Below are 56,442 nucleotides of genomic sequence, written 5' to 3' on the forward strand. Positions count from 1 at the left end.
GCGGGCACGGTCAAATGTGGGAGCTGGCTTGCCTGCGATGGCATCGCCTCGGTGTATCTGAAAAACCGAGGTGTCCGCATCGCAGGCAAGCCAGCTCCCACAGAAAAGCAGAGCTGCATCCGCTTCAGATTTGGCTTTCGCTCTGGATCTTGCCTCTGCTTTTAACACTCAAGCCGGCCGGGAGGCCGCTGTGCTCTGCTTTTGATCTGCTTTTGATTTTGATCTGACTGCCCCAATAAGCCCGAGGCCGAACGCAGGCAGTGCGGAGCGGGTAAACCGGCAGGACGCCGGTTTAGCCGCGCCGGGCCATGGATGGCCCGTCGCGGCGGCCCGCGGAACAATGCCGGAGTGAGGGAACACCGAGCCTAGGCGAGGTGCCGACAGGCGGGGCAGAGCGTTTTGGTTGCTTTGCCGCTTTTGCAAAGTGACTCGCTGTAAGAGCGAAACCATAGGTGGCCGTTACCTAAATAACGGATATGCCCCCCAACCTACCGCACCGCCTCAAACAACCCAGTAGCCCCCATCCCACCCCCAACGCACATAGTGACAATGCCGTAACGCAACTGACGCCGCTGCAACTCACGCACCAGGTGCCCCACCTGCCGCGACCCCGTCATCCCAAACGGATGCCCGATGGAAATCGACCCGCCGTTGACGTTGTACTTGGCGTTATCAATTTCCAGCCGATTACGCGCATACAGACACTGCGAAGCAAACGCCTCATTCAGCTCCCACAAATCAATATCCGCCACCGCCAGCCCGCGAGCCTTGAGCAACTTGGGCACCGAAAACACCGGCCCAATCCCCATCTCATCCGGCTCACACCCCGCCACCGTAAACCCACGGAAAAACGCCTTAGGCTTGAGCTCCAATTCCAGAGCCTTCTCCAGGCTCATCACCAGTGTCATGGAAGCCCCATCAGACAACTGCGACGAATTCCCCGCCGTCACCGACCCATCCTCGGCAAACACCGGCTTCAACCCCGCAAGACTGGCCAAGGTGGTATCCGGACGATTGCAGTCATCACGGTCCACCACCCCATCCAACACCTGCACCGCGCCGGTATTCTTGTCCTCGACCTTATACTTCACCGCCATCGGCACAATTTCATCATCGAACAACCCGTCAGCCTGGGCCTGAGCCGTACGCTGCTGGCTTTGCAGCGCATACAAATCCTGCTCTTCACGACTCACGTGATACCGCCGCGCAACGATTTCAGCGGTCTGCCCCATAGGGAAATAAATACCCGGCACCTGCTCCTTGAGCAACGGATTGATCAGGTTATCGGTGTTCACGCTTTTCATGGTCAAGCTGATGGACTCAACCCCGCCGGCCACGATGATGTCGCTGCAACCGGACGCAATCTGGTTGGCCGCAATGGCAATCGCCTGCAAGCCCGAGGAACAGAAACGGTTAAGGGTCATCCCCGCCGTACCGGTGCCCAGCTGCGACAACACCGCCACATTGCGGCCGATGTTGTAGCCCTGGGCACCTTCGTTGGAGCCGGCACCGACGATGCAATCCTCGACCGTGGCCGGGTCGATGCCGTTGCGGGTCAGCAGCGCGTTGACGCAATGGGCAGCCATGTCATCGGGACGGGTCTGGTTGAACTTGCCGCGAAAGGACTTGGCCAGGCCGGTTCGCACGCTGTCGACGATCACTACTTCACGCATGGGCTACCTCTATTGTTGGGGTTGTTGAGAGATGGATCGAGCATAGATCCCGCCCTCTTCAACCGCGACAATCATTCATCCCGCGTATGCAAAAGCATGGCGTTACTTCTTCTTGTACTTCTTGTACTTCTTGTCGTGCTTGTCCGTCTTGTCGAACGCTTCCTCCAGCGCCCGGTTGATGGTGCGCAACACCTTCACCCGCGCCCAGCGCTTGTCATTCGCCTCGACCAGCGTCCACGGGGCAATCTCGGTGCTGGTGCGGTCCACCATGTCGCCCACCGCCGCCCGGTAGTCGTCCCACTTGTCGCGATTGCGCCAGTCATCCTCGGTGATCTTGAAGCGTTTGAACGGGATTTCCTCGCGGGCCTGGAACCGCTCCAGCTGCGTCTGCTTGTCGATCGCCAGCCAGAACTTGACCACGATCACCCCGGCATCCCGCAGTTGCTCTTCAAAGTCGTTGATCTCGCCGTAGGCGCGCATCCAGTCCGTCGGCGTGCAGAAGCCTTCGATGCGTTCCACCAGCACCCGGCCGTACCAGGAGCGGTCGAACACGGTGAACATGCCCCGCGCCGGAATTTTCTGCCAGAAACGCCACAAGTAAGGCTGGGCGCGTTCGTCTTCGCTGGGCGCGGCAATCGGTACGATGTGGTACTGCCGGGGATCGAGGGCTGCCGCCACGCGGCGGATAGCACCGCCCTTGCCTGCCGCGTCGTTGCCTTCAAATACCGTCACCAACGCGTGTTTGCGCATGCGCTTGTCGCGCATCAGCCCGGAGAACCGCGCCTGTTCGGTAATCAGTTGTTCTTCGTAATCGTCCTTTTCAAGGCTCAGGCTCATGTCCAGGCTGTTCAGCAAGCTCATCTGGTCAACCGCCGACGGCAGCGGCGCCGGGTTCATGCCGCTGACTTTACCCTTGGGCACTTTCAAGGCGTTTTGCAGGCCTTCGAGCAGGATCTTGCCGACGGTCAGCCCGCGGTAGTGTGCATCGACCCCCTCGATCACGTACCACGGCGCATAGTCACGGCTGGTGCGGCGCAGGATCCGCTCACCGAAATGCACAAACTTGTCGTAGGTCTTTGACTGCTGCCAGTCCAGCGGGCTGATGCGCCAGCTGTGCAGCGGGTCATCCTGCAAGGCTTTGAGCCGGGATTTCATCTGCTTTTTGGACAGGTGAAACCAGAACTTGAAGATCAGCGCGCCTTCGTCACACAGCATCTTTTCCAGGCGCTCGGCACCGGCGATGGCCTGGTCGAGCCGCGCATCCTTGATCTCGCCATGCACGCGACTCTGCAGCATCTGGCTGTACCAGTTGCCAAAAAAGATCCCCATGCGGCCTTTCGCCGGCAGCTGGCGCCAGTAGCGCCACGCCGGCGGGCGGGCCAGTTCTTCGTCGGTCTGCTGGTCGAAGGTGCGTACTTCGATCAGGCGCGGGTCCATCCATTCATTCAGCAACTTGACGGTTTCGCCCTTGCCGGCGCCTTCGATGCCATTGATCAGGATGATCACCGGGAAGCGCTTCTGCTGCTGCAGTTCGTACTGCACTTCCAGCAGGGCTTCGCGTAAGGCCGGCACTTCGGCGTCGTAGGTGTCTTTGTCGATGGCGTGACCGATTTCGGCAGATTCGAACATGGGCGGCTCCGTTCCAGAATGAGGCAAGACTAGCGGATTGGACGGTGCAGCGCCGGAGGAAATTTCACACCCGGTTGTCATGGATCAATGACACCCCTGTTGATCAGCTAGAATGGCCGCCTTGTCTTTGCCTGCCGTATTTTATGAGCCGCCCATGAACCCCGTATCCCACGCCCAGCTCGACTGGGATGACCAAGGTCGCCCGCACTCGCGGGTGTTCGACGACGTGTACTTCTCCGACAAGTCGGGCCTTGAAGAAACCCGCTACGTGTTCCTTGAACAGAACCGTTTACAGGAGCGTTTTGCTGCGCTGCCGGTGGGTGGGCGCTTGGTGATTGGTGAGACCGGCTTCGGCACCGGCCTGAATTTTTTGTGCGCCTGGCAACTGTTCGAACAGCACGCAGTGCCGGGCGCACGCCTGCATTTTGTCAGCGTGGAAAAGTACCCGCTGAGCCACGCCGACCTGCAACGCGCCCTCGCCCTCTGGCCGGAACTTGCACCGTTCTCCGAGCAACTGCTGGCGCAGTACATCGCGATCCATCAGGGCTTCCAGCGGCTGGTGCTGGATAACGGTCGCGTCACCCTGACCCTGTTGATCGGCGATGCCCTGGAGCAATTGCCACAGCTGGACGCTCAGGTCGACGCCTGGTTCCTCGACGGTTTCGCCCCGGCCAAAAACCCGGACATGTGGACTGCCGAGCTGTTCGCCGAACTGGCACGGCTGGCGGCGCCGGGCTCGACCATCAGCACCTTCACCAGCACCGGCTGGGTGCGCCGGCTGATCAATGGGGCCGGGTTCAAGATGAAGCGCACCCCGGGCATCGGCCACAAGTGGGAAATCCTGCGGGGTGAGTTTCTCGGCTGGCCCACTGAAACGCCCGTACCGCCCGCGACAAAACCCTGGTTTGCGCGCCCGCCTGCTGTTGCTGGTGAGCGCCACGCGCTCGTCATCGGCGGTGGCCTGGCCGGTTGCGCCACGGCCGCCAGCATGGCGGCACGGGGCTGGCGGGTCAGCTTGCTGGAACGCCACGCAGCGCTCGCACAGGAAGCCTCCGGTAACCCGCAAGGGGTGTTGTACCTCAAGCTTTCAGCCCACGGCACGGCACTGTCGCAATTGATTCTCAGCGGTTTCGGCCACACGCGGCGCCTGCTGGAACACCTGCAACGTGGCGTGGACTGGGATGGCTGCGGCGTGCTGCAACTGGCCTTCAATGCCAAGGAAGCCGAGCGCCAGGCACAGCTGGCCAGCGCTTTTGCCCCGGACCTGTTGCACCTGCTGGATAAAGAGCAGGCCCAGGCGCGTGCCGGAATAACCCTGGAGCAAGGGGGCTTGTTCTTCCCCGAGGGCGGCTGGGTACACCCGCCCGCGCTGTGCCAGTGGCAAGCCAGGCACCCGCTGATCGAGGTGCTGCAGCACCATGACGCCCTTGAGCTTAAGCAGGTCGACGGTGAGTGGCAGGCGCTGCAGGGCGATACGGTTCTGGCGCAGGCCAGCGTGGTAGTGCTGGCCGGTGCCGCCGAGATCAAGCGGTTTTCCTTCAGCGCTGACCTCCCCCTCAAACGCATCCGCGGGCAAATCACCCGGCTGCCGCAAACAACGCAAAGCCAGGCGTTGGCCACGGTGGTGTGCGCCGAGGGTTACGTCGCCCCGCCACGCCTGGGCGAGCACACCCTCGGCGCCAGCTTTGACTTCAAGAGCGACGACCTTACGCCCACGGTGGCCGAGCACGTCGGCAACCTCGAGATGCTGCGGGAAATCTCCCCCGACCTGCTGCAACGCCTGGGCGCCGACAGCCTGGCACCCGAACAGCTCGAGGGCCGCGCCGCGTTCCGCTGCACCAGCCCGGACTACTTGCCGATCGTCGGGCCGCTGGCGGAACGCGAGATGTTTGATCAGACCTACGCCGCCCTCAGCAAAGACGCCCGGCACGTCCCGGATGCACCATGCCCCTGGTTGCACGGCCTGTATATCAACAGTGGCCATGGCTCACGCGGCTTGGTCACCGCGCCCCTCTGCGCAGAGCTGCTGGCCGCCTGGCTCGACAATGAGCCGCTGCCGCTGCCGCGCAGTGTCAGCGAAGCCTGTCACCCCAATCGGTTCGCACTGCGGGCGCTGATTCGCGGTAACCCAAGCAAATCCTGAGGGCCAAGACGGGCCCCCAGCCCGTCAAGGCTCATTGCCTTATAACGTATTGTTCTAAAACTCCCACAATTTACCCGGGTCAGTCTCTGGGTACCCGCCGTTTTGGCGGGCTGCATTTCTATCCCTCCCCAACGGAAAAACCGGTAAGGAATTTATGTGCGGATTAGCTGGAGAGTTACGTTTCGATCACCAACCTGCCGACCTGGCAGCGGTGGAACGAATCACCCATCACTTGGCGCCACGCGGTCCTGACGCGTGGGGCTTCCATGCTCAAGGGCCGATTGCCCTGGGCCATCGACGCCTGAAAATCATGGACCTGTCGGACGGCTCCGCCCAACCGATGGTCGACGCCCAACTGGGCCTGTCCCTGGCGTTCAACGGCGCGATCTATAACTTCCCGGAATTGCGTGAAGAGCTGGAAGCCCTGGGCTACGCCTTCTATTCCGGTGGCGACACCGAAGTGCTGCTCAAGGGCTACCACGCCTGGGGCGAAGCCTTGCTGCCCAAGCTCAACGGGATGTTCGCCTTCGCCATCTGGGAGCGCGATGCTAAGCGCCTGTTTATCGCCCGTGACCGCCTCGGCGTGAAGCCGCTGTACCTGTCGCGCACCGGCCAGCGCCTGCGTTTTGCTTCGGCATTGCCGGCGCTGCTCAAGGGTGGCGATATCAACCCGATCCTCGATCCGGTGGCCCTCAATCACTACCTGAATTTCCACGCCGTGGTGCCTGCGCCGCGCACCTTGCTGGCGGGCATTGAAAAACTGCCGCCTGCGTCGTGGATGCGCATCGACGCCGACGGCAAGACTGAACAGAAAACCTGGTGGACCCTGCCCTACGGCCCTCACGCCGATGAAGCCAACCTGACGCTCGAAGACTGGACCGACCGTGTGCTCGACAGCACCCGCGAAGCCGTGGCGATTCGTCAGCGGGCGGCAGTGGACGTGGGCGTGCTGCTTTCCGGCGGTGTCGACTCCAGCATGCTGGTGGGCCTGTTGCGCGAAGTCGGCGTGCAGGACCTGTCGACCTTCTCCATCGGCTTTGAAGACGCCGGTGGCGAGCGCGGCGACGAGTTCCAATATTCGGACTTGATCGCCAAGCATTACGGCACCCGGCACCATCAACTGCGCATCGCCGAAAGCGAAATCATCGAGCAATTGCCGGCTGCGTTCCGCGCCATGAGCGAGCCGATGGTCAGCCATGACTGCATCGCCTTCTACCTGCTGTCCCGGGAAGTCGCCAAGCACTGCAAGGTGGTGCAGAGCGGCCAGGGCGCCGATGAACTGTTCGCCGGTTACCACTGGTACCCGCAAGTGGACGGCGCCAGCGACCCGTATGCCGCCTACCGCGATGCGTTCTTCGACCGCAGCTACGACGACTACGCCGCCACCGTCGCGCCGAAATGGCTGACCGCGAATGACGCCGCCGGTGACTTCGTGCGCGAGCATTTCGCCCAGCCCGGCGCCGATGCGGCCGTGGACAAAGCCCTGCGCCTGGACAGCACCGTGATGCTGGTGGATGACCCGGTCAAGCGCGTCGACAACATGACCATGGCCTGGGGCCTGGAAGCGCGCACGCCGTTTCTCGACTACCGCCTGGTGGAACTGTCGGCCCGCGTGCCGGGTAAATTCAAACTGCCGGACGGCGGCAAGCAAGTGCTCAAGGAAGCCGCGCGCCGGGTGATCCCGAGCGAAGTCATCGACCGCAAGAAAGGTTATTTCCCGGTGCCCGGCCTCAAGCATTTGCAGGGCGACACCTTGAGCTGGGTGCGCGACCTGTTGCTGGACCCAAGCCAGGATCGCGGCCTGTTCAACCCGGCCATGCTCGACCGCCTGCTCACCGATCCCCAAGGCCAATTGACCCCGTTGCGCGGCTCCAAGCTGTGGCAACTGGCGGCGCTGAACCTGTGGCTCAGCGAACAAGGAATCTGATTCATGAAACCTCATGCCACGGCTTACAGCCAACGCTTGCTGCGGGGCCAGGCGCCCTCCTACGAGCGCCTGCAAGCCCGCTTCGCCGAAGACGGCAGCGCACTGGACCCCACGCCGATTGCCGTGCATTGCGGTTGGGGTCGGCTGTTGATCGGCCACACTTTTCCGGACCCCGCGAGCCTGGCCCTGGAGTTGCTCAACGAGCAGCCCGGCGAGCGGGATATCGCGCTGTATGTGGCGGCGCCACAGCAGATCCTCGGGATTGATCCCCAGCAGTTGTTTCTCGACCCGTCCGACACCTTGCGCCTGTGGTTCACCGACTATCGTCCCGCGACCCGTGTGTTTCGTGGGTTTCGGATTCGTCGGGTACAAAGCGAGGCGGACTGGCAGGCGGTGAACCAGCTGTACCAGGGGCGCGGCATGTTGCCGGTGGACCCGGCGCTGCTGACTCCACGTCATCAAGGCGGTCCGGTGTATTGGCTGGCCGAGGACGAAGACAGCGGCGCGGTGATCGGCAGCGTGATGGGCCTGAACCACCAGAAAGCCTTCCACGACCCGGAGAACGGTTGCAGTCTCTGGTGCCTGGCGGTGGACCCGCAATGCACCCGCCCCGGTGTGGGTGAAGTGTTGGTGCGCCACTTGATCGAACACTTCATGAGCCGTGGCCTGAGCTACCTTGACCTGTCAGTGCTGCACGACAACCGCCAGGCAAAAAGTCTCTACGCCAAGCTCGGCTTTCGCGCACTGACCACCTTCGCCATCAAGCGCAAGAACGGGATCAACCAGCCGCTGTTCCTCGGCCCCGGCCCGCAGGCGGAGTTCAATCCCTATGCGCGGATCATCGTCGAGGAAGCTCATCGGCGCGGGATTGATGTGCAGGTGGACGATGCCGATGCCGGGCTGTTTACCCTGAGCCATGGTGGCCGCCGGGTGCGCTGCCGCGAGTCATTGAGCGACCTGACCAGCGCCATCAGCATGACCTTGTGCCAGGACAAGAGCCTGACCCACAAGGTGTTCAAGGCTGCCGGCTTGAACCTTCCGGCCCAGCAATTGGCCGGCAGTGCCGATGACAACCTGGAGTTTCTCGACGAGCACCAGCGCGTCGTGGTCAAGCCGCTGGACGGTGAACAAGGCCAGGGTGTGGCGGTGGATTTGCAGACGATCGAGGATGTGCAGAAAGCGATTGAGGCTGCACGCCAGTTCGACTCGCGTGTACTGCTGGAAAGCTTCCACGAAGGCCTCGACCTGCGGATTCTGGTGATCGGTTTTGAAGTAGTCGCTGCTGCCATTCGCCGCCCGGCGGAAGTCACCGGCGATGGCCAGCACTCCATCGGCGCGTTGATCGAGGCCCAGAGCCGCCGGCGCCAGGCTGCCACCGATGGCGAAAGCAAAATCCCCCTGGACCACGAAACCCAACGCACGCTGCACGCTGCCGGGTACGACTACAGCAGCATCCTGCCCCGTGGCGAACGCCTGGCGGTGCGGCGTACCGCCAACCTGCACACTGGTGGTTGCCTGGAGGACGTGACCGCCATCCTCCACCCGACCCTGGTGGACGCCGCCGTGCGCGCCGCCCGGGCCCTGGACATTCCCATGGTGGGCCTGGACCTGATGGTGCCGGCCGCCGACCAACCGGACTACGTCTTTATCGAAGCCAACGAACGGGCCGGGCTGGCCAACCATGAACCGCAGCCGACGGCTGAAAAGTTCGTGGACCTGCTGTTTCCCCATAGCCAGCCGACGGCGTGAATGATCGTTCCCACGCTCTGCGTGGGAACGCAGCCCGTGACGCTGCGCGTCACAAGAGCGGACGCAGAGCGTCCCATGAGGCATTCCCACGCAGAGCGTGGGAACGATCATCCTCAACTCATCAGGAGTCTTTATGACCCGAACCATCCCCGAACCGGATCTCGCTTACCTGCAAAAAGTGCTGCTGGAAATGCTCGCCATTCCCAGCCCCACCGGGTTTACCGACACCATCGTGCGCTACGTTGCCGAGCGCCTCGAAGAACTGGGCATTCCCTTTGAAATGACCCGGCGCGGCACCATCCGCGCCACCCTCAAGGGCCAGAAAAACAGCCCTGACCGCGCCGTCTCCGCGCACCTGGACACCATCGGCGCCGCCGTGCGGGCAATCAAGGACAATGGCCGCCTGACCCTGGCACCCGTGGGCTGCTGGTCCAGCCGCTTTGCCGAAGGCAGCCGCGTCAGCCTGTTTACCGATAACGGCGTGATCCGTGGCAGCGTGTTGCCGTTGATGGCCTCCGGTCACGCGTTCAATACCGCCGTGGATGAAATGCCCATCAGCTGGGACCACATCGAACTGCGCCTGGACGCCTACTGCGCCACCCGCGCCGATTGTGATTCCCTGGGCATCAGCGTCGGCGATTTCGTCGCCTTCGACCCGCTGCCGGAGTTCACCGAGAGCGGCCACATCAGCGCCCGTCACCTGGACGATAAAGCCGGGGTTGCCGCACTGCTGGCGGCGCTCAAGGCGATTGTCGACAGCGGCCAACCGTTGCTGATCGACTGCCACCCGCTGTTCACCATCACCGAAGAAACCGGCAGTGGCGCAGCCGCGGCATTGCCGTGGGATGTGAGTGAGTTCGTCGGCATCGACATTGCGCCGGTGGCCCACGAGCAGCACTCCAGCGAACACGCGGTGAGTGTGGCGATGCAGGATTCCGGCGGGCCGTATGACTATCACCTGTCCCGCCACCTGCTGCGCCTGGCGGCGGAGAATGAGTTGCCGGTGCGCCGCGACCTGTTTCGCTATTACTTCAGCGACGCGCATTCGGCGGTGACCGCCGGCCACGACATTCGCACCGCACTGCTGGCATTCGGTTGCGATGCTACCCATGGCTATGAGCGCACGCACATCGACAGCCTCGCCGCGCTGAGTCGCCTGCTGGGCGCGTACATCCTCAGCCCGCCGGTGTTCGCCAGCGATGCACAGCCGGCCAAAGGCTCCCTCGACCGGTTCAGTCACCAGATCGAACACGACACGCAAATGGAGAGCGATACCCGCGTGCCGTCGGTGGACAGCCTGGTGGGTCAAAAAACCTGAGACTGGCAACTCGGATCCCGGCGCAGTAGCATCGCCGGGATTCCTTAGCCGAGGCTTGTATGCTGATTCCCTACGATGCACTTGAAGTCGACACCCTGACCCGCCTCATCGAAGACTTCGTGACCCGCGACGGCACCGACAATGGTGACGACACACCCCTGGAAACCCGGGTGCTGCGGGTACGCCAGGCATTGACCAAGGGCCAGGCGCTGATTGTCTTCGACCCCGAGAGCGAGCAGTGCCAGTTGATGCTCAAGCACGATGTGCCCAAGCATCTGTTCGACTGATACTCAGGGATTGGGCACAGGCACTGGATGGGTGTTGGTCTGCTGCCCCTGGCGACTGAGGATCTTTTGATAGACCTCCGCCCGGTGCACATTGACCCCCACCGGCGCTTCCACGCCCAGCTTCACTTGGGTGCCGTTCACTTCCAGAATGCGCAAAGTGATCTGGTCGCCCACCGAAATTATTTCACCTACCGCGCGGCTTAATACCAGCATGGGGTTCGTCCTTTTTAAGTTACCGAACCCCGACCATGCGCCCCCCGCCCATCGCCATCAATGGCCTTCAGGCTAAACAGGCATGCCTTACACGCGCAGGTAATTTGCCTTACAGACAAGCGATGACAAATCGCGAATTGCGCCTCAGAACTAAACGCGATGTTCAGGCTTTGAGCGACTGAGCCTTGGCCCGCATCTTGTCCGCCATCACGGTCATCTCGTCATACAGCAGTTGCGGGTTCTTCTGCTTCAGTGCCCAGGCCATGCGTCCCTGCTCGTGGGGCAGGATCATGAATTGCCCTTCAGCCACCTGCTGGTAGATGTAGTCGGCGATCTGTGCGGCGGTGATCGGCGAGCTTTCCAGCAGCTTGCCCACTTGGGCCTTCATCGCCGGCGTCGGCCCGCGGAACGAGTCCAGGAGGTTGGTCTGGAAGAAGGATGGGCACACCACGTGCACCCCGACTTCCTGCTGCTTGAGTTCCACCAGCAGGCTTTCCGAAAGCGCCACCACGCCGGCCTTGGCCACGTTGTAGTTGCTCATGGCCGGGCCCTGCATCAGGGCGGCCATGGAGGCGATGTTGATGATGCGGCCCTTGCTCTGCTCCAGCAGTGGCAGGAAGGCCTTGCAGCCCTTGACCACGCCCATGAGATTGATTGCGATCTGCCAGTCCCAGTCTTCCAGGGACAGTTCGCTGAAGAACCCGCCCGATGCGACACCGGCGTTGTTGACGATCACATCGATGCCGCCGAGCTTTTCCTCACAGGCCTGCGCGAAGGCGGTGAGCTGGCTGTAGTCGCGCACGTCGCAACGCTGGGTGAAACCGTCACCGCCGGCCTGGCGCACCAGCTTGAGGGTTTCTTGCAGGCCTGCTTCGCTGACGTCCGACAAGGCCAGTTGCCAACCCTCACGGGCCCAGCGCAGAGCGATTTCGCGACCCAGGCCAGAACCGGCGCCGGTGATCATCATGCGATTTTGCATAGGAAAGTAGCCTTGTGGTTCACGGAAGAAGTGAGCCGCAGTGTAGCGAAGGTTTTTCCTGCACCCACGCACCATCAGACTGCTGAATGCCCGAGGCAAACCGTGGGCCGGGTCGGATAGCGGGAAACCTGCCAAGTTCAATTTATTTGAACTAAGGGCGGTTATTTGCAACGGGGTTAAAGGAAATAAGCAAGTTAGCGAAAAGCTTTAAAAAAACACGGAATTTTCTGCCAAACACATTGGTCGGAGTTATTAAGGCGTCCGTATCAGTTGTCGGGCCTATTCGTTAAATAACAGGTCTTTTCAGAAGACAATAAGGAAAACAAAACATGAGCCTCATTCTTATCATTATTCTGATCCTCCTGCTGGTCGGCGGTCTTCCCGTGTTTCCCCACTCACGCAACTGGGGTTACGGGCCATCGGGTATTCTCGGTACTGTGTTGGTAGTGCTGCTGATTCTGTTGTTGCTCGGCAAGATATAACGCGTTCCAGCGTGCAAAAAAAAGAGGCCTTAAAAAGGCCTCTTTTTTTATGCGCGGGTGTTTAATCCGGCTTGCCGTCCACTACACCTGCGGTGTTATCCAGCAGGCTCTTGGTAGCGGTCTGCAGGAACGATTCAAGCTTCTGCTTCAACGCAGCTTCGTCCGGCGATTCTGGAATCACCTTCCCGGTCGGGTTGGCGCCCAGTTCGTATTCCCACAACTTCGGTGGCATTTCCTTAGGCAGGACCAGCACGCGATCACCGGTGAGCAAGGCGACGGTCTGGTCGCTGCCCGACGGCTTGATCACGCCAAAGCCCTTGTCGCCTTCCGGCAGGTTGAGCAGGTCACGGCCCCAGCACTGGTGCAGGGTGTCACCGCCCAGGCGGCCCATGATGGTCGGCACGATGTCGATCTGGGTGCCCACGGTGTGGTCACGCTCGCCGAACTTCTCCTGCATGCCCGGTGCGATCATCAGCATCGGCACGTTGAAGCGGCCCAGGTCCATCTCGGTGATCTGCTGCTCGTTGCCGAAGCCGTGGTCGCCCACGATCACGAACAGGGTTTCCTTGAAGTACGGCTCCTTGCGGGCCTTTTCAAAGAACTGGCCCAAGGCCCAGTCAGAGTAGCGCATGGCGGTCAAATGCTCGTTGAGGCTGCCACGGTCGGTGACCTTCTCAACCGGCAATGGCGTCGGCAACGCGTACGGCGTGTGGTTGGACAGGGTTTGCAGCAGCGCATAGAACGGCTTGCCGCCTTCACGGGCCTTCAACTCTTCCAGGCCACGGTTGAACATGTCCTGGTCGGACACGCCCCAGGTCGGGTCCGAGAACACCGGGTTGACGAAGTCATTACGCCCGATGAAGTTGGTCATGCCCTGGTTGCTGAAGAAGCCCGACTGGTTGTCCCAGGCGAAATCGCCGTTGTAGACATACACGTCGTCAAACTTGCGGGCGCTGAGCAACTGCGGCAGACCCGAGAGCTTGTGGCTGCCTTCCGGAGTCTGCATCAGGTATTCGAAGCCCGGCAGGTTCGGGAAGCACGCCATGGTGGCGAACATACCCTGGTGGGTGTGGGTGCCGTTGGAGAAGAAACGGTCGAACAGCAGGCCTTCCTTGGACAGTTTGTCGAAGTACGGCGTGATGTTGCCCGGACGACCCAGGGCGCCTACCGAGTGACCGGCGAAGCTTTCCATCAGGATAACCACGACGTTCTTGATCGGCAGGGTCTTCTCGGCCGGCGGCGTGAAGTCACGGCGGACAGCGGCGGTGTCGGTGTCGACCAGTTTCTCGGTTGGCAGTACCAGCATGTCGCGCACAGTCTGGGTGGCCAACGGCTGTTCCAGGGTGGCTTTCCAGATGTTCGAGCGCTCTTCGGAGAAGCGCGCCTTCGCCGCCGCGATCAGCGACAAGGTCCCGTTGAGGCCCAACTGGTTGGCAAAGTTCGAGTCGGTGGTGTACACGTCACCCCAACGCAGCGGCGGGCCCTGGCGCAGGGTGCCACGGATGGCGACCACGGCGACCAGCAGGCAGACCACGAACACCGCGATGCGGGTGTACCACGGCGCCACCTGGCGGGTGCCGATGGTGCCGCCGCTGAACGGGCCACGTGGGCGCGTTGCACGGTCGGCGCCTTTAAAGGCGATGCTCAGGATCAGCGTACCCACGGCCCAGGCCAGCAGGTAGCGCACCACCGGGAAACCGTACCAGAGCATGCTCATCACGGTTTTCGGGTCTTCCTTCACATACTGGAAGACCAGGCCGTTGAGGCGCTGGTGGAATTCGCGGTAGAAGTCCATTTCCATCAGGCCCAGGAACAGGGCGATGCTGGACGCGACCGTCAGCCACAAGCGGAAAAACCCGCGCGCCGCCATGGCCCGCACGCTGAACAAGGCCAGCAGCAGCGGCACCAGCACGTACATCACCAGGCGGATATCCAGGCGCAGGCCGTTGGCGAACGCTTCAAGGAAGGTCGAGGCCGGTGTGTCGAGGATCATCTCGCGGTTGTAGACCAGCAGCGCCAGGCGCAGCAGGGAGAACATCACCATCATGATCAAGGCACAAAGCAGCGTGTACGCCAGATGGGATTTGACGGTCGGTTGCAGCAAGCGATTAGAAGCTCGCTGCTGATTCAGGGCGTCCGGGTTTGCCATGTCGTTTTAGGACCCATTGGAAGTTTAAGTTGCGAATGAATACAGCGCCGCCCCGCCATCGCCCAGGCAGGCTGGGGTAGACGGTGAACGCAATGGCGCAAATGGTGCCCGATCAACGCCGGCAACGCCATTGATTACTCACTCCTGCAGTAGGTGGGCACTCGTTTTAGAGCACTCGACAGGGGAAATAGCCGGCGAATTGTCTTGGATGGAATGTGAAAATTTTGTACAGCGAATATCTCGACACACAAAAAACAGCCGGGATTGTAGCGGCCAACTTACCGCCGTATCTTTGCCCGCTGCCCTTCTGGATTGCCCATGATGTTTTATTGCTACCACCCAAGTCCCCTCGGCCCGCTGTTATTGGCAGCGGATGAGCAAGGGCTACGCCTCTTATATATGGACGTGCATCAAAGCCCGGTGCAGGCAGACTGGCGCCTGGCAACTAATGAGCTGGATGAAGCAAGACGGCAACTGGATGAGTATTTTGCGCGCAGGCGGGAAGTATTCGATCTGACACTGGCGCCGGTTGGCACGCCCTTCCAGCAGCAAGTCTGGCAGGCGTTGTTGCGAATTCCCTATGGGCACACCTGGACTTATGGCAAACAGGCGAAGTACCTGGAAAATCCCAAGGCGATCCGCGCGGTGGGCACGGCCAATGGCGCCAACCCGATTTCCATCATCATCCCCTGCCACCGTGTGGTGGGCAGCGATGGAACACTGGTGGGGTTTGGCGGCGGGATTGAAAACAAGGTGAAGTTGCTGGAGCTGGAAGGCAGCTGGTTGATCTAGTAACCGTAGCAGCTGTCGAGCCCGAGCGAGGCTGCGTCTGCGGTGTGTCAGGCACACCGCGAACGCAGCCTCGCTCAGGCTCGACAGCTGCTACGTCTACGTTGCAGATCTTCAGATCCGCACGTTACCGCGCGGCCCGGCGATCGCCCAGATGATCAAACCCAACACCGGCAGCAGCAGGATCAGCAGGATCCACAGCACTTTGGCGCCGGTACTCGCGCCGCTTTTGAACACATTGATGATCGCCCAGATATCCAGCGCGAGGATGATCAACCCGATCAGACCATTAAAAGTGGAACCCATGGTGTCGCTCCTAAGTGAGGGCTTGCCTGCTTAGGATAGTCAGCCGTGGCCAGGGGTTCCGTTTTATTTCAGACGTGTACCGCAACCCGCAGGGCTTCCAGGGACGGTTCGCCCTTGATCCCGACTTCGGCACACAACTCCAGCACCCGCGGCACGTCATTGCCGTAGACCAGCACGGTCTGGATCTCGTCGTCCAGCAGTTGGCTGAAGTTCATCAGCACATAGCCGCCGTTCTCCGGATTAAGCGCGCTCATCTGGATCTGGATGCGGTTCAGCGCAGTCAGGGCTTCGGTCTTGGCCAGTTGCTTGGGCTTGAGGTTGAAGGCCACGCCCGGACCGAACGAGGCGACGATCTGGGCGAACAGATCCAGGTAGGTGTCGGCCTGGAACAGCACGGTCTCGGGCAGGCTGCCGACAACGATCCACTCGCCCAGGGGAATCGGGAAAGTGTCGTCGTAGTTGATGTCGGGGTTGGCGGCCAGGAAAGCTTCAGGATCGGCGTAGGCCTGGGCCGCTTCGTCCGCCACCTTGGCGATCTCGGGTTCGCTCATGCAGCCGGAGCTGATTTTGCTGATGAGTTCGACGAGTGCGGTTTTCATGGGGTGGTCCTGTGGCGGGGCTGATTTTGAGGGCGCAAAGCCTACACCAGTTTTTGCAACTGCGCCGCCGTATCCACTGCGCCCATGGTCTGCGCGGCTGCCAGCGCGGTCACGCCCTGGGCATCGGTGGCCTTGGGGTTGGCGCCCTGGCTGATCAGGTAATCCACCATTTCGGTACGGTTGAACATCGCCGCCATCATCAAGGCTGTGCGGCCATCTGAGGATGCGCCTTCGACCAACGCACCGCCTTCGATCAACGCCTTGACCACCGGCAGGTTGCCCTTGAACGCCGCGCCGGCAATCGGCAACTGGTTCTTGTCATTGGCAATCTGGGGATCGGCCTTGAATTCCAGCAGCACTTTTACCGCGTCCACGTGACCGTGGTAGGCCGACAGCATCAACAGCGTATCGCCATTGTGGTTACGCAGGTTCGGCGGCAAGCCTTTGGCCAGCAACGCAGCCAGCATCGCGGCATCACCCTTGCGCGCCACGTCGAACACTTGCTCGGCAAATTCGGCGGCTTCGTCTTCGGTCATTTGTTTGGCTTGGTCTGACATGTGGGGCTCCTTGTCTGGTGTTTCATAAGGCGCCCAGTCTCGCGATGGAGTTCCCCACTGTCATGCCTTTTTTCCCAAAAGCGCCAATAGGCAGAATCAATAACGGAACTTGCCCCCCTGGATTTCCGCCAGCAGTTGCCCGGTCACCGGCACGTAACTGTCCGATCCCGGCAGCCAGGCAAAGATCGGATCATCACCGGCCTTGCCTGGGTCGAACGCCTCCTCCTTGAGTTTTACCTTTTGGTATTTGAAGGTGCCGGTGGTTTCCATCTTCACTTTGATCCGCAGGAACAACGGCACCGCATACGCGGGCAGTTGCCCATGGGCAAACGTCAGCAGTTCGCGCATGTCCAGGGATGCCAGGGATTCCGCAGGGGTGATGGCGGCCATGCCAGCGCGGCCATTGGTGTTTTCAATCTCCACCCCGTAGGCCACCACTTCGGAGATCTGCGGGTGCTGCAGGAAGATGTTCTCGACTTCGGTGGTGGAGACATTTTCACCTTTCCAGCGATAGGTATCCCCCAGGCGGTCGACGAATTGGGCATGGCCGAAGCCGATGTTGCGCAACAGATCGCCGGTGTTGAAGTAGCGGTCGCCCTTCTCGAACACATCGCTGAGTACCACCTTGCGATTCTTCTCGGGGTCGGTGTAGCCGTCGAACGGTGCCTTGTCATCAATCCTGGCCAATAGCAGCCCTTGGCCGCCCTTCGGCACTTCGCGCATGAAGCCGTCAGTGCCGCGAATCGGCTCACAGCTGTCATGGGCGTAGTCCACCAGTGCCCAGTGCATCAGGGAAAAGCCGATGGTGTTGTCGAAATTCAGCACGTTGGTGAAACCGATATTGCCGTCACTGGCGGCGTACAGCTCGCAGATGTGATCGACGCCAAAGCGCTGCTTGAATTCGGCCCAGACGCCAGGGCGCAAGCCGTTGCCGATCATCTTCGTCACCCGGTTATCCCGGTCCTGCTCGCTGACAGGCTGGTCGATCAGGTAGCGGCACAGTTCGCCGACGTAACCGAGGGTGGTCGCATTGAATCGGCGCGCATCGTCCCAGAACTGGCTGGCGCTGAACTTGCGGCGAATCGCAAACCCCGACGCCCCGGCAATCGCTGAACCCCAGCACACGCACAGGCCGGTGGCGTGATACAGCGGCAAGGTGCAATACACGACATCCTCGGGGCCCATATCCAGGGCGATGGTGCCGAAACTGGCCGAGGTCCTCATCCAGCGGCCGTGTTTGAAAATACCGGCCTTGGGCAAGCCGGTGGTGCCGGAGGTGTAGATATAGAAGCAAGGGTCGTTGAAGTAGATCTGCTGGGTGCTGGCGGGGTTTTCCACCGGGCAATCGGCGCTGGCGGCCATCAGGTCTACGTAATTCGGCGGCACATGGGTGTGCTGCTGATCAGCAATAAACCAGGTGTTATCGGCCTCAATTGCCACCTGGCTGCGCACAGCGTCGTAGGCGCCTACCAACTCGGCCCCCACAACAATCGCCGCCGGCGTCACCAGGTTAAGGCTGTGGACCAGCGCCGCCTGGGTTTGCGAGGTATTGAGCATGGCGCAAATGCCGCCCACCTTGGCCACGGCCAGCACGCTGAGCAACAACTCGGGGCGGTTCTCGATAAACAAGGCCACCACGTCGCCCTTGCTGATCCCCTGCTGCTGCAGGTAATGGGCCATGCGGTTGGCTTGCTGGTTGGCCTGGCAATAGCTGAGCACGCGGTCGCCATACAGCAGCGCAGCGCCATCGGGATTGCGTTGAGTGGCTTGCTCGAACGTCCAGCCCAGGCCGCACGGTTGCGCCGGGTCTGTGACGTTGGCGGCGCGCATACCGCGGACCAGGCGCGGCAGGGCACGGACAATGGTGGGCACCTTACGCAGCATCTTGCCCCAGGTGATCATGTCACTCGGCGGGTGGTTCATGGCAGGAACGTCCTTTTTCTTATTGTTCGTATGACCTCAAGCACCCTTCGCACCGTAAGACCGGCGCCGAATGCCTTGCAGGAAAATACGCCTGCCATTCTTCGGCTGTACACGCAGGATTTGAAAAGTTTTGTATCCCAAAAGGAAAAGGAATTTAACGGCCGGTGACGCGGTCACTATGGAAGACCTGCCTCGCCCACCCGTGGCGAAACAATTGGCAAAACCCCGCAAAATGCAGGATGCACGATGGCCATTCATGCAAATTGCACGAAACCGAAAATCTAAAAAATTTATAAGGCGCTGATTTATAACGATTTTTTAAGATACCCAGTACTGGCACAATCACTGCACCTATCACTCCACGCTGCAAAACATGAGCAAACGGAGCTGATAGATATGAGCCTGATCCAAGATAAATTTTCTTCTGTGTTCTCCAATTTCGACGTCACCACCCAGGCCCGTCCTGATGGCGGCATTTTGCTGACCTTGCGTAACAGCGAAGGCAAGCAGATCAAACGTTCGATCTCTTATCAGCAACTGCACACGGCCGACCAACTGACGTGGGTCATCAGCGCGATTCGTCGCGACCTGGCTGAACAAGCCAGCGACCTGCCACAGATTTCGATGCTGCAGAGCCAGAACCGCTTTGCCCTGCCGACTTACCATTCGGCTTGATTGACATGCAGGACCCGAACAGGTCGTGGTGCCGTTGCGCACCACGGCCTTTTTTTATTCGCACAATCCCTGCTTGATCGCCTCGTTCACAGCCTGGACGCGGTTAGTCACCTGCAACTTGCCGTAGATATTGCGCAGGTGAAACTTCACCGTGGCCTGGGAAATTGAGCGAATCCTGCTGATTTCCCACACCGTCTTACCCTCGACCGCCCAATGCAGAATTTCCCGTTCCTTTGGGGTCAAGGGCTTACCCGACAACATCGCACGCGTCTTGCGGCTGGCAACCGGCGCGTTATCAGTGTGCGTGGACGGTTGTTCCTGTGGCTCTGTACCGCTCATGCAGGCCTCCTCTTCATATGGGTCTTGTAACGCCCGAAGTCGGATTCCTCCTATTGACAGGCGAGTAAATATTTCGACCAGAGAGAGTTACACAAAGAGAGGAAGTATTAAGTAAGGCCAAAGATAAACAGCTGTTGCCCACAAACTTTAAAGTTTATTCCTACAGTGATTTCCAACCGGCAGGAATTGAACTAAAAAAATGCCCCCTATTCAGGAGGCATTGGCAGGCAACCTTAGTCCTCAAGCCGGGGAAAACCCTCGGCGATCGCGTCGCCGGTCAGGTTGACCGCCAGCCCTTCAGGATCACTGAACAGGCGGATCGCCACAAAATGCGGGTTCTCCCCCATATCAAACCAGTGTGGGATGCCGCCCGGCACCGAGATCAGGTCGTTTTTCTCGCAGAACACCGCGTACACATAGTCTTCGATGTGCAAGGTAAACAGCCCACGGCCCGCGACGAAGAAACGTACGTGATCTTGGGCCATGCGGTGTTCCTCCAGCCGCTCGGCGCGCAATTCGGCTTTTTGCGGGTGATCGTTGCTGACGCGGATCACATCAACGGTGGTGTAGCCGCGCTCGGTCATCAGCGTGTCGATGGGCGCTTGATAGGCCGCGATGATCTCAACCTCGCTGGCGTCCGCCTCAAGCCGGGTAGCGGCCTGCCAGCGGTCAAACCCCACGCCCAGCTCGGCCAGGGTCGAGGCAATGTCGTCCTGGTGAGTCAGGACCTTGTTCGGGGTGTCGGGGGTGGAGACGTGGTAAACCGCGAGATAGCTCATCAAATTCTTCCTCTGTCACGGGAGCCGCTCATGGCCGCTCCTCTTGCAATCGAATGCCAATGATTAGGGCGGCGGCCAGGGCCGCAATGCTGGCAATGCTGAAGGTCAGGGTCGGCCCCAGCAGGTTCCAGCTGTAACCTGAATAGAGTGCGCCCAGCGCACCACCGGTACCGGCCAATGCGGCATACAGTGCCTGGCCCTGGCCTTGCTGGCGAGCGCCAAAGCTGCGTTGCACGAACTGGATGGCCGCCGCGTGAAAACTGCCGAAGGTCGCCGCGTGCATCACCTGCGCCAACAACAGCACCCAGAAGAATTCGGCAAATGAACCCAGCAGCAACCAGCGCAGCGCCGCCAGCAGGAAACTCGCCATCAGCACCCGGCGTACCGAAAAGCGCGAGAGAATCCGGCTCATGGCCAGGAACATCAAGACTTCCGCCACCACTCCCAGCGCCCACAACATGCCGATCACGCCACGGCTGTAACCGAGGTGTTCAAGGTGCAGGGTGAGGAAGGTGTAGTACGGGCCGTGGCTCATCTGCATCAGCGCCACGCAGGCATAAAACGCGAGGACGCCGGGGCTGCGCAGTTGCTGCAAAAAGCCGTCACCGGCCAGGCGGTTGCCCTGGGCCGGCGGCTGCGCATTCGGCACCCAGAGGCTCGCGCCGATGATGCCGGCCATGATCACCACGATCACCACCGGGTAGATGTCCAGGCTCAGCCAGTCGAACAGGCGGCCCATGATCACCACGGTGAGGATAAAACCGATGGAGCCCCACAACCGTACCTGGCTGTAGCGCGAGGTCTGGCCTTGCAAGTGCGCGAGGGTGATGACTTCAAACTGCGGCAGTACCGCGTGCCAGAAGAACGCGTGCAAGGCCATGACCAACGCCAGCCAGGCGTAGGTCTTGCTGACAAAGATCAGCGAGAAACTCACCAGGGTGCACACCGCGCCAAAGCGCACGATGGCCAGACGCCGGCCGGTGTAGTCCCCCAGCCAGCCCCACAGGTTGGGGGCCACGCAGCGCATCAACATGGGGATGGCCACCAGCTCGCCAATGCGCGCGCTGGAGAACCCCAGGTGATCGAAGTACAACGCCAGGAACGGCGCCGTCGCCCCCAGCAGGGCGAAATAGAACAGGTAGAAGCTGGAGAGTCGCCAGTATGGAAGGCCTTGCGTCAGCATAAGTGACTTGTGGCGAGCGAGCTTGCTCGCGCTGGGGCGCGAAGCGGCCCCACTAGAAGCGCCGCAGTTCTCCAGGTACTACCGGGTTGCAGGCTTTGGGGCCGCTTCGCTGCCCAGCGCGAGCAAGCTCGCTCGCCACACACGGTCACAGCTGGCCCAATACCGGAGTACTGACTTTTACGTCGGCGTTTTGCCCACGATGGCGCAGCAGGTGGTCCATCAACACAATGGCCATCATCGCTTCGGCAATCGGCGTGGCACGGATGCCGACGCACGGGTCGTGACGGCCCTTGGTGATCACGTCCACCGGGTTGCCGTGCACATCAATCGAGCGGCCCGGCGTGGTGATGCTGGACGTCGGCTTGAGGGCCAGGTGCGCAACAATCGGCTGGCCGGAGGAGATGCCACCGAGAATGCCGCCGGCGTTGTTGCTGAGGAAACCTTCCGGGGTCATCTCGTCACGGTGCTCGGTGCCACGCTGGGCGACGCAGTCGAACCCGGCGCCGATTTCCACGCCCTTGACCGCGTTGATGCTCATCAGCGCGTGGGCCAGCTCGGCATCAAGGCGGTCGAAAATCGGCTCGCCCAGGCCGGGCATTACGCCTTCGGCGACCACGGTGATCTTGGCGCCGACGGAATCCTGGTCACGGCGCAACTGGTCCATATAGGCTTCCAGCTCCGGCACTTTGTTCGGGTCTGGGCAGAAAAAAGCGTTGTCTTCGACGCTGTCCCAGGTCTTGAACGGGATTTCGATCGGACCCAGCTGGCTCATGTAGCCGCGGATCACGATGCCCTGGGTGGCCAGGAACTTCTTGGCAATCGCACCGGCCGCCACACGCATCGCGGTTTCCCGCGCCGAACTGCGGCCACCGCCACGGTAGTCGCGCTCGCCGTATTTGTGGTGGTAGGTGTAGTCGGCGTGAGCCGGGCGGAACAGGTCCTTGATCGCCGAGTAGTCCTTGGACTTCTGGTCGGTGTTGCGAATCAGCAGGCCGATGGCGCAACCGGTGGTGCGGCCTTCGAACACGCCGGAGAGGATTTCGACTTCGTCGGCTTCCTGGCGCTGGGTGGTATGGCGGCTGGTACCGGGCTTGCGGCGGTCGAGGTCACGCTGCAGGTCTTCCAGGGACAACTCGAGGCCCGGCGGGCAGCCGTCGACAATGGCGACCAACGCCGGGCCATGGCTTTCGCCCGCGGTGGTAACAGTGAACAGCTTGCCGTAGGTATTGCCGGACATGCAGGGCGCTCCGTGAAATCAGTTGAATCAAGTCAACCGTAATAACTTAAGGCGGCCAGTATACGCAGGCTAACCGACTAGTTCATCCTCGAAACCTTACCGGTAGACGTTGGTCCAACCGGCACCTTCCTCATGATGGCGCGATGATGCTGCGAGTTTTGCTTTTGACCCTTACCCTGTTTTCCAGCCTTGGCTTCGCCGCCTCCCCTGTCGTGCTGCAACGGCCCATCAGCCTGGACACCGGCAGTGGTGAGCTGTTTGGCTCGTTGTTGTTACCCAAATCCGACAAGCCCGTGCCGGTGGTGCTGATCATCGCCGGCTCCGGGCCCACCGACCGCAACGGCAACAGCGCCGACGGCGCACGCAACGACAGCCTCAAGCGGCTGGCCTGGGTGCTGGCCAGGCACAACATCGCCAGCGTGCGCTACGACAAGCGCGGTGTAGCCGCCAGCCTTGCCGCCACCCCCGATGAACGCAACCTGACCCTGGACGCCTATGTGTCCGACGCCGTGGCCTGGGGCAAGTTGCTCAAGGCCGACCCGCGCATGGGCCCGTTGATTGTGCTGGGCCACAGTGAAGGTGCGCTGGTAGCTGCCCTCGCCGCCCCGCAGTTGAATCCGGCCGGGGTGATTTCCCTGTCGGGCAGTGCCCGCCCGGTGGACCAGGTTATCCGCCAGCAACTGGCCGACCACATGCCTCCCGCACTGTTGCTGCGCAGCAACCAGATTCTCGATCACCTCAAGGCCGGCCAAGTGGACGCCGATGTGCCTACACCGCTTGAGGGCATCTTCCGACCCAGCGTGCAGCCTTATCTGATCAGCCTGTTCCGCGCCGATCCTTCGGCAGCATTTGCCAAACTGAAGATGCCGGCGCTGATCGTCCAGGGCACCAATGACCTGCAGGTCGGCGTGGCCGATGCGCAACAATTGCAGAAGGCCAAGCCCGACGCCGAGCTGACGGTGATCGAGGGCATGAACCACGTGATGCGGATCGTGCCCAATGACGTTAAGCAGCAATTGGAGTCCTACAACGACCCACAGTTGCCGCTGGCTGCCGAACTGGGCACACGTCTGGTTCGCTTTATCGACGGACTTCGCGCCAGTTAAGCGAGTATTCCCCCTCCAGTCCTGAGTAAAACGGCCGATAAGCCCTGGGTCGACAGCAAAAAGCCTGTCGGCCCGCAGAGCTTGGACAGGATCGCGCCGAATGACGAACACCGAAGCAACACCCGAACCTACCGCCGACACCACGGCAGACACCGAGGCCGCCGCATCGGCCGCGTTACCGTGGGCGGAGGTACAGGCCGAACATTTCAAGATGCTGCGCCTGGCCCCTTTGGCCACCGACCGCGCCACCGGCGTGCGGCCCCTGCGCTTTGTGCAGTTCGGTTGGGCCGAACGCAACAACAAGGACCACAGCCTGCTGCGCATGGTCATTCAATTGCCGGGCCAGCGGGTGCGCCGGGAACAGAATCACCTGGATATCTGGGTCGATCACGCCACCCACCGCGTGCATTTTGGCCCGGGCAACAGCCTGGAGATCGAACCGGCGAACCGCGGCATCGGCCGCTTCCTCGTGGCCCAGGGCGCCGCTTGGGCGAAAAAGAAGTGGTCGCACTACCGCGTTGATGGCGTCGACCTGGCCAACAAGGACGCACTGAACGAAGCCACACGCTTGCGCCGGGATCACTTCCTGCGTATCCAGGGCTTTGATGTGGCGTATGCCGATGTCCAGCATTTGAAGGGCAACGTGCAACCGGGCAAGGTCAGCGATGTGCTGGACAGCTGGAACACCGAAAAGCTGCAGTTCGTGGAGATTCTGGAAGCGGCGCAGATGCTGCAACAGGCCGAGCAGAACCTGGCCGAACAGGAAGTGAAGCTGCGCAAGGAAGAGGAAAAGGTCACCAAGTTCAAGCGCGAAGACAGCGGGTTGCGCTTCACGATTACGTGTTTGGTGGCGTTTACCGTGTTTCAGGCGGGGTTGTTGATCTGGATTGCGACGCATAGGTAATCCTTCTGCAGAAACCGGATACAAATGTGGGAGCTGGCTTGCCTGCGATAGCGGTGTGTCAGCCAGCATCCCCGGCAATGACACTCCGCTATCGCAGGCAAGCCAGCTCCCACACTGACCGCATTCCTGCCGTTAGATCAGACCCTCGCGGCAAACACCGCCTGATGCGCCCGGCATTGCTCTGCCGTCAACATGAACACGCCATGCCCACCGCGCTGGAAGTCCAGCCAGGCAAAGTCCACCTCCGGGTACAGCGCCTCGACGTGAACCTGGCTGTTGCCCACTTCGACAATCAGCAAGCCCTTCTCGGTCAAGTGATCCGCCGCTTCGGCCAGCATCCGTCGAACCAGGTTCAAACCGTCATCCCCGCAGGCCAGGCCCAGTTCCGGTTCGTGCTGGTATTCATCCGGCATGTCGGCGAAGTCTTCGGCATCGACATACGGCGGGTTGGACACGATCAGGTCAAAACGCTGGCCCGGCAAACCATCAAAGCCGTCGCCCTGAACGGTGTAGACGCGCTCGTCGACACCATGGCGCTCGATGTTCTGGTTGGCCACTTCCAAGGCTTCAAAGGACAGGTCACCCAGCACTACTTCGGCGTCCTGGAACTCGTAGGCGCAGGCAATACCGATGCAACCGGAACCGGTGCACAGGTCCAGAATGCGGGCCGGCGGTGTGCCCAGCCACGGTTCGAAGCGGTTTTCGATCAGTTCGCCAATCGGTGAGCGTGGAATCAGCACGCGCTCATCAACGATAAACGACATGCCGCAGAACCAGGCTTCCTTCAGCAGGTAAGCGGTAGGCACCCGCTCATGGATGCGGCGGTGCAGCAACCGTTGCACGTGGGAGATTTCCTCTTCTTCCAGGTTGCAATCCAGGTAGCTGTCGGCAATTTCCCACGGCAGATGCAGGGCGCCGAGCACCAGTTGCCGGGCTTCGTCCCAGGCGTTGTCGGTGCCATGGCCAAAAAACAGGTCTTCCCCATGGAAACGGCTGACGGCCCATCGGATGTGGTCGCGCAAGGTGCGCAGGCGAGAAGTGATCACGGGGGCAAGCTCCTGGAAAAAACGACCGGCGATTCTAACAGTCTTAAGCTGTACCGACGATGTACGAAAAAACCCTTTGCCGCACGTCGGATTTCATCTTAAACACGGTTTTTGCCTAAACGTAGTGCCCTATTGACATCGCTACACGCCAACAACGGCGTACCTTACGATGGTAGCGATTCACAGAAGCGCTCAGCCAGAGGACAATGTCACAAAAGCCCCACTCACAGGAGCCCCAGAATGTCCGTTCCAAAGACGATGTTTCAACTCAGCGGTCGTGGTTACGCAGCGGCGAACCTGAACCATGCGACCCTCGTGATCATCGACGCCCAGAAGGAATACCTCAGCGGTCCCCTCGCCCTCTCGGGCATGGACGCGGCTGTGGAAAATATCAAGCAACTGGCGGCTGCCGCGCGCAACGCCGGGCGCCCGATCGTGCATGTGCGCCACCTGGGCACAGTCGGCGGGCTGTTTGATCCCCAGGGCGAGCGCGGTGAATTCATTCCAGGCCTCGAGCCCCAGGCCGACGAGACCATCATCGGCAAGCTGCTGCCCAGCGCCTTCCACGGCACTGGCCTGGAGAAGCACCTGCAAGACCTCGGTTCCCTGGACCTGATCGTCTGCGGCTTCATGAGCCACTCCAGCGTCAGCACCACCGTGCGCGCGGCGAAGAACCTGGGCTTTCGCTGCACCCTGGTAGAAGACGCCTGCGCCACCCGCGACCTGCCTTACAAGGGCGGCATCCTCAGCGCCGACCATGTGCAGCAGACTGAAATGGCCATCATGGCCGACAACTTCGCCACCCTCGCCTTGACCAAAGATCTGATCTGATCGACCTCAGATGAGCGGGTAGCCGCCCGCTCATCCGCAAAAACCTGTCATTTGCTGCAATTGCCTCTGTACCCGGAACAACCTGTGTATCTTCCGGTCGAAGGGCCGATACCCTGGAGGAAAGGTCGGAATGAAGATATCCGATGGTTTTGATGCTCGTCGCTTGCGCCCCAAGGGCCCGAGCAACTGGCGTCTGCGCATCGGCGCCGGCTTTGCCGCGCTGTTGGCAATAGGTGGCGTACTACTGGCAATTGCCGGCGGCGCTGGTTTGGTTGGACATTCACCGGCCTTGGGCGAACTGAACGCCAGCCCTGGTGGTTCTGCAATACTGTTGGTCATCGGCCTGTTGGTGCTGTGGTTTGGCGTATGGCTGTGGCGCCGATGCCGTCGGCGCATGCGCCAGCCCCTGTCACTGAACATCGCCTCGCACCTGATGAAAAAGCACGACTGATGGCATCCAGTTAGCGTTTGTTGCGCATCAAGCCGCCGCGATTAGGTAAACTGCCCGCCCTTCGCGGAGGCTGACATGCAAGACGACGATTTTTCCCTATTCAAGAACGAGCTGCGCGGCGTCAAGCCGATCAAGCACGATCGCGCCGACACCGGCAAACCCAAGACCGACCGCGCCCAGATCGCCAAGCTGCGCCAGGCCGCGACCGTGCGTACGGACGCCACCACCGTGGACGGTCTGTCGGATCAGTTCGTTATCGATGTAGGCCCCGAAGACGAGCTGATGTGGGCCCGCGACGGCGTGCAGGAAAGCCAGATGCGCAAGCTCAAGGTCGGCCAGATCCCGTTCGAAGGCAGCCTCGACCTGCACGGCATGACCGTCGAAAAAGCCCGCGAAACCCTCTGGGCGTTTCTCGCCGAAGCCACCAAATTCGAAATCCGCTGCGTGCGCGTCACCCACGGCAAGGCCGTGCGCCTGGACGGCAAGCGGCCGATGATCAAAAGTCACGTCAACACCTGGCTGCGCCAACACTCCCAGGTGCTGGGTTTTACCTCTTGCCAGCCACGTCACGGCGGTGCTGGCGCAGTGTATGTGATGCTCAAGCGCACCATGATGGAAGGCCGCGACGAGTAACAAGTGCCATCGTCAGGCTTGCAGCGATGTGTTGGCCGCCGTACCCTTGCCCTTTGCGAAAATCCCACTAGGTAGTTTCATGTCCCTGGAACAGAATTACACCGCGATCCTCGGCCAGCTCGGCGAGGACGTTTCCCGCGAGGGCCTGCTCGACACGCCAAAACGTGCCGCCAAGGCCATGCAGTATCTCTGCCGCGGTTATGAACAGACCCTCGAAGAAGTCACCAACGGTGCCTTGTTCAGCTCTGACAACAGCGAAATGGTGCTGGTCAAGGACATCGAGTTGTACTCGCTGTGCGAACACCACCTGCTGCCGTTTATCGGCAAGGCTCACGTCGCGTATATCCCGAGCGGCAAAGTGCTGGGCCTGTCGAAGGTCGCGCGTATCGTCGATATGTATGCCCGCCGCCTGCAGATCCAGGAAAACCTCAGCCGCCAGATCGCCGATGCGGTCCAGCAGGTCACCGGCGCCCTGGGCGTTGCAGTGGTGATCGAGGCCAAGCACATGTGCATGATGATGCGCGGTGTGGAGAAGCAGAATTCGTCGATGATCACGTCGGTGATGCTGGGTGAGTTCCGCGAAAACGCGGCGACCCGCAGCGAGTTTCTCAGCCTGATCAAGTAATACGCAGCACCTGGAAAAACCGGCGTTCATCGCCGGTTTTTTTTCGCCTGTGAAAAATCAGGTAAGCTGCGGCCCCTTCAGTCTAGGGCAAGAGGTTTCAGCCATGTTCGTCAAAGCACTTCGAGTGGGCCTCGGCCACGTCATCATCGCCGGCGACTTCCTGACCCGTCCGCGCAAAAAGCAGCGCCCTGCCGAACAACAGGCGCAGGTGAACGCAGCCGCCAAGGACCTGACCCTGTATCAATTCCACGCTTGCCCGTTCTGCGTGAAGACCCGCCGCACCCTGCACCGCCTGAACGTGCCGGTGGCCTTGAAGGACGCGAAGAACAACGAACAGGATCGCCAGACCCTGCTGGAACAAGGCGGCAAGATCAAGGTGCCATGCCTGCGCATTGAAGAGAACGGCCAGACCACCTGGATGTACGACTCCAAGGTGATCATCGATTACCTGGACAAGCGGTTTGCGGCGGTCTGACAAACAGCGAGGATCCAATGTGGGAGCGGGCTTGCTCGCGAAAGCGGTGGGTCAGCCAATACATAGGCTGGCTGATCCACCGCATTCGCGAGCAAGCCCGCTCCCACATTAGTTTGGTATTGCCAATTCAATATCCAGTAACGCTGAGCCCAGGCACTTGCCATGGGCATCCAGCGCCAGCGACCGCGTCACCCCGCCCCGCAAGATGCCCGGCAACACGAAGTTCAGTGCCTGCACATTGGGCAACTCATAACGCCGCACTGGTGCAGCGCCCGCCTCCAGTAACGGCGCAAAAAATGCCGCCACCACCTCAGCCGTCAATTGCTCGCAGAGCAGCGGATAGTCCTCGGCCCGATACGCAATGATCGAGATGTTCGAGGTGTCGCCCTTATCGCCGGTACGGGAGTGGGCCAGGGTATGCAGTTTCATGCTTCGATCCTCGGGTTGACCGCGTTACGGGGCAACAGCAACGATGCCACCGCCACCACCTGGCGCAGGCTCTTGCTGGCGCCACCGCCGCCGGACGGGCCGTTGGTGTAGAGGGTTTCCACTTCATTGCCGACGCGCACCGCCTCGCTGCGCTCTTCGCAGCGGGCGGCAATGCGCAGGCGTACTTCCCACGGTTCAACAGTGCTGCGCGGGCCATGCAGGGAGTCGATGCCGATCAATTCGGCACGCACGTCCTGCATGCGCACGCCGGTCAATTCCAAGCGTTTCAGGACTACATCGCGAGCCAGTTGCGCACGAGCGACCGCGCCCGGGCCGCCGTAGGAAATCTGCCCCTCACCGATCCAGCCGTCCAGATAACCGACGCTGACTTTCAACGCTTCGGGACGTGGCCGTCCGCTCGCGCCGTGGGCACGCACTCGGTCCACGGCTTCTTCGGTAAACGTTACTTGGGAAAAATCCGCGCACACGTCTGGTGTGAGGTAGGCCGCCGGGTCGTGCACTTCGTAGATCAATTGTTCGGTGCACGTCGCCCGGCTGACCCGCCCGCCGGAGCCGGCGACCTTGGTGATCAGTGCCTCGCCGTCTGCGTCAATCTCGGCCAACGGAAAGCCAAGGCGTGCAAGATCGTCCACGTCCTTGAAACCCGGATCGGCAAAATAGCCACCGCTGACCTGCCCCGCACACTCCAGCAAATGCCCCACCAACGTGCCGCGTCCAAGCCGTTGCCAATCATCCGCAGCCCAGCCGAATTCGAACATCTGCGGCGCCAGGAACAACGAAGGGTCTGCCACCCGGCCGGTAATCACCACGTCGGCATCGGCGCGCAACGCGTCGATAATGCCCTCGGCACCCAGGTAGGCGTTCGCGGAAATCAGCCGGTCGCCCAATGAGCCAAGGGTCTGGCCGTTGTCGAGCAACTCCTCCGGCTGGCCCCGCAGGGTATCAAGCACGTCATCGCCAATCACCGCCAGCACATTGAGGTTCAGCCCCAGTTCAGTGGCAATCCGGCGCACTTCCACCGCCGCCGCCACCGGGTTGGCCGCGCCCATATTGGTGATCACCCGCAAGCGCCGGCGCCCGTCGGGCCGGCCGACAAAGGGCAGCACGCGGCGCATGCGCTCACTCAACAGCGGGTCGTAACCGCCTTGTGGATCGCTGATCCGCGCGTGTTGCGCCAGGGCGATGGTGCGTTCAGCCAGGCATTCGAAGACCAGGTAATCCAGGTCACCCTGTTCGGCCAATTCCACCGCAGGTTCGATACGGTCGCCGGAGTAGCCGGCGCCGGAACCGATGCGCAAGGTTTTCATGTCAAATCACTCCCAGGAGCAAAGCCGTCAGGGTCATCAACACCGACGCAGCAAACAGAAAGGGGATGGTGAAGCGCTGGTGATCGGCCAGTTCGATCTTGCACAGGCCCACCAGCAGGAAGGTCGCGGGCGTCAGGGGGCTGACCGGGAAGCCGGTGGTGTGCACGCCCAGCAATGAGGCCTGGGCCACTTGCAGCGGGTCGACGCCCAGGGCTTTGCCGACTTCGGCGATCACCGGCATCACGCCGAAATAGTAGGAATCAGGGTCAAACAGCATGCTCAACGGCATCGACAGGAAGCCCACCACCGCCGGGATCAACTTGCCGTGGCCCGCCGGAATCTGTGCCACCGCCACTTCGGCGATGGCCTTGAGCATGCCAGTGCCTTGCATGATGCCGGTGAACACACCGGCGGCGAGCAGGATGCTGGCCATGGTCAGGGCGGTTTTTGCGTGGGCATCGATCCGCGCGCGCTGGGCGTCGACGTTCGGGTAGTTGATGCACAGCGCCACCACGGTGCCGAGCATGAACATCACCACCGGGTCGACCCAACCGGCGATCATCACCACCATCACCAGTACCGTCAGGATCAGGTTGACCCAGAACAAGCGCGGGCGACGCAGGGCGATGTCATCCTCGCTGAGCACCCGTTGCGGCACGGCGTCCACGCTGGAACCGGCGCCCAGCCCCAGGCGTTTTTCTTCGCGGTGGCCCAGCCACCAGGCGCAGGCGAATACAAAGACCAGGCCGACGATCTGCACCGGGATCAGCGGCTGGAACAAGTCCGCCACCGGCACATGCAGCGCCGCCGAGGAACGCAGTACCGGGCCGGTCCACGGCAGGAAGTTGACCCCGGCCGCCATCGCCGCCACACACGCGAGGATGCGTTTATCAATCCCCAGCCGCGTGTACAGCGGCAGCATCGCCGGCACCGTCACCAGAAAGGTCACCGCGCCGGAGCCGTCCAGGTGCACCAGCAGTGCCAGCGTCGCGGTACCGACGACAATCCTTGTAGGACGCGTCCCTACCGTGCGCAGGATGCGATCAATGATTGGATCCAGCATGCCGGCATCGGTCATGATCCCGAAAAACAGGATCGCAAACACAAACATGCCCACCACGGGGGCGACGTTCTTGATGCCGGTGATGATGAAGGCACTGGTTTGCAGACCGAAACCGCCGAGCAGTGCAGCGATGATCGGCAAGGCGATCAGGGCCACCAGTGGCGACAGGCGCTTGCTCATGACGGCGGTGAGCAGGCACAGAATGGTGATGACACCCAGGGTAGCGAGCATGGGGTAGCTCCAGAACGGCGTTTTCGGCCGGTTATTGTTTTCCCTGGAGTATTGGAATCGCGTTAGGCTTTGTAAATTGGAATATTCGTCACTCCATATTCGAAAAAACAAAATGCTCGAGCAAAACAAAAATGAAAAATTCGATCCAGCATATCCAGGCGTTTCTCGCCGTTGCTCGTACGGGCAGCTTTACCAAGGCGGCCAACGAACTGCATCTATCGCCCTCGGCCCTGACCGTGCAGGTGCAACAACTGGAGGAATGGCTGGGGGTTGCTCTGCTCGACCGCAGCCCGCGCCACGTCAGCATCACCGCCGCCGGCCTGGACGCACGCGGGCCGATGGAGAAGCTGTTGCTGGACCTGGACAACATCGTCACCGGCTCCCGCGACCTCGCTGCCTTGCGCCGGGGCGTGGTGACCATCGCCGCCCTGCCCTCCGTGTGCGCCGGTGCATTGCCGCCTGCCCTGCGGCTGTTTCGCGAGCGTTTTGCCGGGATCGAGGTGCGCTTGCATGACCTGGTTGCTCACCGCATTCATGCACAAGTGCGTTCGGGCGAGGTGGATTTCGGTATTGGTGTGCGGGCGAGGCTGAGCCATGGGTTGGCGTTTGTGCCGGTGCTGAATGACCGGTTGTGTGCGTTTGTGCCGCTGGATCATCCGCTGACGCGCTATGCCAAGCTAAGCCTGGAGCAACTGGCCGAGCAACCGATCATCCTCACCGGCCGCGACAGCAGCGTGCGGGAACAGGTGGACGCGTTGTTCGACGAGACGCGCCTGACGATGCTCGCTGGGATGGAGGCCAATTACATGTCGACCGTGTTGGCATTGGTGCGGCAGGGCTTGGGGATCAGTGTGTTGCCGGAATCGGCGGCGGACAGTCTGGAGGGGTTGAAGCGGATTACGATTGATCATCCGGGGGTGAACCGGGAGATCGGGCTGATCAGTCGCAGTGGGCAGCCGTTGAGCCCGGCGGCGCAGCGCTGTTTTGAGTTGCTCAGTGAAGAATTACCTGGCGCACCGCAAAACTAAATGTGGGAGCGAGCAAGCCCGCTCCCACATTTTTGACCGCATTGTCAGCCCAGCATCGGCACATGCTTTGGATGGCTGGCCACGCGCTTCAACCAGGCCTGCACACCTGGGTAGGCGCCAAGGTCAAAACCACCTTCATCCGCCACATGGGTGTAGGCATACAGCGCCACATCGGCAATCGAGAACTGGTCGCCCACCAGATACGGTGTCAACTGCAACTGGCGCTCCATCACCTTCAGGGCCTTGTAACCGCCCTTGTGCAGCTTCTTGTATTCCTCCAGCCGATCTTCCGGCAGCCCCAGGTAAAACTGAATAAACCGCGCCACCGCGATGTACGGCTCATGGCTGTACTGCTCGAAAAACTGCCACTGCAGCACTTGGGTGCGCAGGCGCGGTTCGGTGGGCAGGAACTCGCTGCCGTCGGCGAGGAAGTTGAGGATCGCGTTGGATTCCCACAGGCAGGTGCCGTCTTCGAGCTCCAGCACCGGGATCTTGCCGTTGGGGTTCTTGGCCAGGAACTCCGGGGTCTGGGTATCGCCCTTCAGGATGTCGATATCAATCCACTCATAGTCGATGCCCAACAGGCTGAGCATGAGTTTGACCTTGTAGCAGTTGCCCGATTTGTAATCGCCGTAAACCTTATACATGGAGGCTCCCCTATGCCGCTTGCGCGTGCTGTGCTTGACGGACCACCGCAGCGAGACGCTTGAGACCTTCGTCCAAGCGCGCCGGGTCGATATGGCTGAAATTGAGCCGCAAGTGACCGTGATGGTTATCCGGCTCGGAAAAGAACGGCTCACCGGGCATGAACGCGATGTCCTGGTCGAGCGCAGGTGCCAACAAGGTGCGGGTATCGAGCGGCTGTTTCAAGGTCAGCCAGAAGAATAATCCGCCCTGGGGTATTTGCCAGTCGGCCAGGTCGCTGAAATGCCGCGCCAGTGCAGCCTGGAATGCATCGCGGCGGCCTCGGTAGAAACTGCGCAGTTCCACCAGGTGGTGCTGGTATTTCTCGGTGCCGATCCATTGCATTGCCTGCCACTGGCCAACGCGGTTGGTGTGCAGGTCCGCCGATTGCTTGAGCTTGAGCAGGTGCGGGAACAGGTCCGGGCTGGCGATCAGGTAACCGACCCGCAGGCCGGGCAACAAGGTCTTGGACACGGTGCCGGTGTAGATCCAGCTGGCCTTCTTCAACCGGCTGACGATGGGTTGCGCACTGCCGCCGTCGAAGGTCAGTTCGCGGTAGGGCTCGTCCTCGACCAGGGTCACGCCGAACTCGTCCAGCAGCGCGGCGACGGCCTCGCGCTTGGCCTCGCTGTAGCGCACGGCCGAGGGGTTCTGGAAGGTCGGGATCAAGTAGACGAAGGACGGACGGTGCTGCTCAAGGCTGTGGCGTAGCGCCTTAAGGTCCGGACCGTCCGCCTCAAGCTGCACGGTCAGGCAATCAGCGCCGAACAGTTGGAATATCTGCAACGCAGCCAGGTAGGTCGGGCCTTCCAGCAGGATTTTGGTGCCCTTGTCGATGTACAGCTTGGCCGCCAGATCCAGGGTTTGCTGTGAGCCACTGACCACCATGACCTGGCTGGCCTTACACGCAATACCCAGCCCCCGCGCCTCGGCCGCCAGCAGTTCACGCAACTGCGGCTCGCCTTCGCTCATGCCGTACTGGCCGATGTTCAGCGGCATGTCCGTCCAATCCAGCTTGGGCAGCATCACTTCGGCCGGCAGGCCACCGGCGAAGGACATCACCTGCGGTTTTTGCGCTGCCGCGAGGATTTCACGGATCAAGGAGCTTTTAAGGCGCGAAACACGTTCTGAAAAGGCCATAAGGGTCACCGGTAGCGAAGCCTGAGGGAAATACGTCAAACTAGTTGACCGAAATTACGACGACTTGGGCAAATACGTCAATATGCTTGACCTTAAAAACCAGACCAGCCAACAAACCGCCATGGAAGCTTTCTTCTTCGGCTACCAAGCGTTCACCGCCAAGGCCGACGAAATGCTTGAACGTCGCGGCTTGAGCCGGGTGCATCAACGCATTGTGTTTTTTATCGCGCGCTACCCGACCTTGAGCGTCAAGGAGTTGCTGGAATTGCTCGGGGTGAGCAAACAGGCGTTGAACATGCCGCTGCGCCAACTGCAGGAAATGCACCTGGTAAACAGCGTGGCGTCCGAGACCGACAAACGTAAGCGCTTGCTGGAGTTGACCGAGGAAGGTCAGCGTTTCGAACAATCCCTGCGGCGCGAGCAAGTGAAGCTGCTGCAACGGGCGTTTGCCGAGGCTGGCGAAACGGCAGTAGAAGGCTGGCTGGCGGTAAACAAGGCACTCAGTGGCCAATCCTGAATTGCCTTTCATCCTTTTCGCACACAAAATACAAAACATTATTTGCTTTATTTGTATACAAAAGCATAATTCGCTTCGTGCGAGTTCCTGACCTATTGGTCAACAAAACCCGCTGGTACCTCAAAGCGCTGCTGCCCACTCATGTGTCCGGCGCTGGAAATAACAATAAAACTCTTGAGGAGTACTTGCTGTGGAAAGCCGCAAATCCGAAGCCCCTACGCTCGACCTCTCGCCAACCCACAACGGTTGGCTGGAACGCCTGTTCAAACTCCGCTTGCATGGCACCACAGTGAAGACCGAGCTGATCGCTGGCCTCACGACCTTTATCACCATGGCCTACATCATCTTCGTCAACCCCAACATCATGGCCGACGCCGGCATCGATCACGGCGCGGCGTTTGTCGCCACCTGCATCGCCGCCGCGCTGGGTTGCCTGCTGATGGGGCTCTACGCCAACTGGCCAGTAGGCCTGGCGCCGGGCATGGGCCTGAACGCGTTTTTCACCTACACCGTGGTCGGGACCATGGGCTACAACTGGGAGACCGCACTGGGTGCGGTATTTATCTCCGGGGTGTTGTTCATGATCCTGACGCTCTCGCGTATTCGCGAGTGGCTGCTCAACAGCATTCCGGTGAGCCTGCGCCACGCGATGGGCGCCGGTGTCGGGCTGTTTCTCGGGGTGATCGGCCTGAAAACCGCCGGCATCATCGTGCAAAGCCCGGCCACCCTGATCAAGCTCGGCTCCCTGCATGAACCCGCTCCGCTGCTGGCGGCCATCTGCTTCCTGCTGATTGCGATCCTCAGCTACCACCGGGTATTCGGCGCGATCCTGATCAGCATCATCGCCGTGACCCTCGCCGGCTGGGGCCTGGGCCTGGTGGAATACCACGGCATCATGGCCACCCCGCCAAGCCTGGCACCGACCTGGATGGCGATGGACGTGATGGGCGTGTTCAACGTCAGCATGATCAGCGTGGTGTTCGCCTTCCTGTTTGTGCACATGTTCGACACCGCCGGCACCTTGATGGGCGTCGCCCAGCGCGCAGGCCTGGTGAATGCCGACGGCAAGATCGAAAACCTTTCCCGCGCCCTGAAAGCCGACAGTGCCTCCAGCGTGTTCGGCGCCATGGTCGGCGTGCCGCCCGTCACCAGTTATGTGGAAAGCGCCGCCGGGGTGGCCGCCGGTGGCCGTACCGGGCTGACCGCCGTCACCGTGGGTGTGCTGTTTATCGCAGCGATGTTTTTCGCGCCGCTGGCTGGCATGATTCCGGCCTATGCCACCGCAGGCGCGTTGATCTATGTGGCGATGCTGATGATGAGCGGCATGGCCCATATCAATTGGGACGACGCCACCGACAGCATTCCGGCGATCGTCACGGCGATCATGATGCCTCTGACCTTTTCCGTCGCCGATGGCATCGCGTTGGGTTTTATCACCTACGTGGCGCTGAAGGCCGGCACCGGTAAACACAAGGAAATTTCCATCAGCCTGTGGGTGCTTTGCGCGATCTTCATCGCCAAGTTCGCGTTCCTGTAGGCCAACCTGCTTGACCCTGCCTCACCCCGTCGGGTGGGGCTTTTGTACGAATGGAGGAATGCAATGAGTCTGGAAACCTGGCTGCTGTTCAGCGGCGCTGCGCTGGTGGTGATCCTGATCCCCGGCCCCCTGTCCTTGCTGATGATCAGCAACAGCCTGAACTACGGCCTGCGCCGTTCGTACCCGGCCTTTCTCGGTGGGGTGATCGCTTCCATCTGCCTGTTGAGCGCTTCGGCGCTAGGATTGGGTGCGTTGTTGCTGGCATCGGAACAACTGTTCAGCGCCCTGAAGATCGTCGGCGCGCTGTACTTGTTCTACCTTGCCTGGCAGAGCTGGCAGCAATCGCGGCAACCGTCCCACGGTTCCGACGTACCACAAGTGGCGGCGACTCCGCGTTTTCGTGCGCTGTTCGGGCGCGCCTTTGTGCTGGGCGCCAGCAACCCGAAGGACATTCTGTTTTTCGCCGCCTTCCTGCCGCAATTCCTCAGTGCCCAGCAGGCCTTTTTGCCGCAGTTGCTGATCATGATCGCCACCTGGACCGTGCTCGACCTGCTGTGCAAACTGGCCTACGGCCTCGGCGCCCATGGTGCCGCGCGCTACCTGCGCAGCGGCAGAGGCCAGAGCTGGTTCAACCGGATCAGCGCCGGGTTGTTCAGTGGCGCGGGGGCGGCCTCTTTATTGAGTCGCTGACCCGCCTGGCCCGGTGGCGCCGACGCTACCGGGCCCGCCTAGAAACGCTCCATTTTGACAAAGAACACCGTCACCGGATTACCTTGCCCGATCTGTTGAATGCCCCCAATTATCCGGACCAGACGCCCCTCCTCCAGTGCCCGTATGATCGGCGTGTAAATCTGCGGTTGCTGCTGGGCGCTATGGCGCAACCAAGCGTCAGACAGTTGCACCATGCGGCCCGAGTTCAGACGAACGTTCGACGAGTCGCTCCAGCGCGTCAATACGTAATACAGGTTGCTGGACTTCGGATGCGTGCACGATAAGTTGTACAGTCCTGCGGTGCTGCTTTTGTGTATTTTTTTAATGGCAAAGCCCTGACGCTCCAGCACCTGTAACACCGCATGCTGGGCAACGATCGGCCGAGCGTGACCGGAGCCCTCGGCAGGTTTGATGAGTACGTCGGAGGCGATCGGCGTCAACGGCACGAAATCGACCCGCTCAAGCCCCGGTGTTGTCCCCTCCCGGCCAATATTGACGCTCAATTTTTGCCGTCGCGTGAGTGGCCTGAGCATGCGAAACAGGTCGTCGGTCTGGCCCGACGCCTCGGGAAAAGGTGGCAGCCACTCATCCAGGGTTGCGCGAATGTTCAGCATGCGGGTGGCAGTCATCGAACGGCCGGTGTCGGTTATTTCCAGCAGCCGTGTGGTGACGAAATAGCGACTGGCCGGCGTCAGGTCGGGAAAAGCGTCGCCAACGTAATCCGCAATGGGCCGGGTGAAGAGCGGCGCACGTGGGGTCCATAACTGATCGGCGCCAAAGGTGGCCGGGATCGGCTGCTCGCGCGGGCCAGGCAGCATCCACCGCGTTAACTCATCCCTGATCGCTACAGGAAGCAACTCGGGCTGCTTTAAAAATATGATGCCCGCTGGAGCCGTCGAACCATTGGGCAACAATTCATAATATTTATCCCCAAACCTGACCGCGTCGTAGGGCCTCTCTCCCTGAATGCGATACAACCTCCGTGACGGCGATATCTCCTGGATTCCAGGCCCTTCCAACCCTTGGCCCCAGGCTTGCCAATGACTGGAAGCCAACGGCGGTTGCCGGGCCAGGCGCTCAGTATGTGGCACAACCGGGGCAATCCATTCACTCCCTACCTGCGGCGCTTCCCACGGCCGATAGATTCCGGAACTGGGCCCGGGCCGGGGTTCGGGCGCATCGGCTCCCAGCAATCGCTCGCCGGATTGCTCCACGTACAGCAGCAGCTCGTCCTGGCCTTCGTTGTGGGTATTTTTCAAGCGCAGGGTTTGTTCAGAATTACGACGGTACACCGGGTACGCGGAATCCCCGTCGAGGATAAATTGCTCGCCGCCCTTGACGTAGCTGCCCTTGTTGACCGGTCCATGCAATGTCACGGCCTCCTCGATCACTGGTGGCTTCTTGAACGCGTCCAACCCTTTGAGGTTTCTGACCGGGGATGGCAGACGCAGGTTGCCAACACCACCGTCCTGCAGCCATTGGCGGTGTCTGACCCGGGTTAGCAGCGCCCCCAACCTGGGGCTGGCTTTGCCCTGAGGCGCCAAAGACAGGGCCACATCAGCCAACAATACCAATGCCGCAAAACCGGCGGCCACCGCATCCGCTGGGTCGCCACTGTGATGGGCACGGCGGGCGGCGAGCAACAGCTCATACAGATTGACTCCGATACTCACGCCCGGAATAAACGATAACAAGCCCCGCGCACGCGCCGCCGACTGTTCGTCGAGGCGCAGCTGACGGTAGTCTTGCAGCGCACGGCGTGAATTGGCCATGGCTCGCACCTCCCGGTGCAGGCCCAGCAATTGGCCATGGGCGAGGATTCGCAACATGTCGCTGCCCGTGGTGCGGGTAATACCCAGCCACTGCCGGGGATCCTGTTCGATCTGCTCGCCAATCTCCTGCTCAGTCTCCGCCAAGGTGGTGGCCGGTTGCTGGCGACGCACGGCGAACCATCGCTTAATCACGTTATAGGTCAACATGAGGCCGTCAAACAGTGAACCGGGAAGCCGCCGGCTCAACGGCGGGATCGCCGTGCGCCAGTCAAACGTCCACGGCTGGGGGCTGACCGGCACCGGATAGCCTGCCAGCGCGTCCTCCTCCCACCCCGGCGCAATCTGTAGCGCCAATTGCACACGATTTTCCGGGCGCGCCGCCAGGTCTATCAACACCTGCATCGCCGCCGCGAGGCTGGCATGTTCACTCAGTGGTGCATGGCCCTTGACCTGGGGCCAGTAGAGCAGCGTCACCGCCGAGACCTGGTCATGGATCAGCAGCATACCGGCGACATGCCGAGGCAATTTGAGGGTCAGCGCCGCCAGATGCACGAAGCACAGTTGTAGCGCGTGCCCGTTTTTCTGCAGGTCCTGCGGCGTGCGTGCAGCCAGCGCGGTCGCGAACAAGCTTTGGCCCGCCGCACTCAGGCCTTGTTGAGTGGCACTAAATAAAGCCAGCCGTGCCTGTTGGCTCAGGGGCCTTTCGACCAGCGCTGGCGGTAACGCCGACGTCTCATCCTTTGTGGGGTAAAAGGCCCGGATGACCAACTGCTCGTACTGTCCGGCCACATCCAGGCTGGAAATCAGCTCGATCAACGCGTTTGCCGGCAAGTGCCTGGACCAGTGCGCATTCAGGTAACGGCTGTAGTGCAGGCGCAGCTCAGTCCAGGGCGCCTCTGCATCCAGGTTGTGCAGTGCCAGTTGCAACAGGCTGTAGGTGTTGCGTTGCGGGCTGACCACCACCCGCACCCCGGAATCCCCCGCCGGCCGTTGAGGGTGAGACTGCCAATGGGAGCTGACATCGTCGGGCATGTCGAGAAAGGGCTCGTCGATGTCAAGTTGCGGGTGAAGCCTGTCCTTGTGCAAACGCTCGATTAAGGTGGCTCGAGCAAAGGCCTCCAGGCTCGGCAAGGCCAACGCCAGCTGTTGTTCAAGTACCGCGCAGCTTTCGAGGTGCTGGAGCGATTGTCGCTGATAACGCTTGCGCAACGCCTGGCCGGCACCGGCCAGCCACGCTGGCATGACTTTCACGTGCGCCGCCGCCAGCCGCAGCATGCTGACATTGGCCAACGCCACCGCCCGGGCGGCACTGTCCGGCACGTGTAGCTGATGCGCCAGCTCCAGGGACAACAACGTACGCGCCAACCCGGTATCGCTGACCTCGCTGAACGGCCGCCCGCCGGCGTCCACCCAACGCAGGTGCTGCTGCGCACGCCGGATGCATGCCTGAAAACTCTCGGACAGGAGGTTGCCCTCTATCACCTGAAAGTAGACCAGCACCGGTGTAGCAACGCCTGGGCCGCGCACCAGCTCCCGCGCAGATTGCCGCTGGTCACGGCTTACACAACGCCATAATGCAGAGCCATCCGGGCTTTTGAGACTGGCATCGAGGCTGGCAGAGAGATCGTCCAGGGAAGTAAACGTCTGCAATCCGCCCTCCTTGCCCGGCACCTGCAACAGCACGGGCTCCGGCAGTGCCGGCTGGCTCAGGCCCTGAGGCGTGGTGACGACAAACACTCCATGCAACGGGAAAAGCGGTTGCCCGGACTGACCAAAGGACAGGCTTAACACACGGCAACTGCGGGGCGCGTCGCCTTTGTTCAGGGCCTCTTTCAGCGCCGCCAGATTGGCCTCGGTGATCAGCCCCAACCGTCGCTGCAAGTGCGCCTCGTGGAGCATGGCGTTGCGCTGCCCGCTCAACAATTGCGCAACCCGGTTGTGCGCGCTTCCGGCTGGCGTCTGTAGCCAGAACTCACGCACGGCCAGTTGCGCCTCCTGGCCTTCCAGCAGTGTAGAAACCACTGACACCTGCTCCTGCCATTGGGTTTGCAGGGCGATGAAGCCGTCATACGGCGGGCAGTCCCTGAGCAAATCCTTCGAGTCCAGCAACGCCAGCACACCCCGCTCATGGCGCTGCACCAGCGCCTCACGGGTTCGTACCGCCATGCCGGGATGAAGCAGCCCACAGGTGATTTCCCTGGCGCGACGCTTGTGGTCCCACACCAACAATTGCTCGATGGCCTGGTTCAACAAAGGCGAGCCGGTCACGGGCCGCCGCGCGCGCTCCACTTGGTGCAGGCGCTGTTGCAAACTCAAGCCGGGTGATGTCCCGCCTGCACGCCGGAGATCGAGGCACTCCCACTCGTTGTCGCCCTGAACCTGGATCTGGACCCATGCACTGTACCGCAGGGCATCGGCGGTCAGTTCAGTCCCACGGGTTACCCTGAAAGGCTGTGTTGCCCATTCATCTTGGCGGCGCAGCGGCAAACTCGCGTGTCCGAGTTCGAGAATCACCGCCGGCAGGTCACGCTGCATCGCCGCCCAACTGGCAAACTCATAAAACCCCTGGGCCGCGCCGGGCAGGTAAACCACTTGCCGAAGGTCCTGGCCCGCGCCACGCCGGCACAGGTGCAGCGCGCCGCCCAGTGGCACTGCGCCCCACTGCAATTCACTGGCGTACAAGGATGCCCAGTCGCCGCCCGCACGCTGCCGCGCTTGCGGTGTGGAAGCATCGACCAGGTCCAGGACCATGTCGAGGCCGTCGTCCGACAGTTGGCACAGGGCATGGGCCAGCAGGGCCTTATCCACCCAAAAACGGCGCTGCAACTGCACACATTGCTCGGTGCGCGACAACGCGCTGCCAGGCGACAAGCCCTGCCAATAGTCCGCCCTTGCCGCACCGATACGCGCCGGAAGGTCCAGCGCATTCACCCGGTTCAGGATTTCCCGCGGGGTCAACCGTACGCTGGCGGCGGGTTCGCCCTGGAGGCTCAAGCGCGTGAATTGATTGATGTTGAGGGGAAACACCCGCACGTGCAGCAAGGCCAAGGCCCGCTCCGTCAGGCTGTCCACCCGGCCAGGCTGGCCGGGCAGTGCTGCGACGGTGAACCACAGGGTGTCGGGGTCCAGGCTGAAATGCTCACGCAGCACTCCACGCACCAGCCGCTGGATTCGTGGTGCGTGGTACATGATCCGGCGCAGTTGCCGACCCGACTCGTTGCAGCGCCCATGGGCGGCGTGCAGGTCGTTGATAAAGCGACTGGGCGCAGGGCTGGCGTTGAGCCGGCGCATCAGGCTATGGCGGATGCGCGCCAGGTCCATCGCAGGCAGGTCCTGCCCTTCGTCCGCAGGCTCAGGTTGATCGGGTTCCATGGTCATGTTGCCAACCGCTCCAGATGAAAACTGCGAGGGTAGGCACTGCGTTCACCCGGCGGGCCTTACATAGATAGGGCCCGATCAGCAGGCGAAAAAAAGCCCGCAGTGTGAGCGGGCGAAAAACCAACGAAGAGCTTTGGGGGTGTGAAGCGCGGTGACGACTCAGCTACCGCGATAGGTGGAGTAGCTGTAAGGCGAAATCAGCAAAGGCACGTGGTAGTGATCCTGTTCAGCGCTGATGCCGAAGCGCAGCACTACCAAATCGAGAAACGCAGGTTCGGGCAGTTGCACACCGCGGGCGCGGTAGTAATCGCCGGCGCTGAACTGCAACTGATAGACACCGCTGCGGTAGTCATCGCCTTGCAGCAGGGGTGCATCGCAGCGGCCGTCGCTGTTGGTCAGGGTGCTGGCGACCAGCTCAAGCTGTGCGCCCTCGACACGGTACAACTCAACCTTGATCGCGCTGCCGGGGCAGCCATGTGCGGCGTCCAATACGTGTGTGGTCAAACGTCCCATAGCGTCTGCGCGCCTCCCGAAGTCAGTAAAGTGAAAGACCGCACCTTTTCAGGTCACTGAAAAAGCCGGCGATGGCTGATTAAGACACTTTTCAAAAAAATTGTACACAATAAATTCAACAAGCCCGCGTTCCGTTGCTGACATCGATTCTGTAGGAGCGAGCTTGCCCGCGAAGATCGTCAACGATAACGCAGCGCTTCAGGGTTACCGAGGCGTTCTCAGGTTTTTCGCGAACAAGCACGCTCCTACAGTGAATGAGGTTTTTTTCAATTTAGCTGACCAGTCAGGCAGGTTTCTTGCAGTGCTACTCTGCAAAGACCCTGCGGAAAAAATGCAGAAATACAGGCTTACAAAGTGCGCACTAAGTTGTATACAATCAGTCATCGTTGTGACGCCACCCAGTCTTTCCGCTGCCCGGCCGCCACACACACCGCTACCACGAACAAGAAGGAAGACTGCAGTGAGCGCTGACTACCCACGCGACCTGATCGGTTACGGCAGTAACCCTCCTCACCCACACTGGCCGGGCAAGGCCCGTATCGCCCTGTCGTTCGTACTCAATTACGAAGAAGGTGGTGAGCGCAACATCTTGCACGGCGACAAAGAGTCGGAAGCCTTCCTCTCGGAAATGGTCTCGGCGCAACCGCTGCAAGGCGAGCGCAACATGAGCATGGAGTCGCTGTACGAATACGGCAGCCGGGCCGGCGTGTGGCGCATCCTCAAGCTGTTCAAGGAATTCGATATCCCGCTGACCATTTTCGCCGTGGCCATGGCCGCCCAGCGCCACCCGGACGTGATCCGCGCGATGGTCGCCGCCGGCCACGAGATCTGCAGCCACGGCTACCGCTGGATCGACTACCAATACATGGATGAGGCCCAGGAACGCGAGCACATGCTCGAAGCGATCCGCATCCTCACCGAACTCACCGGCGAACGCCCCCTGGGCTGGTACACCGGGCGCACCGGCCCCAACACCCGGCGGCTGGTGATGGAGGAAGGCGGTTTCCTCTACGACTGCGACACCTACGACGACGACCTGCCTTACTGGGAACCCAACAACCCGACCGGCAAGCCGCACCTGGTGATCCCCTACACCCTGGACACCAACGACATGCGCTTCACCCAGGTCCAGGGTTTCAACAAGGGCGACGACTTTTTCGAATACCTGAAAGACGCGTTCGATGTGCTGTATGCCGAAGGCGCGGAAGCACCGAAGATGCTCTCCATCGGCCTGCACTGCCGCCTGATCGGCCGCCCGGCACGTCTGGCCGCCCTCAAGCGTTTTATCGAATACGCCAAGGGCCATGATCAGGTGTGGTTTACCCGCCGCGTCGACATCGCCCGTCACTGGCATGACGTGCACCCTTTCCAGGGAGCCGCCAAATGACTGCGTTCCAGACCCTGAAACCCTCGACCCTGAGCCGCGACGCGTTCGTCAAAGCCTTCGCCGACATCTACGAACATTCGCCATGGGTGGCCGAAAAGGCCTTCGACCTGGGCCAGGACGCTTCGATCGACGAGATCGAAACCCTGCACCAACGCATGAGCGACATCCTGTTGAGCGCCGATCACACCAGTCAACTGGCCCTGATCAACGCTCACCCGGACCTGGCGGGCAAAGCGGCCGTCCAGGGCCAGTTGACCGAAGCCAGCACTAATGAACAGGCTGGCGCCGGTATTCACCAATGCACGGCCGAAGAGTTTTCTCGCTTCACCGAGCTGAACGATGGCTACAAGGCCAAGTTCAAGTTTCCCTTCATCATGGCGGTAAAAGGCAGCAACCGACACCAGATCCTCGCCGCGTTTGAAACGCGCATTCACAACTCGGTGGAAGCCGAGTTCAAATGCGCGCTGGCCGAGATCAATAAAATCGCGTTGTTCCGATTACTGACCCTTTAGCAGACCTGGCCCGAGCGGTTCATGAACGCCCAGGGCCTGGCGAGCATCCCAAGCCACTTACTTTAAGGCAGACAAGAAGAATGAAAGCTTACGCCGTACCTTTCGAGAAGTTCGTCAACCTGGCCGACGCCCGCCTGGGCACCAAGATCATCTCTGTCACCGATGACTGGTTCGCCGACGCCAACCGCCTGTTCCAGCCGACCCCGGCCGTGTGGAAGGAGGGCGTTTTCGATGACAACGGCAAGTGGATGGACGGCTGGGAGTCGCGCCGCAAGCGCTTCGAAGGTTACGACAGCGCGGTGATCCGCCTGGGCGTACCGGGTTCGATCAAAGGCGTGGACATCGACACTTCATTCTTCACCGGCAACTTCCCGCCATCGGCGTCCCTGGAAGCCTGCTTCCTCGCGAGCGGCGAGCCGGATGACAACACCCAGTGGGTTGAAGTGCTGTCGGCTGTAGAGCTGCAAGGCAACAGCCATCACTTCCACGAGATCAACAACGACCAGGCGTTCAGCCACCTGCGCTTCAACATCTACCCGGACGGTGGTGTGGCCCGTCTGCGTGTGTACGGCATTCCGTTCCGCGACTGGTCGGCGGTGGGCGACAACGAACAGGTGGACCTGGCTGCTGCATTGAACGGCGGCCGCGCACTGGCCTGCTCCGATGAACACTTCGGGCGCATGAGCAACATCCTCAACCCGGGCCGTGGCATCAACATGGGCGACGGCTGGGAAACCGCACGTCGTCGTACGCCGGGCAATGACTGGGTGATCGTCGCACTGGGCCACCCGGGCGAGATCGAGAAGATCGTGGTCGACACCCTGCACTTCAAGGGCAACTACCCGGACACTTGCTCGATCCAGGGCGCGTTCGTGAAAGGCGGCACCGACAGCCAGATCGAAACCCAATCGCTGTTCTGGCGCGAACTGCTCCCGGCGCAGAAACTGGAAATGCACGCTGAACACACCTTTGCCGAGCAGATCAAGGCGCTGGGCCCGATCACCCACATTCGCCTGAATGTGTTCCCGGATGGTGGTGTGAGCCGCCTGCGGGTTTTGGGCAAGGTTTCGAAGTAACACCCGATCGTTCCCACGCTCTGCGTGGGAACGCATACCGTGACGCTCTGCGTCACAAGAGCGGACGCAGAGCGTCCAGGGCGGCGTTCCCACGCAGAGCGTGGGAACGATCCATACACAAGATTAAGAAGACAGCCATGCGCACACTGATGATCGAACCCCTGACCAAAGAAGCCTTCGCCCCTTTCGGAGACGTTATCGAAACCGATGGCAGCGATCACTTCATGATCAACAACGGGTCGACCATGCGCTTTCATAAACTGGCGACGGTTGAAACCGCCACGCCAGAAGACAACGCTATCATCAGCATCTTCCGCGCCGACGCGCAGGACATGCCGCTGACCGTGTGCATGCTGGAACGACACCCGCTGGGCAGCCAGGCTTTCATCCCGCTGCTCGGCAACCCCTTTCTGATCGTGGTCGCGCCACTTGGCGATGAACCTGTATCGGGCTTGGTCCGCGCCTTCGTTACCAACGGCAGGCAGGGCATTAATTACCATCGCGGCGTCTGGCACCACCCGGTGCTGACGATCGAAAAGCGGGATGACTTCCTGGTGGTTGATCGCAGTGGCACAGGCAATAACTGCGATGAGCATTTTTTCAAAGAGGATGAGCGGTTGATCCTCGCCCCCCACCAATAAGAGAAGGTCTGATCACTCGACGACAGAGTGACAGGCGAGAGGTAAAGACTGTGGAAGCACATTTGATGGAATGGCTGAACCTGAGCGTGCGCTGGGTTCACATGATCACTGGCGTCGCCTGGATCGGCGCTTCGTTCTACTTCGTCTGGCTGGAAAACAACCTCAATCGCGTGAACCCCAAGGACGGCCTCGCCGGTGACTTGTGGGCGATCCACGGTGGCGGTATCTACCACCTGGAAAAATATAAACTGGCCCCGCCGACCATGCCGGATAACCTGCACTGGTTCAAATGGGAAGCCTATTTCACCTGGATGTCCGGCATCGCGCTGCTGTGCGTGGTGTTCTATGCCAACCCGACCTTGTACCTGCTGGCCCCGGGCAGCAGCCTCAGCGGTCCGGAAGGTGTGTTGCTGGGCCTCGGCTCGCTGCTGGCCGGCTGGTTCATCTACTCCTTTCTCTGCGACTCGGCACTGGGCAAGCGCCCCGCCCTGCTCGGCCTGATCCTGTTCGTGCTGTTGATTGCCGCCGCGTACGGCTTCAGCAAGGTGTTCAGCGGTCGTGGTGCGTACCTGCACGTGGGCGCCGTGATCGGCACCATCATGGTGGGCAACGTGTTCCGCATCATCATGCCGGCCCAGCGTGCGCTGGTGGCGGCCATCGCCGAAAACCGCACACCCGACCCGGCACTGCCGGCCAAGGGTTTGCTGCGTTCGCGTCATAACAACTACTTCACCTTGCCGGTGCTGTTCATCATGATCAGCAACCACTTCCCGAGCACCTACGGCAGCCAATACAACTGGCTGATCCTGGCGGGCATCGCGGTGGCGGCCGTGTTGGTGCGTCACTACTTCAACACCCGTCATAACAGCCAGAAATATGCCTGGACCTTGCCGGTTGGCGCGCTGGCGATGATATGCCTGGCCTACGTGACCGGTCCAAAACCGGTGGCGACTGCACCGGAAGTGGCCAAGGCACCGGCGGCCATCGAGTACCAGCCGCTGCCGGAAACGGCGTTGGGTGGCGGGCTTAAACCGGCTGCACCCGCGGCACCTGCACCGGCACCTGCACCGGCACCTGCAGAAGCAGCACCGGCCCAGGCCTCGGTTGATTTTGACAAGGTCCATGGGGTGATTCAGGAGCGCTGTGCGGTGTGCCATTCGGCCAAACCGACAAGCCCGCTGTTCAGCACCGCACCGGCCGGGGTGATGTTTGATACGCCGCAGCAGATCCAGCAGATGGCCCCGCGCATTCAGGCGCAGGCCGTGGCCAGCCAGATCATGCCGCTGGGCAATATTACCCAGATGACCCAGCAGGAACGGGACTTGATTGGCACCTGGATCACTCAGGGGGCGCGTACCAACTGACTGATTAACGCAGGACCCAATGTGGGAGCTGGCTTGCCTGCGATAGCGATGTTGAATTCACCGCCGCTATCGCAGGCAAGCCAGCTCCTACAGTTGAGATCTGCGGTGTGCTTTGACGAATGAGTTCCACCCGGCAATTGAATGCCGAACAACACAACAATAAAAAGATCCGAGGTGTTGCATGTCCCAGCTAGAAACGCAGACTCCTGCCGCGCCCGCCATGGTGCGGCTGCCCCTCTTGCAACTGATTCTGGTAGGCCTGCAACACGTCTTGCTGATGTACGGTGGCGCCGTCGCTGTGCCTTTGATCATCGGCCAGGCCGCAGGCCTGAGTCGTGAAGAAATCGCCTTCCTGATCAACGCCGACCTGCTGGTGGCGGGCATCGCAACCATGGTCCAGTCATTCGGCATCGGCCCGGTGGGCATTCGCATGCCCGTGATGATGGGCGCCAGTTTCGCCGCAGTCGGCAGCATGGTCGCCATGGCAGGCATGCCCGGCATCGGCCTGCAAGGGATCTTCGGTGCGACCATCGCCGCCGGCTTTTTCGGCATCCTGATCGCGCCGTTCATGTCCAAGGTCGTACGCTTCTTTCCGCCGCTGGTGACCGGCACTGTGATCACCGCCATTGGCCTTTCGCTGTTTCCCGTCGCGGTCAACTGGGCCGGCGGTGGCGCGGCGGCGTCCACGTTTGGCTCACCGATTTACCTGGCGATTGCCGCGCTGGTGCTGGCCACTATCCTGCTGATCAACCGTTTCATGCGCGGCTTCTGGGTGAATATCTCGGTGCTGATTGGCATGGCCCTTGGTTATGGGTTGTGCGGGATGATCGGCATGGTCGACCTCAGCGGCCTGGCCCAGGCACCGTGGGTGCAAGTGGTGACGCCACTGCATTTCGGCATGCCGAAGTTCGAGTTGGCGCCGATTCTGTCGATGTGCCTGGTGGTGGTGATTATCTTCGTCGAGTCCACCGGGATGTTTCTCGCCCTGGGCAAGATCACCGGCCAGGAAGTCACGCCGAAGATGCTGCGTCGCGGCCTGTTGTGTGATGCCGGCGCGTCGTTTTTTGCCGGCTTCTTCAACACTTTTACCCACTCCTCGTTCGCGCAAAACATCGGCCTGGTGCAGATGACCGGTGTGCGCTGCCGTTCGGTGACGATCATGGCCGGGGCGTTTCTGATCGTGCTGAGCCTGCTGCCCAAGGCCGCGTTCCTGGTAGCGTCGATTCCACCCGCAGTGCTGGGGGGTGCGGCGATTGCCATGTTCGGCATGGTGGCGGCCACCGGGATCAAGATCCTCCAGGAAGCCGACATCGCCGACCGCCGTAACCAGTTGCTGGTGGCGGTGAGTATCGGCATGGGTTTGATCCCGGTCGTGCGTCCCGAGTTCTTTGCGCAGTTGCCACTGTGGATGAGCCCGATCACTCACAGCGGCATCGCCATGGCCACCCTCAGCGCGCTGTCGCTGAACCTGTTATTCAACATTCTGGGCGGCGCCGAACGCGCGGCCGCAAGCGCTCACGCACACCCACATTGATTCCTGCGTCACAACAAAAACAATAACGATCAGGGAACACACCATGCACGCCATTCACCCGGGGCCGGCCACGCGCCGTGCCCCATTCTCGCCCCGCGCGCGCTGTAACAGCGCACTTGAGCACCGGCTTCGGAGTCAGTATTCTCGGCGCCCGCTCAAATCGACTCAAAAAAAAACAGCGAATGTAAAAGCTGACTGCAAGGCCAACTTACCCGGGCCCCAAGTCCGCAGCCAACGTGTGCAAAAACTCTCCGAATTCGACTGTGTTCATCACAGCCGACGGGGATTTTTTGGCTTTTTAAACACCTTGGCGCAGCTCTTGCTAAACGCATTAAAGCTGACCGAACAGACGATTTTTGCGGCAAGCAAAAAGACGCCACACCAGAGCGTCCGCTTAGAAAAAAAACCAGAAACCTTTACCTCGGGAGCAACCGAATGAAACGTACTGTGAACAGCCTGATGCTGGCAGGATCCCTGCTGGCCGGGGGCCAGGCCATGGCCGGTGATCTGCTGCAGTGGCAGAACAACAGCCTGACTTATCTGTGGGGCAAGAACTTCACTGTTAACCCGCAGATCCAGCAAACCGTGACCTTCGAACACGCCGACGCGTGGAAGTACGGCGACAACTTCTTCTTCCTCGACCGCATCTTCTACAACGGCAAGGAAGACGGCAATGTCGGCCCAAGTACTTACTACGGCGAGTTCAGCCCACGCTTGTCGTTCGGCAAGATCTTCGACAAAGACTTGTCGTTCGGCCCGATCAAGGACGTGTTGCTGGCGTTCACTTACGAGTTTGGCGAAGGCGACAACGAGTCGTACTTGCTCGGCCCGGGCTTCGACTTGGCAATCCCTGGTTTCGACTACTTCCAGCTGAACTTCTACCAGCGCCAGACCGAAGGCAACCGCCCGGGTGATGGGGTGTGGCAGATCACACCGGTGTGGTCGTACACGATCCCGGTGGGCAACTCCAATGTGCTGATCGACGGCTTTATGGACTGGGTCGTGGATAACGACAAGAACGCCCGTGGCACTTACCACGCCAACCTGCACTTCAACCCACAGATCAAATATGACCTGGGCAAGGCGCTGCATTGGGGCGAGAAGCAGTTGTATGTCGGTATCGAATACGACTACTGGAAGAACAAGTACGGGATCCAGGACAGCGGCGCGTTCGAGACCAATCAGGACACTGCGAGCCTGTTGGTGAAGTACCACTTCTAAGTAACACCGCGCCTCCATGTGGGAGCTGGCTTGCCTGCGATAGCATCACTGCGGTGTAACTGAAACTTCGAGGTGCCTGCATCGCAGGCAAGCCAGCTCCCACACAAGCCAGCCCCACATTCAGTTCGGTGTCAGGCCTAGAAACCGCTGCAACTCTTCGCGCTTGGCCAGCGCATCCCGCCTTCCCAATTCGATCAATTCGCTGCAATACCCCGCCTCGAACAGCAGGTAACTGAGCACGCCCGCGCCACTGGTTTTAGTCGCCCCCGGCCCGCGCAGAAACAGGCGCAATGCCGCAGGCAATTCCTGGCGATGACGCGCCGCGATTTCGTCGATCGGTTGGCTTGGTGCAATCACCAGCACCTCCACCGGCGCCAAACCTTGTATCGCCGCGTTGCTCGGCAACACATGACTGAACTGGTTCAGGCGCTCGAGCAATTCAATATCGCTTTCCAGGCTGTCGATGAACGTGCTGTTGAGCATGTGCCCACCGATCTGCGCCAAGGTCGGCTCCTGGCCGGTGAAGGTACGTGCCGGGTTCGAAGGGTCGTTGCCGCGCGGGTTGCCACTGACGCCCACCACCAGCACGCGGCTGGCTCCCAGGTGCAGCGCGGGGCTGATCGGTGCCGATTGCCGCACTGCACCGTCACCAAAATATTCCTGATCGAGTTTGACCGGGGCAAACAGCAATGGAATCGCCGAGCTGGCCAGCAGGTGTTCAACGGTCAGTTGGGTGGGAATACCGATACGCCGATGTCGCAGCCAGGCGTCGATGGTGCCGCCGCCCTGGTAGAAGGTCACGGCTTGCCCGGACTCGTACCCGAAGGCGGTTACAGCCACAGCGTGAAGGTGTTTTTCGCGAATCGACTGCTCGATGCCTTCCAGGTGCAGCTTGTCACGCAACAAATCCCGCAACGGCGAACTGTTGAGCAGCGCCACCGGCACCTGTGCCCCCAGCCCCAGCAGGCTGTGGATAAGGAATCGACTGGCCTGGCTGATCACCCCGGGCCAATCACTGCGCAGCACCAGGTGGCTGCGAAAGCCTTGCCAGAAAGCGGTCAGGCGCTCGATGGCAGCGGTAAAGTCCATGGCGCCACTGGCCAGGCTGACCGCATTGATCGCCCCGGCCGAGGTGCCGACAATCACCGGAAACGGATTGGCGGCCCCCGGCGGCAACAGCTCGGCAATCGCCGCCAATACCCCCACTTGATAGGCGGCCCGCGCCCCGCCGCCGGAAAGAATCAAGCCTGTGACCGGTTCAGCTGAGCGCATTGCATCACTCCATGGTGCTTGGGGACTTCAGATCAACGACGGCGTTTTTCATACAGCTTAGGCTCACCTGGCGGCCGGCTCTTGAAGCGGCGGTGGGTCCACAGGTATTGCTCGGGGCATTCGCGCACGGAGGCTTCGACCCACTGATTGATGCGCAGGCAATCGATCTCGTCGGTTTCACCGGGGAAGTCGGTCAGCGGCGGATGAATGACCAGGCGATAGCCGCTGCCGTCAGCCAGGCGCTCCTGAGTGAACGGCACCACCAGTGCCTTGCCCAGACGCGCAAATTTGCTGGTGGCCGTGACGGTGGCGGCCTGAATGCCGAACAACGGCACGAAGATACTTTGCTTGGCGCCGTAGTCCTGGTCCGGTGCGTACCAGATCGCACGGCCGGCCCGCAGCAGCTTGAGCATGCCGCGCACGTCTTCGCGCTCTACGGCCAGGGAATCAAGATTGTGCCGCTCGCGGCCACGGCGCTGGACGAAATCGAACAATGGGTTGCCGTGCTCGCGGTACATGCCATCGATGGTGTGCTTCTGCCCGAGCAAGGCGGCGCCGATTTCCAGGGTGGTGAAATGCAGGGCCATCAGGATCACGCCCTTGCCTTCCAGTTGCGCCTGCTTGAGGTGCTCCAGCCCTTCGACATGGGCCAGGCGCGCCAGGCGCGGCTTGGACCACCACCAGCTCATGGCCATCTCGAAGAAGGCGATGCCGGTGGACGCGAAGTTTTCCTTGAGCAAATGTTTACGCTCTTTGGCAGACTTTTCCGGGAAGCACAGTTCCAGGTTTCGTGCGGCAATGCGCCGACGTTCACCGGCTACCCGGTACATTCCCGCCCCCAAGGTACGGCCAATCCCCAGCAACGCCCGGTACGGCAACTGCACAATCAGCCACAGCAAACCGAGTCCCAGCCATAACAGCCAGAAGCGCGGGTGAAAAAATACTGCTCGAAAACGCGGGCGATCCATTAAAGATTCCGGTAAAGACAACGGCCGCGCATTCTACAACGGTTCGACCCGGCTTGCGGCTAGCGGATGTTCTCGTTATAAGTCTCGACACTTTTCGTGACAAGCCGCTTTGCCGACCATGAGCCAAACCGAACCGCTAGACCAAGATCCCGTGTTCCAGTTGAAAGGCAGCATGCTCGCCATTACCGTGCTGGAACTGGCCCGCAATGACCTTGACGCCCTGGACCGCCAGCTCGCCGCCAAGGTCGCCCTCGCGCCGAACTTCTTCAACAATGCGCCGCTGGTGCTGGCCCTGGACAAACTCCCCGCCGGCCAGGGCGCTGTCGATCTGCCCGGATTGATGCGTGTGTGCCGCCAACATGGCCTGCGCACCCTGGCGATTCGTGCCAGCCGTATCGAAGACATTGCCGCCGCAATCGCTATTGAATTGCCAGTACTGCCGCCGTCGGGTGCCCGCGAGCGTCCGCTCGACCCGTTGGTCGGCGAAGAGAAGAAAAAACCGGAGAAACCGCCGGAGCCGACGGTCAAGCCTACAAAGATCATCACCTCTCCCGTACGGGGCGGGCAGCAGATTTACGCCCAGGGTGGCGACCTTGTCGTCATCGCCCCGGTAAGCCCGGGGGCGGAACTTCTTGCCGACGGAAACATCCATGTATACGGCCCCATGCGCGGTCGTGCACTGGCCGGCATAAAGGGTGACACCAAGGCCCGTATTTTTTGCCAGCAGTTGACCGCTGAGCTAGTGTCCATCGCAGGCCAGTACAAGGTTTCGGAAGATTTGCGCCGCGATCCGCTGTGGGGGGCCGGGGTACAAGTCAGCCTGTCGGGCGATGTGTTGAACATCATCCGTCTTTAACGGATACTGCCGCATTTTCCAAGCATCTCTAGACTCTGATAGCACAGCGAAACCGGCAATACTTGTGTAGGAATAATTGAAAGTTGGCGTTTCCCCTACGGAAACCACATCTTTTTCCTACAAAGGCTGTCCGCCTGCAGCGAGTTTCAAGAGATGTTTTTCAGGGACTGAACGTCCTTTTTCCTTAGGGGTGAAACACCTTGGCCAAGATTCTCGTGGTTACATCCGGCAAGGGTGGTGTGGGTAAGACCACCACCAGCGCCGCTATCGGTACCGGCCTCGCTCTGCGCGGCCACAAGACAGTCATCGTCGACTTCGACGTCGGCTTGCGTAACCTCGACCTGATCATGGGCTGTGAACGCCGCGTGGTGTACGACTTCGTCAACGTGGTCAACGGCGAAGCCAACCTGCAACAGGCCCTGATCAAGGACAAGCGCCTTGAGAACCTGTACGTGCTGGCCGCCAGCCAGACCCGCGACAAAGATGCGTTGACCAAGGAAGGTGTAGGCAAAGTCCTCGCTGAACTGAAGGAAACCTTCGAATACGTAGTGTGCGACTCCCCGGCAGGTATCGAAACCGGCGCTCACCTGGCGATGTACTTCGCCGACGAAGCCATCGTCGTGACCAACCCTGAAGTGTCGTCGGTACGTGACTCGGACCGCATGCTCGGCCTGCTGGCCAGCAAGTCCCAGCGTGCCGAGAAAGGTGAAGACCCGATCAAGGAACACCTGCTGCTCACCCGCTACAACCCGGAGCGCGTCAGCAACGGCGAAATGCTCGGCGTTGAAGACGTCAAGGAAATCCTCGCCGTGACCCTGCTGGGTGTGATCCCGGAATCCCAGGCCGTCCTGAAGGCATCCAACCAAGGCGTGCCGGTGATTCTTGACGACCAGAGCGACGCCGGCCAGGCGTACAGCGATGCAGTTGATCGCTTGCTGGGCAAGACCGTGGAACATCGCTTCCTCGATGTTAAGAAGAAGGGATTCTTCGAGCGTATCTTTGGAGGCAACTAAACAATGAAATTTCTCGACTTCTTTCGCGCCAACAAAAAGCCAAGTACCGCGTCGGTAGCGAAAGAGCGTCTACAGATCATCGTGGCGCACGAACGCGGCCAACGCAGCACCCCGGATTACCTGCCAGCCTTGCAGAAGGAACTGGTGGAGGTGATCCGCAAGTACGTCAATATCGGTAACGATGACGTGCATGTCGCCCTGGAAAATGACGGCAGCTGCTCGATTCTGGAACTCAATATCACCCTGCCTGATCGTTGATCGAAAAGGCGGTCGCCACGGCGGCTCGGTTACCTGGCTCCCCTCACGGGGCCGGGTGAGCGAGCCGCCGTTGGCGTTTGTTACGAGGCTGTTTTAATGCCGTTGTCCAATGTCCACATCCTTCATCAGGACGCCGCTGTCCTGGTGGTGAACAAGCCTACCCTGCTGCTCTCGGTGCCCGGTCGCGCCGAAGACAACAAGGACTGCCTGATCACCCGCCTGCAGGAAAACGGCTACCCCGAAGCCCGCATCGTCCATCGACTGGACTGGGAAACGTCGGGGATCATCCTGCTGGCCCGTGACGCGGATACCCACCGTGAACTGTCGCGCCAGTTTCATGACCGGGAAACCGAAAAGGCCTACACCGCACTCTGCTGGGGCCAACCGGAACTGGACAGCGGCAGCATCGACTTGCCATTGCGCTATGACCCGCCGACCAAGCCACGGCACGTGGTGGACCATGAGTTCGGCAAGAACGCGCTGACCTTCTGGAAAGTCCTGGAGCGTTGCGGCGACTGGTGCCGGGTTGAGCTGACGCCGATTACCGGCCGCTCACATCAACTGCGTGTGCATATGCTGTCCATCGGGCATCCGTTGTTGGGCGATGGCTTGTACGCCCATGAGCAGGCCTTGGCTGCCTGGCCGCGCCTGTGCCTGCACGCCAGCATGTTGAGCTTCACCCATCCCCAGAGCGGCGAGCGCCTGCGCTTCGAGTGCCCCGCACCGTTTTAACCTGTAAACCCGATCAAATGTGGGAGCTGGCTTGCCTGCGATAGCAGTGTGTCAGCCCCCCTATTTTTCACGGACAGACTGCTATCGCAGGCAAGCCAGCTCTCACATTGGTTTTGTGTCCTTCTCAAGACAGCAGCTTCCCTCCAAATTCTGAGCCAATACGGTAAACTCGCGCCATTGCTGTCTGGAGCTACTTATGCGCGAAGAGTTGAACCAAGGCCTGATCGACTTCCTCAAGGCCTCCCCTACCCCATTCCATGCCACCGCCGC

55 protein-coding genes (1 of these 55 only partly in view) are annotated in these 56,442 nt (G+C 60.9%); 32 read left to right on the top strand and 23 right to left on the bottom strand.

Features of this window, described 5'->3' with window-relative positions:
* Window positions 1-488: 488 nt before the first annotated feature.
* Together K0H47_RS01720 and pap are read right to left on the bottom strand one after the other, a co-directional pair.
* Window positions 489-1,673: a thiolase family protein gene (locus K0H47_RS01720; protein ID WP_219271813.1), complete on the bottom strand. Its 1,185-nt coding sequence runs from the start codon at window positions 1,671-1,673 to the stop codon at window positions 489-491.
* A 102-nt stretch (window positions 1,674-1,775) separates the two neighbouring features.
* Window positions 1,776-3,302: a polyphosphate:AMP phosphotransferase gene (pap, locus tag K0H47_RS01725; RefSeq protein ID WP_219271815.1), complete on the bottom strand. Its 1,527-nt coding sequence runs from the start codon at window positions 3,300-3,302 to the stop codon at window positions 1,776-1,778.
* A gap of 154 nt (window positions 3,303-3,456) precedes the next feature.
* Here pap and mnmC point away from each other — a divergent pair, with 154 nt between their 5' ends.
* From mnmC to K0H47_RS01750, 5 genes are all read left to right on the top strand, one after another.
* Window positions 3,457-5,445 (top strand): bifunctional tRNA (5-methylaminomethyl-2-thiouridine)(34)-methyltransferase MnmD/FAD-dependent 5-carboxymethylaminomethyl-2-thiouridine(34) oxidoreductase MnmC, encoded by a 1,989-nt coding sequence (mnmC, locus tag K0H47_RS01730; RefSeq protein WP_219271817.1) that lies wholly within the window; start codon window positions 3,457-3,459, stop codon window positions 5,443-5,445.
* Between the two features lie 154 nt (window positions 5,446-5,599).
* Window positions 5,600-7,372 carry an N-acetylglutaminylglutamine amidotransferase gene (locus K0H47_RS01735; RefSeq protein WP_063031962.1) on the top strand — a complete coding sequence of 591 codons (1,773 nt, stop codon included), beginning with the start codon at window positions 5,600-5,602 and terminating at the stop codon, window positions 7,370-7,372.
* A gap of 3 nt (window positions 7,373-7,375) precedes the next feature.
* Window positions 7,376-9,121: an N-acetylglutaminylglutamine synthetase gene (gene ngg, locus K0H47_RS01740; RefSeq protein WP_219271819.1), complete on the top strand. Its 1,746-nt coding sequence runs from the start codon at window positions 7,376-7,378 to the stop codon at window positions 9,119-9,121.
* 133 nt (window positions 9,122-9,254) lie between these two features.
* Window positions 9,255-10,439, top strand: a complete 1,185-nt coding sequence (locus K0H47_RS01745) for an osmoprotectant NAGGN system M42 family peptidase (RefSeq protein ID WP_003216760.1) — start codon at window positions 9,255-9,257, stop codon at window positions 10,437-10,439.
* Window positions 10,440-10,498: 59 nt separating this feature from the next.
* Window positions 10,499-10,726 (top strand): YheU family protein, encoded by a 228-nt coding sequence (locus K0H47_RS01750; protein WP_003192759.1) that lies wholly within the window; start codon window positions 10,499-10,501, stop codon window positions 10,724-10,726.
* 3 nt (window positions 10,727-10,729) lie between these two features.
* Here K0H47_RS01750 and csrA read toward each other — a convergent pair whose 3' ends face one another.
* Together csrA and K0H47_RS01760 are read right to left on the bottom strand one after the other, a co-directional pair.
* A complete protein-coding gene (gene csrA, locus K0H47_RS01755) occupies window positions 10,730-10,939 on the bottom strand; it encodes a carbon storage regulator CsrA (protein WP_063031965.1) in 210 nt (69 codons plus the stop codon).
* Between the two features lie 163 nt (window positions 10,940-11,102).
* The gene (locus K0H47_RS01760) at window positions 11,103-11,918 is read right to left on the bottom strand and encodes an SDR family oxidoreductase (RefSeq protein ID WP_063031967.1); all 816 of its coding nucleotides are present in this window, start codon (window positions 11,916-11,918) and stop codon (window positions 11,103-11,105) included.
* Between the two features lie 329 nt (window positions 11,919-12,247).
* Here K0H47_RS01760 and K0H47_RS01765 point away from each other — a divergent pair, with 329 nt between their 5' ends.
* Window positions 12,248-12,400 (top strand): DUF3309 family protein, encoded by a 153-nt coding sequence (locus tag K0H47_RS01765; protein ID WP_003216767.1) that lies wholly within the window; start codon window positions 12,248-12,250, stop codon window positions 12,398-12,400.
* Window positions 12,401-12,461: 61 nt separating this feature from the next.
* On the opposite strand, the gene K0H47_RS01770 is transcribed toward K0H47_RS01765, so the two are convergent.
* Window positions 12,462-14,549, bottom strand: a complete 2,088-nt coding sequence (locus K0H47_RS01770; RefSeq protein ID WP_063031970.1) for an LTA synthase family protein — start codon at window positions 14,547-14,549, stop codon at window positions 12,462-12,464.
* Between the two features lie 321 nt (window positions 14,550-14,870).
* Between K0H47_RS01770 and K0H47_RS01775 the strand changes: the two genes are divergently transcribed.
* Window positions 14,871-15,341 carry a methylated-DNA--[protein]-cysteine S-methyltransferase gene (locus K0H47_RS01775; protein ID WP_177027327.1) on the top strand — a complete coding sequence of 157 codons (471 nt, stop codon included), beginning with the start codon at window positions 14,871-14,873 and terminating at the stop codon, window positions 15,339-15,341.
* Between the two features lie 111 nt (window positions 15,342-15,452).
* On the opposite strand, the gene K0H47_RS01780 is transcribed toward K0H47_RS01775, so the two are convergent.
* From K0H47_RS01780 to K0H47_RS01795, 4 genes are all read right to left on the bottom strand, one after another.
* A complete protein-coding gene (locus K0H47_RS01780) occupies window positions 15,453-15,644 on the bottom strand; it encodes a PLDc N-terminal domain-containing protein (protein ID WP_003172956.1) in 192 nt (63 codons plus the stop codon).
* Window positions 15,645-15,712: 68 nt separating this feature from the next.
* The gene (locus tag K0H47_RS01785) at window positions 15,713-16,243 is read right to left on the bottom strand and encodes a hypothetical protein (protein WP_177027307.1); all 531 of its coding nucleotides are present in this window, start codon (window positions 16,241-16,243) and stop codon (window positions 15,713-15,715) included.
* Window positions 16,244-16,284: 41 nt separating this feature from the next.
* The gene (locus tag K0H47_RS01790) at window positions 16,285-16,800 is read right to left on the bottom strand and encodes an ankyrin repeat domain-containing protein (protein WP_010176046.1); all 516 of its coding nucleotides are present in this window, start codon (window positions 16,798-16,800) and stop codon (window positions 16,285-16,287) included.
* A gap of 96 nt (window positions 16,801-16,896) precedes the next feature.
* Window positions 16,897-18,723 (bottom strand): long-chain-acyl-CoA synthetase, encoded by a 1,827-nt coding sequence (locus K0H47_RS01795; protein WP_063031974.1) that lies wholly within the window; start codon window positions 18,721-18,723, stop codon window positions 16,897-16,899.
* Between the two features lie 396 nt (window positions 18,724-19,119).
* Between K0H47_RS01795 and K0H47_RS01800 the strand changes: the two genes are divergently transcribed.
* On the top strand, window positions 19,120-19,398 hold the full coding sequence (locus K0H47_RS01800; protein ID WP_003216777.1) for a DUF3509 domain-containing protein: 279 nt from the start codon (window positions 19,120-19,122) through the stop codon (window positions 19,396-19,398).
* A gap of 54 nt (window positions 19,399-19,452) precedes the next feature.
* On the opposite strand, the gene K0H47_RS01805 is transcribed toward K0H47_RS01800, so the two are convergent.
* From K0H47_RS01805 to aroC, 4 genes are all read right to left on the bottom strand, one after another.
* Complete coding sequence (locus K0H47_RS01805) at window positions 19,453-19,737, bottom strand: response regulator transcription factor (protein ID WP_063031976.1); 285 nt, start codon at window positions 19,735-19,737, stop codon at window positions 19,453-19,455.
* Between the two features lie 233 nt (window positions 19,738-19,970).
* Complete coding sequence (locus tag K0H47_RS01810; RefSeq protein WP_177027309.1) at window positions 19,971-20,516, bottom strand: acireductone dioxygenase; 546 nt, start codon at window positions 20,514-20,516, stop codon at window positions 19,971-19,973.
* A 28-nt stretch (window positions 20,517-20,544) separates the two neighbouring features.
* Window positions 20,545-21,696: an MFS transporter gene (locus K0H47_RS01815; protein ID WP_219271836.1), complete on the bottom strand. Its 1,152-nt coding sequence runs from the start codon at window positions 21,694-21,696 to the stop codon at window positions 20,545-20,547.
* A gap of 148 nt (window positions 21,697-21,844) precedes the next feature.
* Window positions 21,845-22,936 carry a chorismate synthase gene (gene aroC, locus K0H47_RS01820; protein WP_177027310.1) on the bottom strand — a complete coding sequence of 364 codons (1,092 nt, stop codon included), beginning with the start codon at window positions 22,934-22,936 and terminating at the stop codon, window positions 21,845-21,847.
* Window positions 22,937-23,079: 143 nt separating this feature from the next.
* On the opposite strand from aroC, the gene K0H47_RS01825 reads away from it, so the two are divergent.
* The gene (locus tag K0H47_RS01825; RefSeq protein WP_017480001.1) at window positions 23,080-24,042 is read left to right on the top strand and encodes an alpha/beta hydrolase; all 963 of its coding nucleotides are present in this window, start codon (window positions 23,080-23,082) and stop codon (window positions 24,040-24,042) included.
* Between the two features lie 100 nt (window positions 24,043-24,142).
* Window positions 24,143-24,946: a hypothetical protein gene (locus K0H47_RS01830; RefSeq protein WP_003213127.1), complete on the top strand. Its 804-nt coding sequence runs from the start codon at window positions 24,143-24,145 to the stop codon at window positions 24,944-24,946.
* Window positions 24,947-25,083: 137 nt separating this feature from the next.
* Here the strand turns inward: K0H47_RS01830 and prmB are convergent, their stop codons facing one another.
* On the bottom strand, window positions 25,084-25,992 hold the full coding sequence (prmB, locus tag K0H47_RS01835) for a 50S ribosomal protein L3 N(5)-glutamine methyltransferase (RefSeq protein ID WP_063031982.1): 909 nt from the start codon (window positions 25,990-25,992) through the stop codon (window positions 25,084-25,086).
* Between the two features lie 240 nt (window positions 25,993-26,232).
* Between prmB and K0H47_RS01840 the strand changes: the two genes are divergently transcribed.
* The 5 genes from K0H47_RS01840 (at window position 26,233) to K0H47_RS01860 (ending at window position 29,007) form a co-directional block, all read left to right on the top strand.
* Window positions 26,233-26,823: a cysteine hydrolase family protein gene (locus tag K0H47_RS01840; protein WP_008433198.1), complete on the top strand. Its 591-nt coding sequence runs from the start codon at window positions 26,233-26,235 to the stop codon at window positions 26,821-26,823.
* Window positions 26,824-26,953: 130 nt separating this feature from the next.
* Window positions 26,954-27,274, top strand: a complete 321-nt coding sequence (locus K0H47_RS01845) for a hypothetical protein (RefSeq protein ID WP_003213133.1) — start codon at window positions 26,954-26,956, stop codon at window positions 27,272-27,274.
* 75 nt (window positions 27,275-27,349) lie between these two features.
* Complete coding sequence (locus tag K0H47_RS01850) at window positions 27,350-27,907, top strand: Smr/MutS family protein (RefSeq protein ID WP_003213135.1); 558 nt, start codon at window positions 27,350-27,352, stop codon at window positions 27,905-27,907.
* A 79-nt stretch (window positions 27,908-27,986) separates the two neighbouring features.
* Window positions 27,987-28,532: a GTP cyclohydrolase I FolE gene (gene folE, locus K0H47_RS01855; RefSeq protein WP_003204506.1), complete on the top strand. Its 546-nt coding sequence runs from the start codon at window positions 27,987-27,989 to the stop codon at window positions 28,530-28,532.
* A gap of 103 nt (window positions 28,533-28,635) precedes the next feature.
* Window positions 28,636-29,007: a glutathione S-transferase N-terminal domain-containing protein gene (locus K0H47_RS01860; RefSeq protein WP_063031984.1), complete on the top strand. Its 372-nt coding sequence runs from the start codon at window positions 28,636-28,638 to the stop codon at window positions 29,005-29,007.
* 108 nt (window positions 29,008-29,115) lie between these two features.
* On the opposite strand, the gene K0H47_RS01865 is transcribed toward K0H47_RS01860, so the two are convergent.
* From K0H47_RS01865 to K0H47_RS01875, 3 genes are read right to left on the bottom strand one after another with little or no spacing between them, the layout of a single operon-like run.
* Window positions 29,116-29,436, bottom strand: coding sequence for a hypothetical protein (locus K0H47_RS01865; protein ID WP_219271820.1), 321 nt, complete (start codon window positions 29,434-29,436; stop codon window positions 29,116-29,118).
* Complete coding sequence (locus K0H47_RS01870) at window positions 29,433-30,764, bottom strand: acyclic terpene utilization AtuA family protein (RefSeq protein ID WP_219271822.1); 1,332 nt, start codon at window positions 30,762-30,764, stop codon at window positions 29,433-29,435. Before K0H47_RS01870 ends, K0H47_RS01865 begins: the two co-directional genes overlap by 4 nt.
* A gap of 1 nt (window position 30,765) precedes the next feature.
* Window positions 30,766-32,058: a CitMHS family transporter gene (locus K0H47_RS01875; protein ID WP_218264036.1), complete on the bottom strand. Its 1,293-nt coding sequence runs from the start codon at window positions 32,056-32,058 to the stop codon at window positions 30,766-30,768.
* 131 nt (window positions 32,059-32,189) lie between these two features.
* Between K0H47_RS01875 and K0H47_RS01880 the strand changes: the two genes are divergently transcribed.
* Entirely contained in the window at window positions 32,190-33,086 is an 897-nt protein-coding gene (locus K0H47_RS01880) for a LysR family transcriptional regulator (RefSeq protein ID WP_063031990.1), read from the top strand.
* Window positions 33,087-33,130: 44 nt separating this feature from the next.
* Here K0H47_RS01880 and K0H47_RS01885 read toward each other — a convergent pair whose 3' ends face one another.
* Together K0H47_RS01885 and K0H47_RS01890 are read right to left on the bottom strand one after the other, a co-directional pair.
* Window positions 33,131-33,733: a glutathione S-transferase family protein gene (locus K0H47_RS01885; RefSeq protein WP_063031992.1), complete on the bottom strand. Its 603-nt coding sequence runs from the start codon at window positions 33,731-33,733 to the stop codon at window positions 33,131-33,133.
* A gap of 10 nt (window positions 33,734-33,743) precedes the next feature.
* Entirely contained in the window at window positions 33,744-34,910 is a 1,167-nt protein-coding gene (locus K0H47_RS01890; RefSeq protein WP_177027313.1) for a PLP-dependent aminotransferase family protein, read from the bottom strand.
* Window positions 34,911-34,992: 82 nt separating this feature from the next.
* On the opposite strand from K0H47_RS01890, the gene K0H47_RS01895 reads away from it, so the two are divergent.
* From K0H47_RS01895 to K0H47_RS01905, 3 genes are all read left to right on the top strand, one after another.
* Complete coding sequence (locus K0H47_RS01895; RefSeq protein WP_063031996.1) at window positions 34,993-35,427, top strand: MarR family winged helix-turn-helix transcriptional regulator; 435 nt, start codon at window positions 34,993-34,995, stop codon at window positions 35,425-35,427.
* 190 nt (window positions 35,428-35,617) lie between these two features.
* The gene (locus K0H47_RS01900) at window positions 35,618-36,964 is read left to right on the top strand and encodes an NCS2 family permease (protein ID WP_063031998.1); all 1,347 of its coding nucleotides are present in this window, start codon (window positions 35,618-35,620) and stop codon (window positions 36,962-36,964) included.
* 63 nt (window positions 36,965-37,027) lie between these two features.
* A complete protein-coding gene (locus K0H47_RS01905; RefSeq protein WP_093200025.1) occupies window positions 37,028-37,654 on the top strand; it encodes a LysE family translocator in 627 nt (208 codons plus the stop codon).
* A 38-nt stretch (window positions 37,655-37,692) separates the two neighbouring features.
* Here K0H47_RS01905 and K0H47_RS01910 read toward each other — a convergent pair whose 3' ends face one another.
* Both K0H47_RS01910 and uraH read right to left on the bottom strand, forming a co-directional pair.
* A complete protein-coding gene (locus K0H47_RS01910) occupies window positions 37,693-42,825 on the bottom strand; it encodes a dermonecrotic toxin domain-containing protein (RefSeq protein ID WP_257626606.1) in 5,133 nt (1,710 codons plus the stop codon).
* A gap of 159 nt (window positions 42,826-42,984) precedes the next feature.
* Entirely contained in the window at window positions 42,985-43,338 is a 354-nt protein-coding gene (gene uraH, locus K0H47_RS01915) for a hydroxyisourate hydrolase (protein WP_219271823.1), read from the bottom strand.
* A gap of 460 nt (window positions 43,339-43,798) precedes the next feature.
* Between uraH and puuE the strand changes: the two genes are divergently transcribed.
* From puuE to K0H47_RS01955, 8 genes are all read left to right on the top strand, one after another.
* Window positions 43,799-44,725, top strand: coding sequence for an allantoinase PuuE (gene puuE, locus K0H47_RS01920; RefSeq protein WP_093200029.1), 927 nt, complete (start codon window positions 43,799-43,801; stop codon window positions 44,723-44,725).
* A complete protein-coding gene (uraD, locus tag K0H47_RS01925; RefSeq protein ID WP_063032005.1) occupies window positions 44,722-45,237 on the top strand; it encodes a 2-oxo-4-hydroxy-4-carboxy-5-ureidoimidazoline decarboxylase in 516 nt (171 codons plus the stop codon). The genes puuE and uraD overlap by 4 nt, the downstream gene beginning before the upstream one ends.
* Window positions 45,238-45,317: 80 nt before the next feature.
* Window positions 45,318-46,313, top strand: coding sequence for an allantoicase (gene alc / locus K0H47_RS01930; protein WP_063032007.1), 996 nt, complete (start codon window positions 45,318-45,320; stop codon window positions 46,311-46,313).
* Window positions 46,314-46,450: 137 nt separating this feature from the next.
* Window positions 46,451-46,954, top strand: a complete 504-nt coding sequence (locus tag K0H47_RS01935) for an ureidoglycolate lyase (RefSeq protein WP_003209110.1) — start codon at window positions 46,451-46,453, stop codon at window positions 46,952-46,954.
* A gap of 50 nt (window positions 46,955-47,004) precedes the next feature.
* Entirely contained in the window at window positions 47,005-48,318 is a 1,314-nt protein-coding gene (locus K0H47_RS01940; protein ID WP_219271825.1) for a urate hydroxylase PuuD, read from the top strand.
* 181 nt (window positions 48,319-48,499) lie between these two features.
* A complete protein-coding gene (locus K0H47_RS01945; protein WP_063032011.1) occupies window positions 48,500-49,852 on the top strand; it encodes a nucleobase:cation symporter-2 family protein in 1,353 nt (450 codons plus the stop codon).
* Window positions 49,853-49,895: 43 nt separating this feature from the next.
* Window positions 49,896-50,291 (top strand): hypothetical protein, encoded by a 396-nt coding sequence (locus K0H47_RS01950; RefSeq protein ID WP_177027315.1) that lies wholly within the window; start codon window positions 49,896-49,898, stop codon window positions 50,289-50,291.
* Window positions 50,288-51,073, top strand: coding sequence for an outer membrane protein OmpK (locus K0H47_RS01955; RefSeq protein WP_003209104.1), 786 nt, complete (start codon window positions 50,288-50,290; stop codon window positions 51,071-51,073). The genes K0H47_RS01950 and K0H47_RS01955 overlap by 4 nt, the downstream gene beginning before the upstream one ends.
* 120 nt (window positions 51,074-51,193) lie before the next feature.
* Here the strand turns inward: K0H47_RS01955 and K0H47_RS01960 are convergent, their stop codons facing one another.
* Both K0H47_RS01960 and K0H47_RS01965 read right to left on the bottom strand, forming a co-directional pair.
* Entirely contained in the window at window positions 51,194-52,345 is a 1,152-nt protein-coding gene (locus tag K0H47_RS01960) for a patatin-like phospholipase family protein (protein WP_063032013.1), read from the bottom strand.
* 32 nt (window positions 52,346-52,377) lie between these two features.
* Window positions 52,378-53,313, bottom strand: coding sequence for a lipid A biosynthesis lauroyl acyltransferase (locus tag K0H47_RS01965; protein WP_177027316.1), 936 nt, complete (start codon window positions 53,311-53,313; stop codon window positions 52,378-52,380).
* 118 nt (window positions 53,314-53,431) lie between these two features.
* On the opposite strand from K0H47_RS01965, the gene minC reads away from it, so the two are divergent.
* The 5 genes from minC to K0H47_RS01990 all read left to right on the top strand — a co-directional run.
* Entirely contained in the window at window positions 53,432-54,169 is a 738-nt protein-coding gene (gene minC / locus K0H47_RS01970; RefSeq protein WP_017479977.1) for a septum site-determining protein MinC, read from the top strand.
* 200 nt (window positions 54,170-54,369) lie between these two features.
* Entirely contained in the window at window positions 54,370-55,182 is an 813-nt protein-coding gene (gene minD / locus K0H47_RS01975) for a septum site-determining protein MinD (protein WP_003209098.1), read from the top strand.
* Window positions 55,183-55,185: 3 nt separating this feature from the next.
* Complete coding sequence (gene minE, locus K0H47_RS01980; RefSeq protein ID WP_003175252.1) at window positions 55,186-55,440, top strand: cell division topological specificity factor MinE; 255 nt, start codon at window positions 55,186-55,188, stop codon at window positions 55,438-55,440.
* 96 nt (window positions 55,441-55,536) lie between these two features.
* A complete protein-coding gene (locus K0H47_RS01985) occupies window positions 55,537-56,172 on the top strand; it encodes an RluA family pseudouridine synthase (protein ID WP_063032017.1) in 636 nt (211 codons plus the stop codon).
* 196 nt (window positions 56,173-56,368) lie between these two features.
* Window positions 56,369-56,442 carry the beginning of a M18 family aminopeptidase gene (locus K0H47_RS01990; RefSeq protein WP_003209095.1) on the top strand. The gene runs 1,216 nt beyond the window's last position, so 74 of the gene's 1,290 nt are visible here — the first part of the coding sequence; it begins with the start codon at window positions 56,369-56,371; its stop codon lies off the right edge, out of view.

This window comes from Pseudomonas sp. Xaverov 83 (assembly GCF_019352905.1).
Lineage (GTDB): Bacteria > Pseudomonadota > Gammaproteobacteria > Pseudomonadales > Pseudomonadaceae > Aquipseudomonas > Aquipseudomonas yamanorum.

Bases quoted from the DNA above. Each gene is read 5' to 3' on its own strand.
- K0H47_RS01720 (WP_219271813.1), bottom strand. From the start codon at position 1,673: ATGCGTGAAGTAGTGATCGTCGACAGCGTGCGAACCGGCCTGGCCAAG.
- pap (WP_219271815.1), bottom strand. From the start codon at position 3,302: ATGTTCGAATCTGCCGAAATCGGTCACGCCATCGACAAAGACACCTAC.
- mnmC (WP_219271817.1), top strand. From the start codon at position 3,457: ATGAACCCCGTATCCCACGCCCAGCTCGACTGGGATGACCAAGGTCGC.
- K0H47_RS01735 (WP_063031962.1), top strand. From the start codon at position 5,600: ATGTGCGGATTAGCTGGAGAGTTACGTTTCGATCACCAACCTGCCGAC.
- ngg (WP_219271819.1), top strand. From the start codon at position 7,376: ATGAAACCTCATGCCACGGCTTACAGCCAACGCTTGCTGCGGGGCCAG.
- K0H47_RS01745 (WP_003216760.1), top strand. From the start codon at position 9,255: ATGACCCGAACCATCCCCGAACCGGATCTCGCTTACCTGCAAAAAGTG.
- K0H47_RS01750 (WP_003192759.1), top strand. From the start codon at position 10,499: ATGCTGATTCCCTACGATGCACTTGAAGTCGACACCCTGACCCGCCTC.
- csrA (WP_063031965.1), bottom strand. From the start codon at position 10,939: ATGCTGGTATTAAGCCGCGCGGTAGGTGAAATAATTTCGGTGGGCGAC.
- K0H47_RS01760 (WP_063031967.1), bottom strand. From the start codon at position 11,918: ATGCAAAATCGCATGATGATCACCGGCGCCGGTTCTGGCCTGGGTCGC.
- K0H47_RS01765 (WP_003216767.1), top strand. From the start codon at position 12,248: ATGAGCCTCATTCTTATCATTATTCTGATCCTCCTGCTGGTCGGCGGT.
- K0H47_RS01770 (WP_063031970.1), bottom strand. From the start codon at position 14,549: ATGGCAAACCCGGACGCCCTGAATCAGCAGCGAGCTTCTAATCGCTTG.
- K0H47_RS01775 (WP_177027327.1), top strand. From the start codon at position 14,871: ATGTTTTATTGCTACCACCCAAGTCCCCTCGGCCCGCTGTTATTGGCA.
- K0H47_RS01780 (WP_003172956.1), bottom strand. From the start codon at position 15,644: ATGGGTTCCACTTTTAATGGTCTGATCGGGTTGATCATCCTCGCGCTG.
- K0H47_RS01785 (WP_177027307.1), bottom strand. From the start codon at position 16,243: ATGAAAACCGCACTCGTCGAACTCATCAGCAAAATCAGCTCCGGCTGC.
- K0H47_RS01790 (WP_010176046.1), bottom strand. From the start codon at position 16,800: ATGTCAGACCAAGCCAAACAAATGACCGAAGACGAAGCCGCCGAATTT.
- K0H47_RS01795 (WP_063031974.1), bottom strand. From the start codon at position 18,723: ATGAACCACCCGCCGAGTGACATGATCACCTGGGGCAAGATGCTGCGT.
- K0H47_RS01800 (WP_003216777.1), top strand. From the start codon at position 19,120: ATGAGCCTGATCCAAGATAAATTTTCTTCTGTGTTCTCCAATTTCGAC.
- K0H47_RS01805 (WP_063031976.1), bottom strand. From the start codon at position 19,737: ATGAGCGGTACAGAGCCACAGGAACAACCGTCCACGCACACTGATAAC.
- K0H47_RS01810 (WP_177027309.1), bottom strand. From the start codon at position 20,516: ATGAGCTATCTCGCGGTTTACCACGTCTCCACCCCCGACACCCCGAAC.
- aroC (WP_177027310.1), bottom strand. From the start codon at position 22,936: ATGTCCGGCAATACCTACGGCAAGCTGTTCACTGTTACCACCGCGGGC.
- K0H47_RS01825 (WP_017480001.1), top strand. From the start codon at position 23,080: ATGATGCTGCGAGTTTTGCTTTTGACCCTTACCCTGTTTTCCAGCCTT.
- K0H47_RS01830 (WP_003213127.1), top strand. From the start codon at position 24,143: ATGACGAACACCGAAGCAACACCCGAACCTACCGCCGACACCACGGCA.
- K0H47_RS01840 (WP_008433198.1), top strand. From the start codon at position 26,233: ATGTCCGTTCCAAAGACGATGTTTCAACTCAGCGGTCGTGGTTACGCA.
- K0H47_RS01845 (WP_003213133.1), top strand. From the start codon at position 26,954: ATGAAGATATCCGATGGTTTTGATGCTCGTCGCTTGCGCCCCAAGGGC.
- K0H47_RS01850 (WP_003213135.1), top strand. From the start codon at position 27,350: ATGCAAGACGACGATTTTTCCCTATTCAAGAACGAGCTGCGCGGCGTC.
- folE (WP_003204506.1), top strand. From the start codon at position 27,987: ATGTCCCTGGAACAGAATTACACCGCGATCCTCGGCCAGCTCGGCGAG.
- K0H47_RS01860 (WP_063031984.1), top strand. From the start codon at position 28,636: ATGTTCGTCAAAGCACTTCGAGTGGGCCTCGGCCACGTCATCATCGCC.
- K0H47_RS01865 (WP_219271820.1), bottom strand. From the start codon at position 29,436: ATGAAACTGCATACCCTGGCCCACTCCCGTACCGGCGATAAGGGCGAC.
- K0H47_RS01870 (WP_219271822.1), bottom strand. From the start codon at position 30,764: ATGAAAACCTTGCGCATCGGTTCCGGCGCCGGCTACTCCGGCGACCGT.
- K0H47_RS01875 (WP_218264036.1), bottom strand. From the start codon at position 32,058: ATGCTCGCTACCCTGGGTGTCATCACCATTCTGTGCCTGCTCACCGCC.
- K0H47_RS01880 (WP_063031990.1), top strand. From the start codon at position 32,190: ATGAAAAATTCGATCCAGCATATCCAGGCGTTTCTCGCCGTTGCTCGT.
- K0H47_RS01885 (WP_063031992.1), bottom strand. From the start codon at position 33,733: ATGTATAAGGTTTACGGCGATTACAAATCGGGCAACTGCTACAAGGTC.
- K0H47_RS01890 (WP_177027313.1), bottom strand. From the start codon at position 34,910: ATGGCCTTTTCAGAACGTGTTTCGCGCCTTAAAAGCTCCTTGATCCGT.
- K0H47_RS01895 (WP_063031996.1), top strand. From the start codon at position 34,993: ATGCTTGACCTTAAAAACCAGACCAGCCAACAAACCGCCATGGAAGCT.
- K0H47_RS01905 (WP_093200025.1), top strand. From the start codon at position 37,028: ATGAGTCTGGAAACCTGGCTGCTGTTCAGCGGCGCTGCGCTGGTGGTG.
- K0H47_RS01910 (WP_257626606.1), bottom strand. From the start codon at position 42,825: ATGACCATGGAACCCGATCAACCTGAGCCTGCGGACGAAGGGCAGGAC.
- uraH (WP_219271823.1), bottom strand. From the start codon at position 43,338: ATGGGACGTTTGACCACACACGTATTGGACGCCGCACATGGCTGCCCC.
- uraD (WP_063032005.1), top strand. From the start codon at position 44,722: ATGACTGCGTTCCAGACCCTGAAACCCTCGACCCTGAGCCGCGACGCG.
- alc (WP_063032007.1), top strand. From the start codon at position 45,318: ATGAAAGCTTACGCCGTACCTTTCGAGAAGTTCGTCAACCTGGCCGAC.
- K0H47_RS01935 (WP_003209110.1), top strand. From the start codon at position 46,451: ATGCGCACACTGATGATCGAACCCCTGACCAAAGAAGCCTTCGCCCCT.
- K0H47_RS01945 (WP_063032011.1), top strand. From the start codon at position 48,500: ATGTCCCAGCTAGAAACGCAGACTCCTGCCGCGCCCGCCATGGTGCGG.
- K0H47_RS01950 (WP_177027315.1), top strand. From the start codon at position 49,896: ATGCACGCCATTCACCCGGGGCCGGCCACGCGCCGTGCCCCATTCTCG.
- K0H47_RS01955 (WP_003209104.1), top strand. From the start codon at position 50,288: ATGAAACGTACTGTGAACAGCCTGATGCTGGCAGGATCCCTGCTGGCC.
- K0H47_RS01960 (WP_063032013.1), bottom strand. From the start codon at position 52,345: ATGCGCTCAGCTGAACCGGTCACAGGCTTGATTCTTTCCGGCGGCGGG.
- K0H47_RS01965 (WP_177027316.1), bottom strand. From the start codon at position 53,313: ATGGATCGCCCGCGTTTTCGAGCAGTATTTTTTCACCCGCGCTTCTGG.
- minC (WP_017479977.1), top strand. From the start codon at position 53,432: ATGAGCCAAACCGAACCGCTAGACCAAGATCCCGTGTTCCAGTTGAAA.
- minE (WP_003175252.1), top strand. From the start codon at position 55,186: ATGAAATTTCTCGACTTCTTTCGCGCCAACAAAAAGCCAAGTACCGCG.
- K0H47_RS01985 (WP_063032017.1), top strand. From the start codon at position 55,537: ATGCCGTTGTCCAATGTCCACATCCTTCATCAGGACGCCGCTGTCCTG.